43 protein-coding genes and 1 pseudogene are annotated in these 49,836 nt (G+C 63.9%); 16 read left to right on the top strand and 28 right to left on the bottom strand.

Going from position 1 to position 49,836, the window contains the following annotated elements; genetic code table 11:
* Positions 1-88: 88 nt before the first annotated feature.
* From A7X97_RS20510 to A7X97_RS20500, 3 genes are read right to left on the bottom strand one after another with little or no spacing between them, the layout of a single operon-like run.
* Positions 89-1,102, bottom strand: coding sequence for an XVIPCD domain-containing protein (locus tag A7X97_RS20510; RefSeq protein ID WP_088496199.1), 1,014 nt, complete (start codon positions 1,100-1,102; stop codon positions 89-91).
* Positions 1,103-1,104: 2 nt separating this feature from the next.
* On the bottom strand, positions 1,105-1,740 hold the full coding sequence (locus tag A7X97_RS20505) for a hypothetical protein (protein ID WP_088496200.1): 636 nt from the start codon (positions 1,738-1,740) through the stop codon (positions 1,105-1,107).
* On the bottom strand, positions 1,737-2,663 hold the full coding sequence (locus A7X97_RS20500) for an XVIPCD domain-containing protein (protein WP_088496201.1): 927 nt from the start codon (positions 2,661-2,663) through the stop codon (positions 1,737-1,739). Before A7X97_RS20500 ends, A7X97_RS20505 begins: the two co-directional genes overlap by 4 nt.
* 326 nt (positions 2,664-2,989) lie before the next feature.
* Here A7X97_RS20500 and A7X97_RS20495 point away from each other — a divergent pair, with 326 nt between their 5' ends.
* Together A7X97_RS20495 and A7X97_RS21795 are read left to right on the top strand one after the other, a co-directional pair.
* Entirely contained in the window at positions 2,990-3,748 is a 759-nt protein-coding gene (locus A7X97_RS20495; protein WP_245885089.1) for a hypothetical protein, read from the top strand.
* Positions 3,714-4,535: a hypothetical protein gene (locus tag A7X97_RS21795; RefSeq protein WP_143592483.1), complete on the top strand. Its 822-nt coding sequence runs from the start codon at positions 3,714-3,716 to the stop codon at positions 4,533-4,535. The genes A7X97_RS20495 and A7X97_RS21795 overlap by 35 nt, the downstream gene beginning before the upstream one ends.
* Positions 4,536-4,614: 79 nt before the next feature.
* Here A7X97_RS21795 and A7X97_RS20485 read toward each other — a convergent pair whose 3' ends face one another.
* The 8 genes from A7X97_RS20485 to A7X97_RS20450 all read right to left on the bottom strand — a co-directional run bounded on the left by A7X97_RS20485 (position 4,615) and on the right by A7X97_RS20450 (position 13,512).
* The gene (locus A7X97_RS20485; protein ID WP_143592484.1) at positions 4,615-5,289 is read right to left on the bottom strand and encodes a hypothetical protein; all 675 of its coding nucleotides are present in this window, start codon (positions 5,287-5,289) and stop codon (positions 4,615-4,617) included.
* 7 nt (positions 5,290-5,296) lie between these two features.
* Positions 5,297-8,644 (bottom strand): XVIPCD domain-containing protein, encoded by a 3,348-nt coding sequence (locus tag A7X97_RS20480; RefSeq protein ID WP_146260265.1) that lies wholly within the window; start codon positions 8,642-8,644, stop codon positions 5,297-5,299.
* A 31-nt stretch (positions 8,645-8,675) separates the two neighbouring features.
* Complete coding sequence (locus A7X97_RS20475; protein WP_088496206.1) at positions 8,676-9,317, bottom strand: DUF1629 domain-containing protein; 642 nt, start codon at positions 9,315-9,317, stop codon at positions 8,676-8,678.
* A 297-nt stretch (positions 9,318-9,614) separates the two neighbouring features.
* Entirely contained in the window at positions 9,615-10,259 is a 645-nt protein-coding gene (locus tag A7X97_RS20470) for an imm11 family protein (RefSeq protein ID WP_245885088.1), read from the bottom strand.
* A 104-nt stretch (positions 10,260-10,363) separates the two neighbouring features.
* Positions 10,364-11,020: a DUF1629 domain-containing protein gene (locus tag A7X97_RS20465; RefSeq protein ID WP_088496207.1), complete on the bottom strand. Its 657-nt coding sequence runs from the start codon at positions 11,018-11,020 to the stop codon at positions 10,364-10,366.
* Positions 11,021-11,395: 375 nt separating this feature from the next.
* The gene (locus A7X97_RS20460) at positions 11,396-12,040 is read right to left on the bottom strand and encodes an imm11 family protein (RefSeq protein WP_088496208.1); all 645 of its coding nucleotides are present in this window, start codon (positions 12,038-12,040) and stop codon (positions 11,396-11,398) included.
* An 87-nt stretch (positions 12,041-12,127) separates the two neighbouring features.
* A complete protein-coding gene (locus A7X97_RS20455; protein WP_088496228.1) occupies positions 12,128-12,769 on the bottom strand; it encodes a DUF1629 domain-containing protein in 642 nt (213 codons plus the stop codon).
* Between the two features lie 98 nt (positions 12,770-12,867).
* Positions 12,868-13,512 (bottom strand): DUF1629 domain-containing protein, encoded by a 645-nt coding sequence (locus A7X97_RS20450; protein ID WP_088496209.1) that lies wholly within the window; start codon positions 13,510-13,512, stop codon positions 12,868-12,870.
* 170 nt (positions 13,513-13,682) lie between these two features.
* Between A7X97_RS20450 and A7X97_RS20445 the strand changes: the two genes are divergently transcribed.
* Together A7X97_RS20445 and A7X97_RS20440 are read left to right on the top strand one after the other, a co-directional pair.
* Positions 13,683-13,898 carry a hypothetical protein gene (locus A7X97_RS20445; protein ID WP_088496210.1) on the top strand — a complete coding sequence of 72 codons (216 nt, stop codon included), beginning with the start codon at positions 13,683-13,685 and terminating at the stop codon, positions 13,896-13,898.
* A 486-nt stretch (positions 13,899-14,384) separates the two neighbouring features.
* Positions 14,385-14,750, top strand: coding sequence for a hypothetical protein (locus A7X97_RS20440; RefSeq protein WP_088496211.1), 366 nt, complete (start codon positions 14,385-14,387; stop codon positions 14,748-14,750).
* Between the two features lie 168 nt (positions 14,751-14,918).
* On the opposite strand, the gene A7X97_RS20435 is transcribed toward A7X97_RS20440, so the two are convergent.
* The 4 genes from A7X97_RS20435 to aceE form a co-directional block, all read right to left on the bottom strand.
* Entirely contained in the window at positions 14,919-16,124 is a 1,206-nt protein-coding gene (locus A7X97_RS20435) for a PP_RS20740 family protein (RefSeq protein WP_143592486.1), read from the bottom strand.
* Positions 16,125-16,127: 3 nt separating this feature from the next.
* Positions 16,128-18,107, bottom strand: coding sequence for an ATP-binding protein (locus tag A7X97_RS20425; protein ID WP_088496214.1), 1,980 nt, complete (start codon positions 18,105-18,107; stop codon positions 16,128-16,130).
* Positions 18,104-19,078, bottom strand: coding sequence for a DNA cytosine methyltransferase (locus A7X97_RS20420; protein ID WP_216358867.1), 975 nt, complete (start codon positions 19,076-19,078; stop codon positions 18,104-18,106). The genes A7X97_RS20425 and A7X97_RS20420 overlap by 4 nt, the downstream gene beginning before the upstream one ends.
* A 310-nt stretch (positions 19,079-19,388) precedes the next feature.
* Positions 19,389-22,076: a pyruvate dehydrogenase (acetyl-transferring), homodimeric type gene (gene aceE, locus A7X97_RS20415; protein WP_088496216.1), complete on the bottom strand. Its 2,688-nt coding sequence runs from the start codon at positions 22,074-22,076 to the stop codon at positions 19,389-19,391.
* 544 nt (positions 22,077-22,620) lie between these two features.
* Between aceE and A7X97_RS20410 the strand changes: the two genes are divergently transcribed.
* The gene (locus A7X97_RS20410; RefSeq protein ID WP_072167692.1) at positions 22,621-23,181 is read left to right on the top strand and encodes a PadR family transcriptional regulator; all 561 of its coding nucleotides are present in this window, start codon (positions 22,621-22,623) and stop codon (positions 23,179-23,181) included.
* A gap of 60 nt (positions 23,182-23,241) precedes the next feature.
* On the top strand, positions 23,242-24,039 hold the full coding sequence (locus A7X97_RS20405; RefSeq protein ID WP_072167691.1) for a siderophore-interacting protein: 798 nt from the start codon (positions 23,242-23,244) through the stop codon (positions 24,037-24,039).
* Positions 24,040-24,112: 73 nt separating this feature from the next.
* On the opposite strand, the pseudogene A7X97_RS20400 reads toward A7X97_RS20405, so the two are convergent.
* Positions 24,113-24,439, bottom strand: a pseudogene (locus A7X97_RS20400) (hypothetical protein); the annotation flags it as partial.
* Positions 24,440-24,636: 197 nt separating this feature from the next.
* Between A7X97_RS20400 and A7X97_RS20395 the strand changes: the two are divergent.
* Positions 24,637-25,038 (top strand): hypothetical protein, encoded by a 402-nt coding sequence (locus A7X97_RS20395; protein ID WP_088496218.1) that lies wholly within the window; start codon positions 24,637-24,639, stop codon positions 25,036-25,038.
* A 175-nt stretch (positions 25,039-25,213) separates the two neighbouring features.
* On the opposite strand, the gene A7X97_RS20390 is transcribed toward A7X97_RS20395, so the two are convergent.
* Entirely contained in the window at positions 25,214-25,912 is a 699-nt protein-coding gene (locus A7X97_RS20390) for a YceI family protein (protein WP_072169052.1), read from the bottom strand.
* Positions 25,913-25,998: 86 nt separating this feature from the next.
* Positions 25,999-26,589 carry a malonic semialdehyde reductase gene (locus A7X97_RS20385; RefSeq protein ID WP_005415046.1) on the bottom strand — a complete coding sequence of 197 codons (591 nt, stop codon included), beginning with the start codon at positions 26,587-26,589 and terminating at the stop codon, positions 25,999-26,001.
* Between the two features lie 126 nt (positions 26,590-26,715).
* Here A7X97_RS20385 and A7X97_RS20380 point away from each other — a divergent pair, with 126 nt between their 5' ends.
* The 6 genes from A7X97_RS20380 (at position 26,716) to A7X97_RS20355 (ending at position 30,665) form a co-directional block, all read left to right on the top strand.
* Positions 26,716-27,675 (top strand): mitochondrial fission ELM1 family protein, encoded by a 960-nt coding sequence (locus A7X97_RS20380; RefSeq protein ID WP_111008377.1) that lies wholly within the window; start codon positions 26,716-26,718, stop codon positions 27,673-27,675.
* 154 nt (positions 27,676-27,829) lie between these two features.
* A complete protein-coding gene (locus tag A7X97_RS20375) occupies positions 27,830-28,060 on the top strand; it encodes a hypothetical protein (protein ID WP_005415044.1) in 231 nt (76 codons plus the stop codon).
* A gap of 48 nt (positions 28,061-28,108) precedes the next feature.
* Complete coding sequence (locus A7X97_RS20370) at positions 28,109-28,960, top strand: DUF2145 domain-containing protein (RefSeq protein WP_111008376.1); 852 nt, start codon at positions 28,109-28,111, stop codon at positions 28,958-28,960.
* Between the two features lie 19 nt (positions 28,961-28,979).
* Positions 28,980-29,483 carry a hypothetical protein gene (locus tag A7X97_RS20365; RefSeq protein WP_072169049.1) on the top strand — a complete coding sequence of 168 codons (504 nt, stop codon included), beginning with the start codon at positions 28,980-28,982 and terminating at the stop codon, positions 29,481-29,483.
* Between the two features lie 32 nt (positions 29,484-29,515).
* Positions 29,516-30,028, top strand: coding sequence for a hypothetical protein (locus tag A7X97_RS20360; protein ID WP_072169048.1), 513 nt, complete (start codon positions 29,516-29,518; stop codon positions 30,026-30,028).
* A gap of 76 nt (positions 30,029-30,104) precedes the next feature.
* Positions 30,105-30,665, top strand: a complete 561-nt coding sequence (locus A7X97_RS20355; RefSeq protein WP_005415040.1) for a queuosine precursor transporter — start codon at positions 30,105-30,107, stop codon at positions 30,663-30,665.
* A 174-nt stretch (positions 30,666-30,839) separates the two neighbouring features.
* On the opposite strand, the gene glnE is transcribed toward A7X97_RS20355, so the two are convergent.
* Positions 30,840-33,635, bottom strand: coding sequence for a bifunctional [glutamate--ammonia ligase]-adenylyl-L-tyrosine phosphorylase/[glutamate--ammonia-ligase] adenylyltransferase (gene glnE, locus A7X97_RS20350; RefSeq protein WP_111008375.1), 2,796 nt, complete (start codon positions 33,633-33,635; stop codon positions 30,840-30,842).
* 385 nt (positions 33,636-34,020) lie between these two features.
* Here glnE and scpC point away from each other — a divergent pair, with 385 nt between their 5' ends.
* Entirely contained in the window at positions 34,021-35,535 is a 1,515-nt protein-coding gene (scpC, locus tag A7X97_RS20345) for a succinyl-CoA:acetate CoA-transferase ScpC (protein ID WP_021202957.1), read from the top strand.
* A gap of 136 nt (positions 35,536-35,671) precedes the next feature.
* Here scpC and hglS read toward each other — a convergent pair whose 3' ends face one another.
* The 9 genes from hglS to A7X97_RS20300 form a co-directional block, all read right to left on the bottom strand.
* Entirely contained in the window at positions 35,672-37,033 is a 1,362-nt protein-coding gene (hglS, locus tag A7X97_RS20340) for a 2-oxoadipate dioxygenase/decarboxylase HglS (protein ID WP_072169046.1), read from the bottom strand.
* 160 nt (positions 37,034-37,193) lie between these two features.
* Complete coding sequence (locus A7X97_RS20335; protein WP_072169045.1) at positions 37,194-37,682, bottom strand: hypothetical protein; 489 nt, start codon at positions 37,680-37,682, stop codon at positions 37,194-37,196.
* A gap of 31 nt (positions 37,683-37,713) precedes the next feature.
* Positions 37,714-38,463, bottom strand: coding sequence for an HAD family hydrolase (locus A7X97_RS20330; RefSeq protein WP_088497041.1), 750 nt, complete (start codon positions 38,461-38,463; stop codon positions 37,714-37,716).
* A gap of 84 nt (positions 38,464-38,547) precedes the next feature.
* Entirely contained in the window at positions 38,548-38,964 is a 417-nt protein-coding gene (locus A7X97_RS20325; RefSeq protein ID WP_072169043.1) for an EF-hand domain-containing protein, read from the bottom strand.
* Between the two features lie 232 nt (positions 38,965-39,196).
* Positions 39,197-39,568, bottom strand: coding sequence for a hypothetical protein (locus A7X97_RS20320; RefSeq protein WP_088497043.1), 372 nt, complete (start codon positions 39,566-39,568; stop codon positions 39,197-39,199).
* Between the two features lie 209 nt (positions 39,569-39,777).
* Positions 39,778-40,491: a M15 family metallopeptidase gene (locus A7X97_RS20315; protein ID WP_245885085.1), complete on the bottom strand. Its 714-nt coding sequence runs from the start codon at positions 40,489-40,491 to the stop codon at positions 39,778-39,780.
* The gene (locus tag A7X97_RS20310) at positions 40,424-41,977 is read right to left on the bottom strand and encodes a serine hydrolase domain-containing protein (protein ID WP_088497045.1); all 1,554 of its coding nucleotides are present in this window, start codon (positions 41,975-41,977) and stop codon (positions 40,424-40,426) included. The genes A7X97_RS20315 and A7X97_RS20310 overlap by 68 nt, the downstream gene beginning before the upstream one ends.
* 55 nt (positions 41,978-42,032) lie before the next feature.
* Positions 42,033-45,056 (bottom strand): TonB-dependent receptor, encoded by a 3,024-nt coding sequence (locus A7X97_RS20305; RefSeq protein ID WP_111008374.1) that lies wholly within the window; start codon positions 45,054-45,056, stop codon positions 42,033-42,035.
* A 51-nt stretch (positions 45,057-45,107) separates the two neighbouring features.
* Positions 45,108-46,577 (bottom strand): transglutaminase-like domain-containing protein, encoded by a 1,470-nt coding sequence (locus A7X97_RS20300; protein ID WP_088497047.1) that lies wholly within the window; start codon positions 46,575-46,577, stop codon positions 45,108-45,110.
* Between the two features lie 132 nt (positions 46,578-46,709).
* On the opposite strand from A7X97_RS20300, the gene A7X97_RS20295 reads away from it, so the two are divergent.
* Positions 46,710-48,149, top strand: a complete 1,440-nt coding sequence (locus tag A7X97_RS20295; RefSeq protein WP_088497048.1) for a C40 family peptidase — start codon at positions 46,710-46,712, stop codon at positions 48,147-48,149.
* Positions 48,146-49,240, top strand: coding sequence for a dipeptide epimerase (locus A7X97_RS20290; RefSeq protein WP_012478950.1), 1,095 nt, complete (start codon positions 48,146-48,148; stop codon positions 49,238-49,240). The genes A7X97_RS20295 and A7X97_RS20290 overlap by 4 nt, the downstream gene beginning before the upstream one ends.
* Positions 49,241-49,836 lie beyond the last annotated feature (596 nt).

Genomic DNA, 49,836 nt, shown 5'->3' with positions numbered 1-49,836 from the left:
GGGATGCGGGGGAATGGTAGCAGGTGGGGGGCGTGGCGTGCGCCGTCGCGGGCATGGCCAACGCTCGACCTCGATGCTGCGCCCGCCGCTATGCCATCCGTGGGCCGTGGCTCTGCTGAAGCTGCTGCTCCTCCTGCAGGCGCTGCGCGTCTCGCTGCGGCTCATTCTGCTGCAACTGCGCGACCCGATCGAACGAGGCCTCCACCGGTGCCTGCGCAGCCACCTCCGCCGGCATGCTGGCGCGCTGGTGTGCCGGGTCACTGCGGTCCCCCTGCACGATGAACAGCTGCGGTGCGGTATCACCGCGCTGCTCGCCCAGCACCACCTCGTCCACGCGCGAGAACTGCTGCTCCTTCGACAGCGCGAGCAGGCTGGCACTGACATTGCCGTTGCGCGCCCCGAAAGCGCCGAGGTCGGCCACCTGCTGGTGGATCTGGTTGAGGCGGGCATGATCGTCGTGCGCAGGGTCTGCGGGCGTGCCGCTTGCCGCGAGCGTACTGTTGCCGCGCCACTGCTCGCCGTTCTCGGTGAACATCCACTCGCGGAAGGTCTGCTTCGGCATCGGGTTCCACTGCACCTTGTCCAGCTCGCTGCCCTTCACCTGCTGCGGAATGGCGTTGACCGCGCGGATGTTGTCCAGGACCCTGGTAGCGCCCTCGTAGTTGGTGATCTCCCCGGCCAGCCCGACCGGGCGCAGCCCAGCGTGGTTCAGGGCACCCCAAGCGAAATCGGTGCAGGCGTTGGAGAAGAAGTCGTATTCCATGTCGAAGCCGTGCTTCTTCGGGTCTGCCGAGAACTCGAGGATGCGGTCGTACTGCGCCTTGCTGATCTCGATCGTGCGCTCGAAGCGGGGTTTGTCGTAGACCAACACATCCATGTCATCGACTTTGCCCCTGTTCGGCTCGTCCTTGGTGCCTGCGTGGGTGAAACCCACGCTCTCCGGCAAGGGTTCACCCGAACGGCGCAGCGACAGGAACATGTGCCCCGCGAACGATGGCTCCAGCAGAAACCTGTTTCCCTCAGCATCACGGCCGTAGCGCGGCGTGCCGGGGGCCGCCAGATGAATGGTTACGCTGTAGCGTTCGGCATCGTCCTTGTGCATGTCTACTTTCCTAGTGATTGGTAGCCAACGATCAGTTCTGCTTTCAGGCCTTCCAGCCGGGGCCGATCCTCCACAAGGTCCACCCGCAGAACGTAGCGTCCGGGTGCAATGCCTCCGACCTGCGCCAACTGCAACGTGCGATAGAGCACCTCTTCAGAGTACAACCCGGCCTCGGCCAAGCTGTTGATGTCCACGCTCCCCGTCGTCAGGTCTGTTACCACGCCATCCTCCCCGATTTTCTGAGAATCGCGTCCATCGCGAGTACGCTGCCAGAGCTGCACAGGACCAGGTGCACCGCCATCAGTACGCTCCAGGCGCAGCCGCGTTGGCAGCCGTCCCAGCGTGATCTTCTCCGAAGCATCCAGCAGCCGTCGGGCATCGGTATCCTGCAGCCGCAACCCGATGTTCAGGATCGGAATGGCCGGCTTCTGGGGCGCCGGCAAATCAAACGTGACCTCGGCAATCCGACCGGCCTTCTGCAACTGCACGGCCCGCGTGAACGGCACAACCGTGCGGGCCTCGGCCTGTGCGCGCGTCAGCAGGGGCGGCGCAACCTCAGGCGCAGGTGACGCACGGCATGCCGTCAGCGCGCCCAGCACCGCCAGTACCACCAGCCCCCGCCGCAGTGGCCGCGTCATTGCTCCTTCAACCGCAGCGAATCGGCCACATCGGTCTTGGCCGCCACCTCGGTGGCGATGCTGGCGCGGCGGTGCCCTGGGTCGTTGCGGTCGCCCTGCACGATGAAGATGCTTTCGGCGGCATGGCTGTTCTGGGTCGGCCGGCTGAGCAGCACGTGGTCCACGCGCGAGAGGTTGTTCTGCTTGGCCAGCACCAGCAGGCTGGCGCTGATGCGCTGGCTGGCCGCATCGAACGGGCGCCCGTGCGCGGCATCCAGCTCGGCTACTTTCTGGATCAGCTGCGAGAACAGGCGATGGTCGGGGTGCGAAGGGTCCAGCAGCGTACCGGCCACTTCAATCGGCGTCGGCGGCGGCTCATCGCTGGCACGGTCGCCCTGGCGATGATGCTCGGCCTCGCGCTCGGGCATCGCATGATGGGTTTCGGCATTCAGGTCGCTGCCCGGGAACGGCGCGGCGATGCACTGGATCTCCGGCAGGTTGAACAGCACCGCGAACTCGCCCAGGTTGCTGCTGCCATCCAACGGCGCCGGCAGCGGATGCAGGCCGGCGTAGTGCAGGGCCGCCCAGACGAAATCGCTGCAGCGGTTGATGGTGGCCGGGCGGTCCACATCGAATTCGAACTCGGCCGGTTCCTCGGCGAAGTCGCGCAGGCAGCCATAGTGTTCTTCGGTGATTTCCAGGGTGCGGCTGTAGTACGGGTCCAGATGCTCGTCGGCATCGTCGTGGCGCACCTGCGCGTACTGCGCGCCGGTGGGGGATTCGCCCGGCGCCTGGCGCGGCGGCGCGAAACCGTAGCTGTGAGCCTCGTCGCCCGCAGCGACCTGCAGGTACATGTGGCCGCGCGGCGAGATGCCCCCACTTTTCAGCGGGGTGCCGGGCGCGGCCAGATAAAGGGTTACGGTGTAGCGTGTTGCCTGCTCCATGCCTGTTCAGCCTTGATGGGTACTGCGGTCCTGGGCGGATGATGGCATAGGTGGGATCGGGGGTAGGTGGAGGGATAGAAGGCGTCGATCGCGACTTGCTGAATATGTGAGCCAGCATGCAGTAATGGACCCGGGCGCGAGCAAGGTCCCGGCAGCGACTGGAGCTTGCCATTCCACCGTTCTATAGTCGTTTCGATCATGCAAGGGAATCGCCCATGAGCAGAGCACCGGCTTGCCGGCTTGCCTCCTTCGCCCTGGTGGCCGTGTTGAGCACCACCGCCTGCGCGAAGGCCCCATCCACGGAAAAGGACCCGAACGGAACCCCCATGTCCGAAACCGCAACCAGCCCACGTACGGTGGGCGGACAGACCTACACGACGCAGCCGGTGGAAGCTCGGCTTGGCCCGCACCGATTCATGTTCCCGGCCAACCTCTACTACAACCAGACGGGCCCCCTGGCCGATGGAGGCGTCATGCTCACGGTGTTCTGGCCGGATTTCGATGCAGCGCCCCCCGGTGATCGCCCGGTGCGCAGCACGCAGGACAGCCGGCGGCAGGTGCTGGTCGAGCTTAGATACATCGATCGCGTTCCCATCCAGAACTATCTGGCGCGTCGGTCCAGTAGTGAAGCCACCAGCGCGCCGCGATCACTGGAGCGGAGGGACCCGGTAGAGAACCTCGCGCTGCGCGTTGCACAACCCGAACGCTGGGGTTTGACGCCGTATGCGATCGACCCATCGTTGATGGCAGCCTATGCAAAGGATTCGGAGGCTGCGCTGGGCAGGCCTTACGTGCACAACCCAGGGATGGAACCAGACTGGTATGTGGCCCGCTCGGCGGAGGGGCAACTGACAACGTTCATCAGCTGCGACCCGGCAGACCGCATTCCTGACGGGCTCACGATTCAGGGCAAGACACTTGAACGCGCCGGAGAAGGCCAGATCGCAATGTGCCGCCATTCCATCGTGGATGTGGGCGACAGCATCGCCATCGAGATGAACTATGCACGCGTCATGCTGAGCGACTGGCAGCGCCTGGAAACCAGCGTTCATGATCTTCTGGAACGATATCGCGTTCAGCCGTGAACGATGGAGGTCCGGGCGCTCTTCATTCGGGTCGCACAGTACCTTCAACACCGTCAGGGACTCACCGATGGGCATCACAACGAAAGAGGCTTCGGCTTTGCTCTCCGCCATCATGACCAAATTGCTTCGGCCGCAGCTACGTCGAGCTATGCCGCGCGCAGCTCGCATTGGGGCAATTTCCGGACTGTCGGCCTTGCTCACGCTAACATCTGCATGTGCCCGATCGACGGATACGTCTGCCGTCAATGAACGTGCCGCTGCCGCAGATACGCAGCCTGCCCGCATCTCCATGGCCGAGCTGCAAAAACGCATTCTCGCCTACGCGGATTCGCTCAGGTCAAGAGCGGACATCAGTCCGGACAAGTTCGGCACGGCGATCGGTGTGTCATTCGTGCCAGACGAAAAGGTCAGCATCAGGCACATCGCGAAGGACCTGACAACAACGGACGGCTATAACTATGGGGTTACTTCTCTATCGGTTGAGTCGGCACGTGAGTTCCCCAACCAAGAGGTGATCTTCTATCAGCTGGGCAAGCAGCCAGTGACAGATGCTCCGAATGGCGTGTGCTACTGGGAAGCCGAAAGTGCCGGACGAGCGCTCGAAGCCCTCGGATACAGAACCGGAGCAGAAGTGCCATTTCAGAGAGGGGGCATCAGGCAGTACCGGCGCCCCATCACCGGTGGTAACCAGGGTATGGATACCAGCCTGTTGACCTATCGTTCCGATGAAGGTGATACAGCGAGAACCTGCGTCTACGCGGTCCAGTTCGGAGGGGGAGACAGATGAATACGATCCCCCCTCTATCGGCAGAATGCCGAGCTGACTTACCCGTGACACTCAGCGTACCGGCGGTGGCGAGGCTGCCTTACTTGGGCCTGCGCAAGTAAGCAACCAGGAGTTCCGGCTGGTACGGCTCAAGCTGTGGCAGAGGGGAGTGCAGTTGCACTTCAACCCGGTATCGGCCCGGCGACGGATTGCGTGCCCATGCGAAGGCCAGCTGTGCATAGTTATCATCGGGTCGTTCCAGCCCAGCATTCTGCAGCGCCAGCACGTCAACATCGTCCAGCCACGCATTTGTCACTCGACCATCGGCGGGGATGGGAATTGTTCTGGCAGGTTCCCCAATGACCCATTCGAGCCGGTGCAAGGGCACGTCCTTCCATCCACTCGATTCCAGGCGCTGCATGGAAACCTTCGCCTGGAACCCGGACGCCCGAACATCGGCCAGTGCCCCAAAAGCCGCGGTGTTATCCGTGCGGTCAACGCGAATGCCGATCATGAGCGTTGGAGAGGAATTTTTGCTGGGAGCAGCCACATCGAACTCGACCGTCAATGGTGCATCCATTGACGAGGTGGGCATGGCTCGCACAAGCGGCACCAGATCCGGACGATGGGCCTCTGCTATCGAGCCTTCGTCGCGAGCCGCATCGGGCCGGCACGCGGTAGCCAGAAGAACGAGTAGTGCTGCGAGCATGCATATCCGGCGCATTCCATGTGGCGTCATCTTCAGTCCTCCGTCCAGGTCGCCAGTGCAGTGCATGCCCTACTCATCCCCCGCTCGCCGCACGAATCTGTATCTCGTGCTGCACCCGCTGGTCTTCCAGCTGCTGGTCCATTTGATTGGCAAGCGCACGCTGGTGCGCTTCACGGCTGACTGCATCGAACTGCTGCAGTGATTCCTCCACCGATGTCTGCGCCGCCAGCTCGGTCGGCATCGCAGCGCGCTGGTGTGCCGGATTGCTGGGCTCGCCCTGCACCACGAACAGCGTGTGCCCGGCCGGGTGTTCGCGCGTAGCGTTGCTCACCAGCACATGGTCCACCCGCTCCAGGTCGTTGTCCTTGGCCAGTACGAGAAGGCTGGCAGTCATCCGCTCGCTGACTTCATCGAAGCTGCGACCGTGCTTGGCGTCCAGCGCTTCCACGCCCTCACGGATCTGCTGATACAGCGCGTGATCGGGGTGGCCGGGCTGCGTGGGGTCCTGCAGCGCCCGGTTCGGGCCCGATGCCTCATCCGGTGCGGGTTCGGCTGGCTCAGGGCTTGGTGCAATCGTGGGCGCGGCAGGAACAGTGACAGCCGCAGTGACGGGCTGGAGGTCATCCGATGGAGTCGGTTCGGGCTCCGGCACGTGTTGTGCCGCTTCCTGCGCCATAGGCCACGGATCGCGCGCAGGTTCAGCAGGCAGCGGCTCCTTGAACGGCACCGGCTCAGCGTCCTGCACTGCCATGTCCTGCTTTGGAGTGGGAGCGACCGCAGGCACCGGGGCCATCTGCTCCGGCTCCGATGCCTGCTCTGTGCGCTGCGTTGGCATCGCCTGCGTTGCCGCATCCAAAGGCGCGGCGGCATGTGGCGTCGCGCGCTCAAGTGCGGCCGGGTGCGCCTGCATCGGCCCAGCCGGCTCCGGTGTCTGTGAGACCGTGCGGCTATCGGTGGGCGCCTCGCTGTTTGGATGGGGCTGAGGTTGGGGCTCCGCCTCACGCCGCGGCGGATCACGCTGCTCGGCCTGCCGCTGAAGCTCGGGCTTGTGCTGTGGGGCAGGCGTAGGCGGTGGCGTGACCGTTATCGCTGGCGGCGCTGCCGCAACCGCCGCAGAAACGACGGACTGCGCAGTCGCCAGCTCTTCCGGCCGCACTTCCACGTTCCCGCCCTGCTCCGATGGCTTGTCGCCATGTGCCACCTGCGCGGCCGCTCGTGCAGCCTGCCCCGCATCCAACTGCGCAGCACCTAGCCGATTTGCCTCCTGCATTGCCTGCCGGTACACCTCCTGCTCACTCGCCGACAGCGCTGCAATGCGTAGCTCGGGCGAGTCGGGCAACGGTGCCTGCTCATTGGCACGCGCGCGCATCTCATTCCATGCGGCCTGCAGCTCCTGCGTGCTGGTGGTCGCGACGGCGCGCGCCACGCCATCCTGGCCTACCTGGTAATGGGTGATGGGCCGAGAGGCGCCCGCGTTGCCCTCGGCTACAGGCCCCAGTTCCTGCAGCGTGGGACCCGTAATGCCGCGCTGCTCGCGCGTGCGCGTCGTGGCCAGCGCAATGGCCTGCTCCCACACTGGGGTCAGCGCGATGCCCGCAGCGTAGTAGCTGTGGCGCAGCTCGTTCTGGTTCACCTCCGCCGCAGACGGCAGCGGCCGCGATTCCAATGCGGCAATAGTCTGGTTGAACTGATCGAGCGACGGCTGCTGGATGGTGCGGGTCAGCTCCAGCTCCAGCGCCATGTTCCCCTGCGCGATCTGGCCCGCATGGCTCCACTGCCCTGCTTCATCGCGCTGGTAGAGCTGGTTGTCCGAGCCCCGGATGGCGTCGGGCCTGGCACGGGCCTGCTCCACCGCCTCCGGCACCAGCGGCACGAAGTCGCTGGCGCGGGTAGCGACGTAAGTCTCCAGATAGCTGGCGGCAATCGCGGCCTTGCCGTTGGCGATGTTGCTCTCGATGCGTTGCACCGCCTCACGATTCAACTCGTTGGCGCGTTCGGGGCTGGCGGTCTGCGTCTCATACACCCCCCGGTCGTTGGCACCGGACACGCTGATCTTGACCTGCCGCGTCCACTGTTCGGTCTGCGCATCGCGGTGCCAGTTGGGGTTGTCCAGACGGCTCTCGCCAGCCTTCGCCGGGATGCTGAAAGGATCCTGCGGCGGCGGCGCCCTGCCCAGCGCCAGCTCTACCGCCTTTACGTGGGCGTACGCACCCAGCTCGCGGGCCTTCTCGTAACTGGCACCCACACTGCGCTCAGCCGGATTGCCCAGGCCGTCGCCCGCGCTGTCCATGACCGCCTGGCGCTGCCAGTTGAGGCCATTGAACTGCCATGTGACATCGGCCTTGTCGGTCTGCTGGTAGATGGCGCGGTTGTCGAGCAGATCGGCACCCTTGTCGAACGCCTTGCTCATCAGCAGCGCATCGCCCGCGACGATGGCCGCAGGGACGAAACTCGACGTGCCGATCAGTGATGCGGTGGCCATGCCGCCGATCCAGCCACCGCCGTTGCGTGCCAGAGCGTGGGTGAGCTCGGACTGGGCGGCCGTGCCGTTGCCTTCTTCCAGCAGTTGCGAGGTGCGGCGGGCGGTGATGACAGCGTCGGCGCCGGAGGCGAGCAGGCCGCCGGAGCGGATCAGTTGGCTGGTGGAGGCTTCGCCGAGGAGGAGGTCCAGGGTAACTCCGCCGCGTTGCCCGACCGGAGCACGAAGGCGTGACGCGGCCTCTTCACCAAGAACAGACTCAACTACAAGAACGCCGCCCGGAGACATCTGGAGACGCCCGGCTTGATGGGCATCAGCGATAGCATTCGACAATCCGTTACGCTGCAGCTCGATGTTGCCGCCACGTATCAGCGGCTGTCCGGATCCTTGAAAGTGCTGGAGCGTGTATACAACGCGGCTCTCGTTGGGTGTGACGGCGCTCCATTGCCTGGAAAGAACGGAAGACTGCTGGTGGTGCTCCAGCTGTCCAGAGTACTGCTGGGCGTACTCCTCGGGCCTCCTGTAGAACTCCCTCGTCTGGGCACGTGCCTGATCGGTGCTTTGTCCTAAAGCAGTGTTCGTCCGCAGATCTCCGTTGGCCAAGCCGACCTGTGAAATGTCGCTCAACCGATGAACTTTGGCAGCGATGCGATCCATTGCCTCCAGGTCGCCAGCCAGCGCTGCTTGGCCATCCCGGCTTCTCTCGAGGCGGGCGAGATTGGCCTCCAATCCGATTCGATACTCACGAATCGGTCCGCCGTTGTGAGGTGACACCCCCAAGGCCTGCGCGAGCGCCTTGTCGTGGGGCATATTGATCAGGTTCTGATCGGCATCGATGTTGAAGCGACCCGCATCAGCCAGAGCCTTGAGCAAGCGACTATTGCCAAGCGTCTGTTGCTCGATGGCGTGATGCTGCTGAAAAATGGGAACGACTCGAGGCATCTGGAGGCTCCTTCCGTGCAGCCGCACTTAATCAGATATCTGATGCATCAATAAAAGATATTCCACTCAACTCCGGATCATCCGGCACTCCAGCAGCATGCACAGCATCCACAAACCTACGATCAGCGATCACGAACGTGCTGAACGGTGTGAGGAAGACATGCGCTCCTGCCAGTGCATCGTTCTTGAAGGCCAAGCTGGCCCCGCCTGCAATCGAGTAGAACTTGCCATTGACGAAGTCATCGTCAATCTCGATATCCAGCCGTGAACGATCCTCGTCCACTGCGTCCAGCTCTCTCACTACGTCACACAGAAAGTGGCGTGGCCCCCGCGCGCCATCTGCAAAGCGAACATCACATTCGGCGAATGCAAAGGCGCCTGGATCCAGCGCGTTCATTACGCTCTGGAGTCGCTCCGAGACCAGCCAGTACCCACTGAAGCCACCCTCCAGATCCCGCGGCGCAGGCCCCTGAGAAGCATCGAACACAATTCGGGGCTTCTCCCGGAGCTCGGGAAATCCACCGTTCTCTGGCCTGAGGATTATCCGCGGTGGCGACAGCAGCGCCTGAACGTTCTCGAAGATCGCTCCTCTGAAAGGACGATTGCTTTCCAAGTCCGGCGCAAACAGGAAGAATCTTCCCGATTCAGGCCCATTGATTGCCATCGGTTCCATCGTCGTTTTCCTTTGGGCTTCTTGCAAATACGATCTGTGAGAGAGCTTACATCGATCACACTTGGACCTGACAGCGAGGATGTGGAGAGGTGTCGAGGTCCTCCGCGAGCCCACCTCCAGACGGAAGGTAGAGATGATTGAGCGATTCATCCTTAGCCAGGTATCCCGCCTCGACAAGCCTCTTGACGAGAGGATGATCCCTGAACACCACCTGCTCAAAGACATGATGACTTTGTAGAATTACGCTTTCTGCGGGCATAGGATTCCGTTCCCAAGAGGGCGAAAAGTGCTGTTTAACTAGTAGCCTGCAGCGTCTTCAATCCACACGCCGCGCGGATTGATCACCATTCCAAATCCATGCTCGATGAGCGCGTCGCGAAGCACTCTGTCACAGTAGACACGGCTGCCCGAATGGATATCCATGAATACATGCGCATCAGCCACTTCCGCTTCCTTGAAGGACAACTTGCCGCCACCTGAGAGGCTGTAGTACTTGCCGTTCCGGTAGCCATCCAGAATTTTCACACTCGATGCATTCTCGTCAATCGCGTCCAGAATTCTTATCACCTCACACAAGTAGTGAGGCTCACCTTCTGAACCGTCCTCGAGCTGAAAGGCACACTTCGCAAAGGCAAAGCCTTCGGCATCGATGTTCTCCATTACATCCTTCAGGGGTTGAGAAATCAGCCAATAGCCGTTGAATCCGCCTTGCAGATCCAAAGGCATATCACCCACTTGGCTATCGAAGCGAAGCTTGGGAACAACCCTGAGTGATGCAAGCCCGCCCACCTCAGAAGGCTCGCTCATGTAGGTCGGCCAAGGGATTTCCTCTTCATTGTCCAATTCGACCCCATGACCACGACCAGGCGCACCCATATCGGGGCTAAGCACGTAGAAGCGACCTTTAGGGGGCGCAACTCTATTCATGCCGTCCTCATTCATTCTCGTTATCCACTGGCGTCAGCGAGCTCAGGCAAACATTGTTCGGAACGCACAGATCGAGATCGCATTGTCATTAAAGATTGGGCTCCAAACCGCAGTGCTACTCAATCTTCGGAGGACCGTCTGGCCCAACAGTTCACAACGTCTTCGAACCAGAGCCCGTTGCATGTTCTGGCGGTCACGATGCCGGCACCTTCTACTGCGTTCTTGAAGATGTGGTCGCAGAAGACTCCCTCGTAGTAGGGGAGCCGGAACACGTGAGCGTCAACGATGGCCTCCCGCTTGAATGCCAGACGCGCGTCGCCGGTCAGGTCGTAGTACTTCCCCTCTTCATAGTCGTCACTAACGATGATCTTCAGCTGGGATGCTGCCTCATCCAAGGCATCAATGGTTCTGATGACATCGCAAAGGAAATAAGGGCCACCCATTGCTCCATCAGCGAGTCGATAGTCAGTCTCCCTGAAGGCAAAAGCACCTGGGTCCACGGCCGCCATCACCTCGCGGAGACGCCCGGAAACGAGCCAATAGCCGCTCATTCCAGCTTCAAGATCCTCCGGTGGCCACCCCTCACTTGGGTAATACACTAGACGCGGTGTCTCGCGCAGAGGCGGGAAGCCCCCCTGATCGGGACGCAAGAGGAAATTTGGAGGGGTCTTCAGGGAAGACTCGTTCTCAAAAACGACGCCATGCCCTTTGCCGCGCCGTCGGGCATCTGGGCGCAACTCGAAGAACTCGCCCTTCTTTGGCAGATTCGAAGTCATTGTTTGCCTCACCTCAGAATCAATCTAAATAAGCGTGCCAAGAGCTTATCAGAGGGTGCCAACCTTCCATGCCCTCCTCGAGTCATGCCCGAGCGCTCACAGCCTGAAGTCCTCTCCGCCGACATAGCGCACTACTGCTGCTCTCCAATTCCTCTGGGCGCTCTGAAGTCCCGATGCGGCCTGCCTCTTACCGCCCTGCCTTCAACTCAAGTACTGAATAGGCATGGCTGTTTTTTAGCCCGTTCTGCACCGGCAAGAAATCGCACAAAAAGTGAAATCCATCTTAAGTTCGACTACCGATCCCGTTCCATGAGACGCGCCGCAGCCATCTTCAATTTTGACATGCGGATTATGCTTGGACTGACGCGCGCCATGTCAGACATTGGCCGCGTCCTTGAACCTCAGGCCACGCGTTTCACACTCGCTTCCAATTCCCGCAGCGCGTATGGCATCCCGGAACACGCGATCGCAGTAGACAAGATCGCCGGAGTACGGGCTCCTGAAGACATGACTGTCCCCGATTACGTACCTCTTGAATGCCAAGCTTGCTCCGCCACGAAGGTCGTAGAACTTCCCGCCCGGATAGCCCTCATCGACGATGACCCGGAACTTCGATGCTTCCTCATCGACCGCATCCAGCTCGCGAGCAACCTCGCACAGGTGGTACGTTGGGCCCTCTGTGCCGTCCGGAAGCACGTAATCACACTCCACGAACTCAAAGGCGACGGGATCTATTTCGGTGAAGGCCATCTTGAGGCGCTCTGATACCAACCAGTAGCCACTCATTCCTCCTTCGAGGTCCTGCGGTGGATCCCCCAGCTCTGGATCGAGCACCAGACGCGGTCTCTGCGACAGATGAGGAAAGCCGCCTTCTTCGGGGCGGATGATCAGCCTGGGAGGCGTCAGCAGTGCGTCCTCATTCTCGATCTCAACGCCATGCCCTCTTCCCCTTCGAGTCGTGTCGGGCATCAGCAGATAGAATTCACCAGGCACAGGCTGATTACGTTTTGACGAGGGCATGTGCTTGTTTCTCTCCCAATTTTAGGCATGTACCGCACTCCGCACACTTGCAGCATAGGTCGCGAGGTTAGCGCCGGTGGGACCGACTCAGCAGTTCACCACATCTTCAAACCAGAGCCCGTTGGATCTCTTGGCCGTGACGATGCCGGCAGGTTCCACCGCATCTTTGAACGTTCGGTCGCAGAATACCCCGCCATGGAACGGCAATCTGAACACGTGAGCCGAACCCAGCACTTCGCGTTTGAACGCCAACCGGATATCACCGGTCAGGCGGTAATATTTCCCTGCCTCGTACTCATCGCTGATCACGATGTTGAGCTGGGACGCTTCTTCATCCAAGGCGTCCAGCGTACGGACCACGTCGCAAAGGAAGTAGGTTGGTCCCTTTGAACCGTCTTCCAAGCGATAGTCGGTATCAGCGAAAACGAACGCGTCAGGGTCTATCTCTTCCATGACCTGGCGCAATCGCTCGGAGACCAGCCAATAGCCGCTCAACCCGCCTTCCAGATCCTGTGGAGGGACGCCCTGCCGCTCCTGATAGACCAAGCGCGCGACTTCACGCAGTGGGGGGACGCCACGGGCTTCGGGCAACAGGATCAGTCTGGGAGTCGCAAGCAACGCGTCCTCGTTTTCAAAGACCACCCCGTGACCCTTTCCTCTACGGGTAGCATCCGGTCGTAGCTTGAAGAACTCGCCCTTGCGCGGCCGATGGGTGGAGGTTGATCCCATGCTTGTCATCTCACCATGTGAATGTGAATCGAATTCGCTCGTAAGCAGTTGAAGCGAATCCAGAAGGCGCCCAAGGGTCCGATCCTCAGAGCTCTGACTCAGATGCTGGCCGCGTCGGTGAACAAGAGGCCCCGGGATACGCGCGGCCCACCGATTCCAGCGTTCCACACAGCGTCGCGGAGCTCTCTGTCGCAGAAGACGAGGTTTCGCGAGTAAGGCGTCCGGAATATTCTGGCGTGGCCGATGACCTGCTTGCGGAACGCCAGACTGGCTCCGCCCCTTAGGTCGTAGAACTTCCCACCTCGATAGCCTGCGTCAGCGATGATCCGAAGTTCCGAGGTTTCTTCGTCCACCGCATCGAGCTCACGGGTTACATCGCATAGGAAGTACCGCGGGCCCTTGGATCCATCGGCAAGGCGGTAGTCACACTCTACAAACTCGAAGCCAACTGGATCTACAGAGACAAGAGCGTCGCGTAATCGTTCGGATACCATCCAGTAGCCGCTCATGCCCCCCTCCAGATCCTCTGGGAGGCTCCCCTTCTTTGCCGAGTAGACCAGCAGCGGCTTCTCCGCCATGGGGGGAAATCCCCCTTCTTCTGGTCGCAGGATCAGGCGCGGCGGGATGCGCAGCCGCTTCGCGTTCTCGAACACAACGCCGTGCCCCTTTCCCCCACGCGTGGTATCAGGCATCAGGAGGAAGTACTTGCCAGGAGCAGGCTGGTTCGACTTCGATGCTTCCATGCTCTTTCGCCTTCTTTAGCTATGATGCGCCGTAGCAAGTCTGCCCCGTTCTACCCCGACCTTCCACCTCGTGCAATCAGATCACTGCGAGATTCGGAACCTGGTCAAGCTCGCGTCCCGTGTCTTGAGACGCGCTCCAGCCATCCTCCCTTTCCCCTCTGGAGGATGACATGACCAAGATCGACCCCGCATGGCTGGAAGCCTTCGACAAGGAGCTCCTTCACCTGTTCGCCATCGACCACCGCGATGTTGGCATGGATGAGTACCTGCTGGGCTGCTACGCAGACCTTCCGCCTCGCGAAGCAGCACTGGCGTTCGGCAGCGACTACGACCTGGAGCGCGACGATGCGCTGTGGCCTCGGCCGGGCGTGGCGCTGCAAAGTTAAGTTGTGTCGCAATCGGCACGCTGCGCGAATGGGCGCCGTGGGCTACGTGTCGCTTTTGGGATCCCGAACAGCTGCAAACCGTGCTTTTCAATGCGCATTCGGGCGGTAACTTAACACCGGCCGAAACCACTGCACCGCAAGGGTTCTGCCACGCGCGCGCCATGCAACAATGCCGTAAGCGTCAGCATTTGCGGTCTCTGCGGCCTACGGTTTCTTGGCATCTCGCAACCATGCGAGTACACCTTGGCATGCCACCTCACACAGGGTGGCACGGGCGTCGAAAACCCGGTCAACAACCATGTGTTTGCGCTTGCCAGCCGGCGTCACGTTCGTGTGACGCCGGCTGGCAATCCGTTCGCGGTCCATGGCGGGCGGTGCGTGGGGGTCTTCGGACCCGCCGGATTGGTTGTTGACCGGTTTTCGAGCCTCGCATCGTCCGCCACTTTTATCGGTGGCGCTGCTGTCTGTCCTGTACGGAGCATTGCCATGAACACATCGGACTTCCGTTCCCTGCACGCGCAGTACGATCCGGACAACGCCGAACCCGAGCGCGAACCGTCCGTCGATCCCAACGCCTTCGTCGCCACGCTGCGCCGCATCGGATCTGGTGCAGCTGCGGATGGCCAGCCTTGGCCGGAACGGCATCAACTGCCTGGGCGTTGTCTTCAGCTGGCGGATGCGGATTGCGCGCTGGCCGGTCTGCGCGTGGTGGCGGAGCTGATGCTGGCTGCGGAGCGCACTCGACAGAACGGTCCGCCCGAGGAGTACCTGGGGGATCGGGTGATGGAAGGGTTGAAGATGGCGTGTGTGGCGTTGACTGCGCAGGTTGCTGAGCGGTTGCAGGGCCACTGATAGACGCCCCCCACCTGGAACCGTGCGGCCACGCTTCGCATGCCATTCGTAGGCGCGTAGGATAATGCCTGCCGTGAGAGGGAGATCTGCGGCCAACTTTTATAATCTCTTTGCACAAAAACGAAAAGTGCGGATCCCGCTTGAATCCGCACCAAATCGAGTCGACGCTTATGCCACCTGAGTGACCTCAACATCGTCGGCGTTGGGCTCCCCCCCAAGCGCCCATCTCATAAACTGGTTTCGATCATACCTTGCTAGCTGGACAAGATCAGCCATATCACTTGTCACCTCACTAAGGAGCGCTGCGTTGCCCGAAAGAATTCCGTCAACATCCTTCATGGCGGCGACTCTCTGAATTGCGCTCACCGCCAAAGCAGGCTCGGATATTTGCTCTTCTATATGACTAGCGAGCCCCAAAGGATCGGGCAGCCCCTGATGAGCTGGGTCGAACCTGAATGCCAGAGATACTAAATCTGCGCAAGTGGACTTTTTTGCAACTTGGTAACCCATAGCACTCTTCAATTTTACAGACGTGGGGGGACGCCCCTGAAGAGCCATGGAAATCAGCCACTTTGCGAGCCCCGTGAGGAACACCTGCACGTGTCCCAGCTCGGCCTCCATCTTTTCCCTCAACGTCTGATCGTCGAGAATTCCGAACAGTTCCGAAGATTTCGACGCAAACTGCTCACTGTCATTAAGGTTGTTGAGATACTTTTCAATGAGCTTTTCAAGCGTCCGCTCATTCACGCTATCCTTATCAACTCTTGTAGTTAAGAACAGAAGCCAAGGCCGGTCGTATCTTGCCTGAAGAGCCAACAGAGAAGAAAGCGAGTCGTAGTAGCTTCCATTCTCTCGCCCGGGTAGGTGAACACCAAATCCGTCGCAAAGATCCAGATTGATAACATCAAACGGGCCGACATCACGGGCACGCCTGTATGCCACTGATTGCGTTCTGGACAAGAGAGAGAACTCGTCAAGAATTACATCAGACCTTTCGTCAATCATCTCCAAACTCTTAACTTCAGCCAAAGACAAGTTCATTTCAAACTCATCATCCTTATTACTTCTGGCCGCGGAGTTAAAACCTAGAAAATAGAGGCCACAGCGTCGGACGCTACAAATCTTTCTGTGAAAATGCCGCAGATCAAGCAGATCATTGCCAGGCAACCCGAGATAGGTCAGAGGCTTGCCGTCACGCAGCGGGGAATCGTCCAAGAGACGATCAACCTCACCCACCCACTGACGATCCCGAACGAACTGCTTTCTTGGCCTGTGCCATGGAAGGAACTTTCTCTCCCGGCTTGGTACTGGCGCTTCGTAGTCAAAATTGCCATCAAATATGTCGTCAGCAATTCCTGATGGTTGCTCATCCATGAGTTAGTTACCCCCTGACTCAACAATTTGATAGATCGCCCTCAGTAGCTCTTCTTGCTGAGGCTTGGACAGCACATCCAGCAGATCGAACGCCGCAAGCACTTGCGCAATTGCCCGAACCTTTTCCTCTGCCAGCCTGGATTCGATCGTGGACTTGGCGATCGTGGACTTGGGGGCGAATGCCTCATCCAAGACCGGAGATAGAACTGCCGCTCGGCTGAAAACGTAGTCGGCTTTCCCGTCCTCGCCGTGTGTAAAACCATCTGAAAGTAGAATAGCCGGTGGTTCAGTCGCGCGCCCGACATTCTTTTTATCCCAAACGCGGTCAGCGATGGCTTGGACCCTAGAGTGGGATTCTCTCTCTCTAACTTCTCGAACCCCCCCCCTCACCTCCGCCGCAACTCTCTTCTGAGCGGTTGCAAGCTGACGAAGTGCACTATGAACCCATTTTGTAATGTACACTGCATGCGGATGAGCCACATTGAATGACTCACGGTCAATATTGAGCGCGCTATCCAACCCGGACTTAACAAATATCTCGCAGGTTACCTGCTTCAATCGCTGTATTTCTTGCACCTGATAACGCATGAAGGTTGGATCGAACAGAGTGCCACTCGCACCATTGATTCTAACCAAGGCACCTTGATGCTCAACGGGGGCAATCTTGGGGGACCAGAATAGATATGCCTCAAACTCCAAAGGACCGCCACTTAGCTCGAATGGGACCTTCGAAAACGGCTCCGACACCTTGCCCACAAAGACAAGTGGTTGCTTCAGTGCAGAAGACGTCGTTGGAAGATCCCGGTACTTAAGCGGATGAGAAAGCTCGATTCCATCAAATACAACTCCGAAATCCTCCGTATCGCTAGAACAAAGTCCGAAAAGTTCGCGAATTGAACTTTCCCCGGCGTCTTCCACCTCTATGGCCTTACCCTTCGGACTATTGGACAAAAGAAAACTTCGAGTCCAATCGGACGCCGGCTCGTCAAACAGGTGGCCAGCTACATAAGGCAATGGAATGGCCAGAGACAATTGCCAAACCATCCTCAGATAATAGTCAAACAGGGTTTCTAGCTTAGGGTTCGAATTCCCCTCGCTCACTTCTCGCCAGACGCAACTCACAAGTTTTCTAAAACGCTCATCAGGCCGATCAGCTGAGCCCCAAGGCAGCGCTGACGTCTCACCCTCAACTGACCTCAGCATTTCTCCGGACCGGTCGGTGCGCCCGATATGATACTTAGGAGGATCTAGTTCAACTTTCTCGTCTTCGAGTGCTGACTCATTTTGCTCAATGACCGACCATATATCATCACTTCTGAGCGTATCCCGGGCTTGCCGCCTAATATTACTCAGAACGATAGTAGTCCCCTGACTTTCAGTATCCAGGGCAACCTCTCGCCATATTCTAACCTTGCCGGACTCAAATTCCCCCTGGTCATCACCCGCCTTCCCCGGCTCGTCTGAATACTGCCGCATCACAATAGACGCAACAGTTCTAAACCCATCGCCTTTAGTCTTGGTGATTATTTGAAATGTGTTAGTGAGCTGTGCTACAGAAAAAAGACCGATACCGATCTTTCCGATCAACTTGCGTCCACCAGGACTAAGCGAAGGATCAGAGGACGACGTCATCCCAAGCCCAGATCCCTCCCCCCTGCGCTTGGCGCTACCACCGATGTTTTGTATCAGATACGCCAGCGCTTCTGGCGCCATGCCGTGGCCATCGTCCTCAACAACGATTCTTTCGAAACGAGGTGCGTCCGTATGCACCACAACGCGCTTCGCATCAGCGTCGTAGGCATTTGAAATTAACTCTCTGATTGCAGAGGAAGGCTGTCTATATATCCCATCGGTAACTCTAGCAATTACTCTTTCGCTAGTCCTAAGGATCGTCTCAACAGAGTTATCCGAACCAGTGCTGGCTCGTATAGACGCACTCAGGTCAGGCTTATCCTGGCCCGGCAAAGAATTTATCCCTTTCATGTATTCTCCATTGCTCTGCAAATCGCCTCCGCCACTCCCTTAGCAAGAGGAGGCGGCACTGCATTTGAAACCTGGGTAACTTGCTGAGAGAGATTTCCCTTTAGCACAAAATGCTTTGGAAATCCCTGCAATAGCATAGCTTCGTAGATGCTAATGCGTCGGTGACCATCAGGATGAACATGAATCTCTCTATTTCCAAATGCTATTGTCGGGCTCGGCTTATGCCAGTCCAGACATTTGAAGCTCCTACGCTTGGATGATGGTCTCACGACCTGAGAGAAACGATGCGACTTGGGTCGCATTGTCCAGTGATTCACATGCTCAGGAAAATCACTGCAGTCGACTCCTTTCGAGAACAGAACCGGCTCAGCAAGATGCCCGATAACATCTCTAACGGTCAGCGCCCCTTGAGAAGGCTGCACCCGCGGGACTGCGTAACCACGATGCTTATTCATCCCAACAAGGATAACTCTACTCCGCCTTTGAGCGACTCCAAAATCAGTAGCAGATAGAACCCACTCATTGACATTGAAACCAGATTCGTCAATGCCTGATACCAATTCTGCATATGTAGCAGCGTGCTTTTTGTCGCGAATGCCTAGTACATTTTCAACCACCAGGAACTCAACTACGTACTCCCGCTGCAATGCCTTCACTATCTCCAAATAGAGCTTTGGAAGGCTGTTTCGCGGATCGTCAGTCTCTGCCGAAATGTTGGCTCGTGAAAAGCCCTGACATGGTGGACCTCCGATAACTCCGATTGAGCCCCCTTTAGGCACCCGCTTCCGGACGAGATCCAATACGCCGTCAGGACCAATCTCGTTTAGGTCACCCACGTGAGCCAGGGCGCTTTTGAAATTGTAAGAATAGCTATCAATCGCCGCCGAGAATCCATCGATGGCTACGGCCAACTCAAATCCAGCCTGGTGGAAACCTAGGTCCATCCCCCCAGCGCCACTGAACAGACTCACGATTTGAGTCTTTTTCGCACATGTGGGACCCCCGTTTGCTGTTGGACGCCCCACATCTACCATCCCCGTCGACGCCGAGCAATCCTGGCGAGAATCAAGTGTCATCTATTCCTCCATTCTCCAGCCATAGGCGACAGACGCGCACAACTAGAGCGATACTATATATCACGTGCTGGATTGTGATCCCGCGCTTTATGCTGAGGCTGAGACAACCAGAAAGGGCCGGATCCCTTAGACCCGGCCCTTCCGTTGAACGCTGCTAGGCAGTCCAGAGTTGGCCTCTCAGCCTTCTGGAAACCCCTACCGAACTTCAAACCCCAACAGGATTAGCCTTCTCCGGATCAATCTTGTACTGCTTGATCGCCCGGGCCACATCCTTCGCGGTCATCTTCCCTTCCTTCGCCAGCGCCGCAATCGCGGCATGCGCGATGTAGTACCGATCCACCTCAAAGAACCGGCGCAGGTTCGCACGCGTATCCGAACGGCCGAAACCATCGGTACCCAGCACGGTGTACGACATCGGCACGAACGCGCGGATCTGGTCCGCATACGCACGCACGTAGTCGGTGGCGGCAATCGCCGGGCCCTGGCGGCCTTCCAGCAGCTGGGTCACGTAGGCCTTGCGCTGCTCACCTTCCGGATGCAGGCGGTTGGCACGTTCCACGTCGAAACCATCGCGACGCAGTTCGTTGAAGCTCGGGCAGCTCCAGATATCGGCGGTCACGCCGAAGTCCTTGTCCAGCAGCTCGGCCGCAGCAATGGCTTCGCGCAGGATGGTGCCCGAACCCAGCAGCTGCACGCGCAGCTCGCCCTTCTTCGGCTTGCCGGCGTCGGTCAGCAGGTACATGCCCTTGACGATGCCTTCGGCCGCGCCTTCCGGCATTTCCGGGTGGGTGTAGTTCTCGTTCATCAGGGTGACGTAGTAATACTCGTCCACCTGGTCTTCCATCATGCGCTTGGTGCCGTGCTGCAGGATCACCGTCACTTCAAAGCCGAAGGTCGGGTCGTAGCTGCGCACGTTCGGGATGCCACCGGCCACCAGGTGGCTGAAGCCATCTTCGTGCTGCAGGCCTTCACCGTTCAGCGTGGTGCGGCCGGCGGTGCCACCCAGCAGGAAGCCGCGGGTACGCATGTCGGCGGCCTGCCAGGCGATGTCGCCCACGCGCTGGAAGCCGAACATCGAGTAGTAGATGTAGAACGGCAGCATCGGCACGTTGCTGACCGAGTAGCTGGTACCGGCCGCCATCCACGAGCTGATGGCACCCGGCTCGCTGATGCCCTGCTGCAGCACCTGGCCGCTCTGGTCTTCGCGGTAGAACATCAGCTGGTCGGCGTCGACCGGCTTGTACTTCTGGCCGAACGGCGCGTAGATGCCGATCTGGCGGAACAGGCCTTCCATGCCGAAGGTACGGGCTTCGTCGGCCACGATCGGCACGATGTGCGGGCCCAGTTCCTTGTCACGCAGAGTGATGTTCAGGCTCTGCACGAACGCCATGGTGGTGGAGTAGCTGCGCTCGCCGCTGCTCTTCAGCAGGCGCTCGTACGCTTCCAACTTCGGCGCCACGAAGGTCTTGTCGGCCTTGCGGCGGCGCTGCGGCAGGTAACCACCCAGCGCGGCACGGCGTTCCTGCAGGTACTGCACTTCCGGCGAATCCGGGCCCGGGTGGTAGAACGGCACCTGGCCGTCGGCCAGCTGCGCGTCGGTCACCGGAATGTTGAAGCGGTCGCGGAAGTGGCGCACCGCTTCGTCGTCCAGCTTCTTGGTCTGGTGGGTCGGGTTCAGCGCTTCACCGGCGCTGCCCATGCCATAACCCTTCACGGTCTTGGCCAGGATGACGGTCGGCATGCCCTTGGTGTTCACGGCCTGGTGGTAGGCGGCGTACACCTTGTGCGGGTCGTGGCCACCACGGTTCAGGCGCCAGATGTCGTCGTCGGAAAGGCCGGCGACCATCGCGGCGGTTTCCGGGTACTTGCCGAAGAAATGCTCGCGGGTATACGCGCCGCCGAAGGCCTTGCAGTTCTGGTATTCGCCGTCGACGGTTTCCATCATCAGCTTCTTCAGGACGCCGTTGGTGTCCTTGGCCAGCAGGGCATCCCAGTAACCGCCCCACAGCAGCTTGATCACGTTCCAGCCGCCGCCACGGAACACGCCTTCCAGTTCCTGGATGATCTTGCCGTTGCCGCGCACCGGGCCGTCCAGGCGCTGCAGGTTGCAGTTCACCACGAAGATCAGGTTGTCCAGGCCTTCACGGCCGGCCAGGGCGATGGCACCCAGGGTTTCCGGCTCGTCGCTCTCGCCGTCGCCGATGAAGCACCACACCTTGCGGTCGGACTTCTCGATCAGGCCACGGTTTTCCAGGTAGCGCATGAACTGCGCCTGGTAGATGGCGGCCAGCGGGCCCAGGCCCATCGACACGGTCGGGGTCTGCCAGTAGTCCGGCATCAGCCACGGGTGCGGGTACGAGGACAGGCCACCGCCGTCCACTTCCATGCGGAACTTGTCCAGCTGCTCTTCGCTGATGCGGCCTTCCAGGAAGGAACGCGCGTAGATGCCCGGGGCGCTGTGGCCCTGGATGAACAGCAGGTCGCCCGGGTGGTTTTCGCTCGGGGCGCGCCAGAAGTGGTTGAAGCCCACGTCGTACAGGGTGGCGCCGGAGGCGAACGAGGCGATGTGGCCGCCCAGGTCACCCGGCTTGCGGTTGGCGCGCACCACGGTGGCCATCGCGTTCCAGCGGATGATGGAACGGATGCGCCATTCCAGCTCGGCATTGCCCGGGCTCTTGGCCTCGAACTGCGGTTCGATGGTATTGACGTATTCGGTGGTGGGAGAGAACGGCAGGTAGGCGCCCGAACGACGGGTCAGTTCCACCATGCCTTCCAGCAGCTGATGCGCGCGCTCGGAGCCCTCGACATCAATAACGGCCTTCAACGACTCGATCCACTCCTGGGTTTCCACAGGATTCGGGTCGTTGTTCAGCACCTCGTTCAACCAGTTCATTAGCGCTCCCATAACCGCACGCACGCGCGCGACTGTTGTATAGATTTCTAGACCGCAAAGTGTAGCGCACCAAGGGCTTTCGTCACTTGGCTACGCAGGCGTATGGATGCAACCGGCCAGTGTCCGCAAGGGGCTTGCCGGGCCCGCTGATGGCCCTGCGGCGGGCCTTGGCGGCGGCGCGGGCTGTCGCTTGCGGCCGCTGCGCCCATGCGCAGGACGCAGTGTTACTGCTGCCGATGACGGTTGTAGGGCAACTCCGGCACCGCCGTAGGTGGGCGCCGGGCAGCGGTTCTGAACCGGCGACAACATGTCGCACCTGCCTCTGGATCGCTGCCAGTCGCGGGCCCAGGGTGGGTCGCGAGTGATGGGCCCGATGGCCCTGCTCCCTTCCACAGCATCGCCGGGGCGCCTCGCAGGGGGCGCCCCTTTTGCTGTGCGCACGAAGGTCCGTGGCCCAAATTGCACCTGCTTGTGGCCGGATCGGATGTTGTCGCTTTCGACATATCGATATATCGTTTGCACACTCGTTTACCGATATATCGAAATGAGCCGAAGCCCCTCTCCCAGAGCCCGTTCCACCGATTCAGCGGTGCCACGTCGCAATGGCCAGCCGCGGGTGCTCAGCCGCGGCGACCTGCGCCTGCTGGTGCTGGCCCTGATCGGCGAGCAGCCGCGCCATGGCTACGAGCTGATGCAGCTGATCAGCAACCAGTTCATGCAGGCCTACACGCCCAGCGCCGGCACCATGTACCCGCTGCTGGCCAGCTTCGAGCAGGCCGGCTGGATCGAGGCCGAGGAAGTGGATGGCAAGCGGATCTTCCGCATCACCGCTGCCGGTGAGTTCGAGCTGAAGGTGCAGCGCACCCAGGTACGCCTGGCGCAGCGACGTGCCTTCGACCGTGCCCGCGAGATCACCAAGGCCTCGCTGCCGCCGCCGCTGGCCACTGCCCTGCGCGAGTTCAAGCGGGCGCTGGTGCATCACCACGGCCGCTGGGCCGAGGGCGAGGCGGACGAAGTGGCGGCGCTGCTGACGCGGGCCTCGGCCCTGCTCAACGGTACGGCCGGTAGCGAGCAACCACCGATTTCAACGACCCAGCCAGACTGAATCCAGCCAGGTCGCCCCTACGCCGCGCGCCCCCGCGCGACACCTTTACAGGTAACCCCCATGACCGAACACAACAACACGCGCCTGCGCCTGGATGTGCGCTTCCGTGAACTGACCGTGCTGCGCACCGAAGAGGTCACCCCGCACATGCGCCGCATCGTGCTGGGTGGCGACGACCTGGCCGGCTTCGATTCGCCCGGCGCCGACGACCACATCAAGCTGTTCTTCCCCAACGCTGCGGGCGAGATGGTGCTGCCGGTGCTGACCGCCGAAGGCCGCAGCTACCCGGCCGGCAAGGCGCCTTCGCCGGCCCGTGACTATACCCCGCGCTGGTGGGACCACGAGCGCGGCGAGCTGGCCATCGACTTCGTGCTGCACGACCAGGGCGTGGCCGGGCCGTGGGCCGAACGCGCACAGCCGGGCGACATGCTGGTGATCGGCGGCCCGCGCGGCTCGTTCGTGGTGGCCGACACCTACGACGCCTACGTGCTGATCGGCGATGAAACCGCACTGCCGGCCATCGCCCGTTGGCTGGACATGCTGCCGGACAGTGCCGAGGTGCAGGCCTTCATCGAAGTGCGCGACGAGGCCGAGCGCCAGGACCTGCCGCAGTACGAGAACGTGCGCATCCACTGGCTGGAGCGCAACGGCTTCCCGGCGGCCAGCAGTACGCTGCTGGAAGACATGCTGACCGACTTCGAGGCCCCGGACGGCGATGTCTTCTACTGGATCGCCACCGAATCTCGCCGCGCACGGATGATGCGCAAGTTCATCGAAGGCCACCTGGGTGTGCCACGCGACTGGATCCGTTCCACCGGCTACTGGAAGGCCCACCCGGACGAAACCGACGGCGATTGATCAAAAGGCGGTGGGTGCGGACCGTTGGTCCGCACGCCCTCCGACAGGTAGTGCCGGCCGCTGGCCGGCAACCTCATGAACCCTCGGCAGGAATCTGCAATTGCCGGCCAGCGGCCGGCACTACCACCTGCTGCATCCACCCGAACCGCTGCGCGGCCCAGATCTCCAGCGCCACCAGCAGCGCGATGATCAACAACGGCAACAGCAGCCCGAAATACACACCGGGCATCATGCCGTTGATCTGCGCCTTCACCAGCCGCAGCACGCCACGGGTGTGCAGCAGCTCATCCACGTGCATGGTCAGCGCCTCGCGCACCACTTTCGGTTCCAGGCCGAGGGTACCGGCCCGTTCCACCAGCGTGTCTTCCACCATGCCGCACAGCAGACCTTCGCGCACTTCCGTGGGTGATACAGCGGGCCATTGTGGAGCCGAGCCCATGCTCGGCTGCTCGTCGTTCCGCCATCGGAAAACCCTCGCGCTGCGCGCGATGAGCCGAGCGTGGGCTCGGCTCTACAGGTATTCCATGGCCCGGTTCAACGCATCCGCCGGCAAGCAATGCGACAATCGCGCTCCTTTCCTGCAGCAACGAGGCCCACATGGCCAAACTGACCCTGGCCAGCGTGGATGCGCTGCGTACCCGCTTCGCTGATGACGCTGCCTGCGACGCGGCCCTGGCCGCCTTCGCCGACACCGCTGCACTGCGCGCGCCGCTGCGTGAGCTGGTGGAGGCACAGCACCGCTACCTGCAGGCCGAATTCGAAGTGGCGCAGGTGGCCGACGTGCTGCGCCGCGACCAGAAGTACGCGCCGGTGGGTCGGCCTTCGATCAACATCGTGCAGCTGCGCAAGCAGCAGGCTGCCACCAAGCAGGCGGCGCTGATCGCCCGCCAGAGCGTGGCGCAGGCGGCGCAGACGTTCGTGCGGGTGAGCGGGATGACGGTGAAGGCCAAGCAGAGCCCGAGCGAAGCGTGCGTGGCATGGTTGGGCGCGTTGCGCTGAGGGATCGTGCGGACCAACGGTCCGCACCCACCAGATGCAGGTTGGCACCTGCCGGGTAGTGCCGGCCGCTGGCCGGCAACCCCATCGGCATCGGGTGCCTCGCATGCAGAACCCAAAAAGAAGGCCCGCTTTTCAGCGGGCCTTCTGCCTTCTCACGACGAGTGAGTGGGGTGCATCAGGCCGCCGGCTTTTCGCCGGTGGCTTCGGTGGTGATGCGGATCTTCACTTCATCGCTGACGTTCGGGGCATAGGCGCCGACGCCGAAATCGCTGCGCTTCAGGGTGGTGGTGGCATCGAAGCCGGCGGCCGGAACCTTGGCCATCGGGTGCTCGCCGCCGCCGTTGACGGTGACGTCCAGGGTGACCGGCTTGGTGATGCCCTTGATGGTCAGGTCGCCGGTGACGGTCAGCTTGTTGGTGCCGGCCGCTTCCACCTTGGTGCTCTTGAAGGTGGCATCGGCGAACTTGGCGGCGTCGAAGAAGTCGGCGCTCTTCAGGTGCTCGTCGAACTTGGCGGTGAAGCTGTTCAGGCCGCTCAGCGGCAGCTTCACTTCCACGGTGGACTTGGTCACGTCTTCGGCGTTGTACACCAGGGTGCCTTCGACGTTGCCGAAGTGCGCGCTGGGGTTGGAGAAGCCGAAGTGGCTCCACTGCGCCAGTACGTCGGTGTGGCTCGGGTCCAGCTTGTAGGTGCCCGAGGCGATCTTGATCGCTTCGGCGGCCGGCGCGGCATCAGCGGCCGGGGTGGCAGCCTGCTCGGTGGTCGCCGGGGCGGCGGCATCGGCCGCCGGGGCAGCGGTATCGGCCGGCTTGGAGCAGGCGGCGATGGCCAGGGTCAGGGCCAGCGGCAGCAGCAGTTTACGGGTGGCGCTCATCTGAGGAACTCTCCGGATCGTAGGGTGGGTACACGGTGCAGCAAGAGCCCGCCGCGGGACGGCGGGCCCGAAACCGATACAGCGACTTACGCGATGCGCGCCGCTTCGTCGAACGACAGGCGCGGCAGGCGCGGGAACAGGCCCGCCGGATCACCGTAACCCAGGTTGACCAGGAAATTCGACTTGATGGAGGTGCCGGCGAAGAAGGCTTCGTCGACCTTGGCCGGGTCGAAGCCGGACATCGGGCCGGCATCCAGGCCCAGCGCGCGCGCAGCCAGGATCAGGTAGGCGCCCTGCAGGCTGCCGTTGCGGATGGCGGCTTCGTGGCGGCCTTCCTGCGGGCCATCGAACCAGGCCTTGGCATCGGTGTGCGGGAACAGGTACGGCAGCTTCTCGTGGAAGTCCAGGTCGAAACCGATGATGACGGTGACCGGCGCAGCCATGGTCTTGGCCAGGTTGCCTTCGGACAGCGCCGGGGCCAGCTTGTCCTTGGCCTCCTTCGAGGTGACGAAGACGAAGCGCGCCGGCGTGGTGTTGGCCGCGGTGGGGCCCCACTTCACCAGGTCGTACAGTTCCTTCAGCAGGCTCTCGGGGACCGGCTTGTCAAGGAAGGCGTTCTGGGTGCGGGCCGTACGGAACAGCTGATCAAGGGCGGCGGCGTCGAGCGCGTGGGACATCGGTGGATCTCCAGGGCGGCGAAAGGAAGTCAGTGCCCGCGGGCGGCGCGGGGCGAAACGACGAGCCGCAGTGTAGAGTGTCGCGACTGTTGCAACACCCAGCAGGGCTGAAACGAATTAATGCCAATGGTGAAACGATCGAGCGCGCCATGGACGGTCACTGACGGCCGTGCGGGCAATGTCCGCCAGGCGGTCGCGCTGGCCTCGGCACTGCGCCAGGGCACCCACCGACCGCTGCTCCTGCAACCGCGCGCACCCTGGCGCTGGCTGTCGCCGCGGCGCCTGCCCGGCGATGTGAATGGCTACGGCGAGGCCTTGGCGACGCTGGCGGCTGAGGCGCCGGCACTGGCGATCGGCTGTGGTCGCCAGGCGGCCGGTGCCCTGCGCGTGCTGCGTGCACGCGGCAGCCAGGTGGTGCAGATCCTCGACCCGCGCATCAGCGCCCGCCATTGGGACGTGGTGGTGGTGCCGGAACACGACGCCCTGCGTGGCTGCAATGTGCTGACCCTGCTCGGCAGCCTCAACCCGGTGGACGACGACTGGCTGGCCTGGGGCCGCGCCGCGTTCGCCGGCTTCAGCACCTTGCCCGGCCCGCGCACCGCACTGCTGGTCGGCGGGCCGACGCCGCTGGCGCCGTGGGACGAGACGGCGATGGTCGGCGTATTCCAGGCGCTGGCCGAGCAGATCCGCAGCGAAGGCGGCAGCCTGCTGGCGACCACCTCGCGACGCACGCCACCGGCCTTGGCCGAGATCCTGCGCGCGAAGTTCGCCGACCTGCCGCACGTGATCTGGGGCGATGGTGGCGACGGTACCAATCCCTATGGTGGCCTGCTCGGCTGGGCCAACCGCGTGGTGGTCTCGCCCGATTCGGTGAACCTGCTCTCTGAAGCCTGCGCCACGCGCATGCCGGTGATGGTGGCACTGGCCGATACCGCGCAGGGCCGGCTGGCCCGTTTCCAGCAGCAGTTGCGCGAACGCGGGCGCTTGCAGCCGCACTGGCTGGACTGGCAGTACGACCGCATCGAGCCATTGCGCGAAACCGCGCGCGTGGCGGCGGAAGTAAAGCAGCGCCTGGCCTTGGGGTAGTGCCGGCCGCTGGCCGGCAACGCTGTGCGCATTACCGGACACCCTGCCGATGCCGGCCAGCGGCCGGCACTACCGGGGTGCGCAGCGATTTCTGAACATTTCAATCCGCCCATACCGTTAGAGTCCGGTGTCCCCCACCGGACCGAATGCCTTCATGCGTACCCTGCTCCTGCTGCCCCTGGCCCTGCTCGCCGCGTGTTCGACCGCGCCCACCGAGCTGGACCCGATCTCCTATCAATGCCAGCAGCAGCTGGATGCGTACCGCGAACAGCCGGCGCTGCGCGATCCGAAGACGGGCGAGCGCCCGCCGCTGCCGATCGCCCCGATCAGCGATGCCTGCGACAGGGAACTCCAGCGCAAGGGCGTGGATCGCCCGCTGCGCTGAGCAGCGTATGATCGGCGCGCGGGCCTGCCCGCCGTTGAAGGTACCGACATGGATCGTTTTTCCCGCCTGCGCCGCGCCGCGCTGCTGATCGCCAGCCTGCTGGCGACCGCACCGGCCTGGGCCGACAGCACCGCCTGCCGCGAGCGCTACCCGAGCGTGGCGTCGCAGGCGGCGATGCTGGATGTCGCCTGGACCACCGCCGAACGCCTGGACGCGCTGCCCGATGTGGACGTGGTGGTGGCCGCGCGCGGTGGCCAGGACCTGAGCCGCTATGGCCTGCGCCACAGCCACCTGGCCTTCCTGCTGCGCGAGGACGACGACCGCTGGCGCGCGATGCACCTGCTCAACCGCTGCAAGACCGACCGCTCGCAGCTGTACCACGAGGGCCTCGGCAACTTCGTCGGCGAGAGCGGCGGCCATACCGACCTGCGCATCGGCGTGCCGTCGGCCCCCTTGCGTGCGGCGCTGCGCGCGATGCTGGTGTCGCCCTCGATCCAGCCCAAGGCGCTGCACGAAGCGAAGTACAACGTGGTCGCCTACCCGTTCGCCACCGACTACCAGAACTCCAACCAGTGGGTGCTGGAAGTGCTGGCGGCGGCGATGGCGCAGGCCGAAGGCGCGCCGGCCATCGTCAAGCGCGAACAGGCACAGCAGTGGCTGCACCAGCAGAAGTACCAGCCCAGCGTGCTGCATATCGGCCTCGGCAAGCGCGTGGGTGCGCGCCTGTTCGTGGCCAACGCCACCACCACCGACCATCCGGCCGGCGAACGCATCTCCGGCAACTATTCGGTGGTGACGGTGGAATCGGTGTTCGACTTCCTGCACCAGCGCAGCCAGCTGCAGCAGGAACTGGTGATCCCCCACGTGGCGGTGGCCGGTGCCACTGCCGCCACGCCCTGAATCCCGCTAGGAGAACGATATGCGTCCGCTGCTTGCCTCTGTGTTGTCGATGGTGATCGTCACCGGTCTGGCCTGGTCTACGGCCGCCCACGCCGAACGCCGCATCGTGATCATCCATGACCCGGGCCCGCAGGGACCGAGCCTGGAAATGTCCACGCAGATGGTGGCCTCGGCCCGCGCCGCAGCAGCGAAGGAAGCCCAGGACGCGGCCGACGCCGGCCGGCCGCTGGCCCGCCCGCAGCAGATCAAGCTGCCGCAGATGGAGGTGAGTGCGATCGCCACCACCGTCGATGGCCGCCGCGAAGTGCTGCTGCGTGATGCCAACGATCCGCAGAACACCGCATCGATGCAGTATCCGCGCGGCATCGGCGACCCGGCCGTGCAGTTCACCGTGGGCCAGACCGTGAATTTCGAGCCGACCGGCAACGACCAGGGCTGGCAGCTGAAGGACAACCAGGGCCGCCCGCTGGAATACCTGCCCGAAGCCACCGGCCCGCGCGACATCTTCGATACCCGGCGCTGAGCCGCCGTCCCCACGCTGACCAGGAGGTCTCCATGTTCCGTTGCCTGCGCGTTCCCGCTTCTGCCCTGCTGCTCTCCGCGCTGCTGGTGCCCACCGTCCATGCCGGCGCCGCGCCGGAGTTGAACAGCAGCGAGGCCAGCGTGCTGATCACCTCGCTGATCGTGGTCTCGGTGCCGCTCGCTGCGTCGGCGGGCCTGTCCGAACTGTCGAAAGCGCCGTTCAAGGCCAGCGAACGCAATGGCAGGGTTGCCCGCACCAAGGCGGTGCCGCTGCCACCGATGGAAGTGAAAAAGGTGGAGACCACGGCGGCGGGCGAGCGCCAGGTGCAGCTGCAGGTGCCCGACAAGGCCGATCAGACCGCCACCCTGCGCTGGCCGGCGCGCGTGCATGAAGACCAGACGGCGGCCTTCGTGGTCGGCCAGCAGGTGCATTTCGACCCCACCGAGGCCGGTGCCGGCTGGACCGTGAAGAGCGCACAGGGCCAGGCGCTGGCCTACGTCCCCACCGCCTACGCCGCGGGCGATGTGATGAGCGAAGCGTTGTAAAGCTGAACAAGCGGTTTTGGCTTTGCCGCGGGCCGAGCGGATAATGGGCAATCCCCTTTGTCCCCCCTGGCTCGCGATGTCCGTGCGTCCTGCCCCTGTGTTTGCCCCGCTGACCGCCCGCGCCCTGGTGCTGGCGGTATTGGCGATGGGCGCGGTGGTGCTGCTGTCCAACGTGCTGGTGCAGTACCCGATCAACGACTGGCTGACCTGGGGTGCCTTCAGTTATCCGGTCGCGTTCCTGGTCAGCAACCTGATCAACCGCCGCTTCGGCCCGGGCCCGGCGCGCCGCGTAGCGTGGATCGGCTTCGCGGTGGCGGTGCTGCTGTCGATCTGGGTGGCCACGCCGCGCATCGCCGTTGCCTCGTGCTCGGCCTTCATCGTGGCGCAGTTGCTGGACATCACCGTGTTCGACCGCCTGCGCCGTGGCAGCTGGTGGCGCGCACCGATGGTGGCCACGACCTGCAGTGCGACGGTGGATACCACCATTTTCTGGTCGATCGCGTTTGCCGGTTCCACCCTGCCGTGGGTGAGCTGGGCAGCCGGCGACCTGGCAGTGAAGCTGGCGATCGGCGTGTGCCTGCTGGCCCCGTTCCGCGCGCTGCTGTGGAAGATGGCGCCGCTGCGCGCGACCAGCTGACCGCACATGCTCTGGTAGGTGCCGACCTTGGATGGCACATGAGCACGGTAGGTGCCGACCGTTGGTCGGCACGCTCCATCAGAGTTCATCACCGCTGACAGATTGTGCCGACCAACGGTTGGCACCTACCAACAGCGGATCATCCCCGGGCAATTGTTCTAATGGGTGCACCCATCACCCGAACGGCAACGCTGCCGCTCTGCACGCTGCCGTAATCGCGGCACACGCCTCTTCAATCGCGGGCGTGGTCGGTGCCAATCGCGGGCGCCGGTCCAGCGTGCAGGCCAGGCCGACATCCAGCAGCGTGGCATGCGCGCCATGCAGTGCTTGCGCAGTGTCTTCCGGAAGGAAACCGGCAACCGCCAACGCATCGATCAGCGACGGCGTGTCGCGTGGCTGCAACAGCGCGGAATGCTGCGCACTACGCGCCAGCACGCCGGTCTGCAGCAGGAACTCCAGGTCCACCACGCCACCGGCACCCTGTTTCAGGTCCAGCCGCGCGGCATCGCTGCGGTCCAGTTCAGTGCGCATGCGGCCGCGCATCTTCAGCACATCGGCATACAGCGTGGCCGGATCGCGCTCACGACCCAGTGTCTGTGCGCGCACCTGTTCGAAATCGGCCAGCAGGCTGGCATCACCGGCCACACCGCGTGCGCGGACCAGGGCCTGGTGTTCCCAGGTCCACGCGCGTTCGCGCTGGTATTCAGTGTAGCTGGCCAACGAAGACACCAGCGAACCCTTGCCACCGTCCGGGCGCAGGCGCACGTCGATGTCGTACAGGCGCCCGGCGGCGGTGACCGCACCAAGCAGCGCCATCACCTTCTGTGCCAGTCGTGCATACCAGCGCCCCGGTTCCAGCGGACGTGCGCCATCGCTGGCCTCCACGCCAGCCGGGTTGTCGTGCAGGAACACCAGGTCCAGGTCGGAACCGAAGCCCAGCTCAAGCCCGCCAAGGCTGCCGTAGCCGATGATCGCGAAACGTCCATCGGGAATCCCGCCGTGCGCGGCGCGCATGTCCGCCTCGGCCATCGCCAGCACGGTGGTGACCACCGCCTGCGCCAGCTCGGCCAGTTGCCGCGTGCTGTCCACCGCACCCTGGCGGCCATCCAGCGTGGCCATCGCCATGCGGAAGCTGAGCGCCAGCCGCGTCTCGTTGAGCCAGCGCAGTGCGGATTCGGGATCTTCCACCGCCAGCACCTGCTGGCACTCGGCCAGCATACCGGCCGCATCGGGCATCGGCCCGGACACGCGCACGTCCAGCAGTTCGTCCAGCAGCAGCGGGTACGCGGCCAGCCGCTCGGCCAGCAGCGCGCTGCGCGCCAGCACGTCGACCAACCGCGCCAGCGCGCTGGGCTGTTCGTCCAGCAGCGCGAGATAGCTGGTCCGGCGCAGCACCGCCTGCAGCAGGCCAAGCACGCGCCTGAGCGCGGCGTCGGGTTGCGGCGAACGCGTGGCCGCATGCAGCAACGCGGGCAGTACGCGATCCAGCCGGGCACGCGCGGCATCGGACAATGACTTCACGCCGGTGCCCTGCGCGAAATCACGCAATGACTGGTCCGCGCCGTTGGCATCGAGGAAACCGGCTTCAGCCAGCAGCGGTGCGTTGCTGCCCTCGGGCAGGCTACGCCAGTAGTTGGCCAGCGCGTCGGGCGCGGCCTGGCCCTTGCGCGGTGCCAGCAGCGCGGCGAATTCGGTACTGACCCGCTGCTGCTGTTCGGCCAGCGCCGCGCGCAGCACGTCCCAGTCCGGGTAGCCGAGGCCGACGGCGATGCGCTCGCGGTCCAGTGCATCGCTGGGCAGCACGTGGGTCTGCGCATCGCGCAGCATCTGCAGGCGGTTCTCCAGGCGGCGCAGGAACAGGTAGGCCTCGCGCAGCGCACTGCCGTCCTCGGGCGCGATCTGCCCCGCAGCCACCAGCGCGTCCAGCGCCACCAGCAGGCGGCGCTCGCGCAGCGCAGGTTCGCGGCCACCGCGGATCAGCTGCAGCGCCTGGCACAGGAACTCGATCTCGCGGATGCCACCGGCGCCGCGCTTGATGTCTTCGTGCAGCTCGCGGCGCGCGACTTCGGCGGTGATCGCCGCCTTCATCTCGCGCAGGCCATCGAGCGCAGTGAAATCCAGGTAGCGGCGGTACACGAACGGGCGCAGGGTCTGCAGCCACGCTTCACCGGCCTCGATATCACCGGCGACAGCGCGCGCCTTCAGCCACGCATAGCGCTCCCAGTCGCGGCCTTCCCGCTGGAAGTACTGGTCCATCGCCGCGAACGACAGCGCGACGCGGCCGGCGCTGCCGAACGGGCGCAGGCGCAGGTCGACGCGGTGGCTGAAGCCATCGACGGTGGTTTCGTCCAGCAGCTTGGCCAGGCGCTGGCCGAGGCGGGCGAAATACTCTTCAGCGGCCAGCGCGCGCGGGCCGTCGGATTCGCCGCCGTGCGGATAGGCGTAGACCAGGTCGATATCGGAACTGAAGTTGAGCTCGCCGCCGCCGAGCTTGCCGAGGCCGAACACCACCAGCTGCTGCGCGGCGCCTTCGCCATCGCGGACCACACCGTGCCGCTGGGCGAATTCCTGCTGCAGCGCGTCCAGCGCCAGCCGCAGGCAGTTCTCGGCCAGGGTGGTGGCGCCAGCCAGGGTCTGTGCCACGTCGTCCAGACCGGTCAGGTCGCGCCAGATCAGCCGCGTCGACATGGCAGTACGCCAGCGCCGGATCTGCGCCGGCCAGTCGCTGGGCTGCAGCGGATCGAGCACCGGTGGCGGGATCGGCGGGCAACCGGGCGCGGCCAGCTGCGCCAGCAGCGCCGGTTGCCGCACCAGGGTGTCCAGCGCGAAGTCGCTGGTCACCGCCAACCGGCTCAGCAGCGGCAGCAGATCGGTCGGGATGGGTTCGGGCAGGACCTGGGCCAAGCGCGCCAGCGCGCGGTCGACAAGAGGCTGCAGGGCGGCGGGCAGGTCAGCGGGGGCGAGGGTCATGGGTCTGATTGTATCGACCCGGCTGGGGCGCAACGGACCCAGTAGTGCCGGCCGCTGGCCGGCAAATCCGATGATCCTGCCGAAGGTTACTGGGGTTGCCGGCCAGCGGCCGCCACTACCGATACTGGGAGCCGCGCATTCATACTGGGCGACAGGCAATAAAAAAGCCCGCTTGCAGCGAACTGCCAGCGGGCTCTGCTCCCTCCCCCACGTCGGGATGCAGGGCCATCGTGCGGGCTGCGAAAGCACTTTGCACGCTGCACTGCAAAACAGAACCGGTGGGTATGGGTGAGCCCCTGGGGGAAAAGCCATTCCACGAAGGTAGAACCCCCCGTACGGATGAGGATGGCCGATAATCGGGATTCCCCCCAGAAACACTGTCGTCATGTCTGTTGATCGCATCGCCAACGCGCGTCTCCGTGACCGCGTGGTCTCCGCCGAGGCCGCAGCCGCGCTGATCCAGCCCGGTGAAACCGTGGCCATGAGCGGCTTTACCGGCTCCGGCTATCCCAAGGCCGTTCCCGTCGAACTGGCCCGCCGCATCGAAGCGGTGCATGCCCAGGGCAATCCCTTCCAGATCAAGCTGATGACCGGCGCCTCGACCGCGCCGGAACTCGATGGCGCGCTGGCCAAGGCCGATGGCATCGCCATGCGCATGCCGTTCCAGAGCGACCCGGACGCGCGCAACCGCATCAACGAGGGCAAGCTGGATTACATCGACATCCACCTCAGCCACGTTGCCCAGCACGTGTGGTTCGGCTTCTATGGCGAGATCGATACCGCCGTCATCGAAGTCTCGGCCATCCGCGAAGATGGTTCGCTGGTGCCCTCCACCTCGGTCGGCAACAACAAGACCTGGCTGGACCTGGCCAGGAAGGTGATCGTCGAGGTCAACGAGTGGCAGCCGGCCGGTGTCGACGGCATGCATGACATCTACTACGGCACCGCGCTGCCGCCGCACCGCAAGCCGATTCCGCTGGTGAACGCCAACGACCGCATCGGCGATACCGCGCTGCGCTGCGACCCGGACAAGATCGTGGCCGTGGTGCGTACCAACGGCCCGGACCGCAACAGCCCGTTCAGCCCGATCGATGCAACCAGCGAGCAGATCGCTTCGCACCTGATCGAGTTCCTCAAGCACGAGGTGAAGAAGGGCCGCCTGCCGCCGAACCTGCTGCCGCTGCAGTCGGGCGTGGGCAACATCCCCAACGCCGTGCTGGCCGGCCTGGCCAAGAGTGGTTTCCGCGACCTGGCCGCGTTCACCGAAGTGATCCAGGACGGCATGCTCGACCTGCTGCGCGACGGCGTGCTGAGCTACGCCTCCTGCACCGGCTTCGCGCTGAGCCCGCAGGCGAATGAGACGTTCAAGGAGAACATCGATTTCTACCGCGAGCGCATCATCATGCGCACGCAGGAAATCTCCAACCACCCGGAACTGGTGCGCCGCCTGGGCTGCATCGGCATGAACGGCATGATCGAGGTGGACATCTACGGCAACGTCAATTCGACGCACGTGATGGGCACGCGGATCATGAACGGCATCGGCGGTTCCGGTGACTTTGCCCGCAACGGTTTCCTGTCGGCGTTCCTGAGCCCGTCCACCGCCAAGAACGGCACCATCTCGGCGATCGTGCCGATGGCCAGCCATGTCGACCACACCGAGCACGATGTGTCGGTGATCGTCACCGAACAGGGCCTGGCCGATCTGCGCGGCCTGACCCCGCGCAAGCGCGCGCAGGTGCTGATCGACAACTGCGCCCACCCGGACTTCCGCCCGCAGCTGCAGGATTACTTCGACCGTGCCAGCCGCGAGAGCTACGGCAAGCACACCCCGCACCTGCTGCCGGAAGCGTTGTCGTGGCACCAGCGCTGGCTGGATACCGGCACGATGAAGGGCTGAGGCCCGCTACGGACGTCGGGTAGAGCCGGCCGCTGGCCGGCTTCCCCAACAGCCGGCCAGCGGCCGGCTCTACAAAGGGGCCGCTCCGCAGAATCCCTGTAGAGCCGAGCCCACGCTCGGCTCCACGGCAAGCGGTTTACCCGCGCAGCGCCGCCAGCGACTCGGCCTGCAGCCGCTCGTAGATCTCGAACTCGTCGTTCACCGCCACGCCCAAGGCCTGCTCGAAGGCCTCACGGTTGGCATGCGCGGCATAGGCGCGCTGTTCTTCGCCGCCCAGGTTCGACTGGAAGATGCCCGCGGCACTGACCGGCAGGAAATCCTCGTAGACGATCGGGTCGGCCGTGGCCAGGCCGGCGGCCACCAGCACTTCAGCGGGCAGATCGGCCACGCGCTCCGGCGCGGCGCGGCCAGCGTCGGTCAGCTGGTAGCGGTAATACCCCAGGCCTTCCTGGCGCAGGGTGTCATGGTCATCCGGGAAGCTGGCGAACACCGCCTGCAGGCGCTGGCCGTAGTCGCCGCCGGTGCTGCCTTCACCACCGGCGTCGCGGGCCTGCGACAGCAGCTGGTCGTACAGCGCGCGGCCCTTCGGGGTCAGCGCCAGGCCGCGTTGTTCGATCTCGCCGAAGCGCGCGGTATGGGTGCCGGCATCACCCCCTTCGGCATCCGGGAAGTGCACGGCCTCTTCCAGCGCCTTGAAGCTGGTCTGGCGCAGCAGGATCGGGCAGGCACGACGCGGCGGGCCTTCAATCACCGCCTTGGCCGCCATGCCGTGCTCGATCATTGCCGCCTGTGCAGCGTCGATGTCCAGCGTGCGCGGGGTCAGGTGGTTGATGTGTGGGCCGCGGAAACTGACCACGTCAGCCACCAGGCGGTGCGCGTTGTGCAGGGCGTGGTAGGTCGGCAGGTCGACCGTGGCATCGCCGTGCCAGCGGAAGGTTTCCAGCGCCTCCTGGACGAAGCGCTCGGCATCGGCCTGCAACAGGCCACCGTCGCGCTCGGCCTGGTCGATCAGCGCCAGCGCGCCGTCGGTGAAGATGCGGCGGCGTGCGAGGATCTTCGCCGACTCGGCACGCAGGGCTTCGTCTTCGATCAGCTCCAGGCGCAGCAGCGAGGTGAACACGCGGAACGGATTCTGCGCCAGCGCCGCGCCGGTCAGCGGGCGGAACGCGGTGGAGTGCACCGGCACGCCGGCCACCGACAGGTCGTAGTAGCCGACCGGGTACATGCCCATCACCGCGAACAGGCGGCGCAGTGTCGCTAGTTCCTGCACGGTACCGACGCGGATCGCGCCATGACGCTCTTCATCCAGGCGCGCACGCTCGTCGTTGCGCTGCAGCTGCGCGGCCAGCGCCGGGTCCTGGGCAAGCACCTGCGCGTTGATCCGCTCCACCAGTTCCACCAGCGTGCCGTACAGCGGCACTTCGGTGCGGTACATGCGGGACATGGCCTGCGCGAACAGGCGGCGGATCACATCAGGCGAAACGAAAGAGGCGCTCATCAGTCACTCGATTACGGGAACGGGGAACAGCTCGGACCCGTATTGTCGCCGGAGCGCGTGGCGGCGGCGATACGCAGAGCAACATGACCGGGTAGTGCCGGCCGCTGGCCGGCAACCCCGGATGCCTGGAAAGGATGCTATTGCCGGCCAGCGGCCGGCACTACCGCTTCAACTGGCGCTTCAGCGTGGCATCCAGGGTGATCGGCCGGTCCCAGTGCTGGTAGCTGGCCACGATGGCATGGCGCACAGCCCGGTAGTGCAGATTGTCCGGCTTGGTGGGCATGCGCTTGACCACCGCCTCCCAGCCGCCCTCCGGGTCCTGGCTGAAGGCACGCACGCTGTCGCGGCAGGTCTGGCCACTGGCCTTGGCCCAGAAGCAGGCGAAATAAATGTCTCCTGCCTGCCAGCCGTGGGTGGTGAACAGCGCGCTGATGTAGCCGCGCGGCACGTCGGCATAGCGCGACACTTCGTCGAGGAAGGCGTCGGGGTAGCGTTCGGCGTAGTGGTTGATGTCCTGCAGCTGGGCGTCGACCCAGCTGTCGCCGGTGTCCACTTCATAGGTGGCCGAACGCTCGGCGGTCTGCTGGGCCAGCACGGTGGCCGGCGCCAGCAGCAGGAACAACATCAGCGCGCGCAGTCGGTGGTTCATGCCCCGATTCTGCCGCAGCCGACCGGCCCTGTCAGGCCGCAGCAGCCTTGGCCTCGATCGCCGCCAGTGCGGCCGGCCAGTCGTGGGCGGTATCGGCAGTGACCATGCGCGGTTCGTCGTCGGCCACGCCATGCTGGGTCTCGTGGGCCCAGGTCACTGCGTACGGGGTATGCACGCCCCAGCCACCCAGCGTCACCACCGGCTCGATGTCCGAGCGCAGCGAGTTGCCGACCATCACGAAGCGCTGCATCGGCAGGTCGAATTCGGCCAGCACGCGGGCGTAGGTTTCCGGATCCTTCTCCGAGACGATCTCGATGCGCGGGAACAGCTCGGCCAGGTTGGCGACCTTGATCTTGGCTTCCTGGTGGAACAGGTCGCCCTTGGTGATCAGCACCACCGGGTAGTGCTCGGCGATGGCCGCCACCGCTTCACGCACGCCGTCGATCAGCTCGACCGGGTGGCGCAGGGTGTCGTGGCCGATCTCCAGAATGCGCTGGATGTCCTTCGCGTCGATGCGCTGGCTGGTGATGTCGATGGCCGCTTCGATCATCGACAGGGTCATGCTCTTGACGCCGTAGCCGAAGGTGCCCAGGTGGCGCTGCTGCACTTCCAGCAGGTGGCGGGCGGTCTGGGTGTCATGCACGTCGACATAGCGCGACAGCAGGTCAAGGTAATCCTGCTCGGCCTTGCGGTAGTAGTCCTCGCTCTTCCACAGCGTATCGTCACCGTCAAAACCGACCAGGCCGATGGCGCGCGACGGCGCAGGCGTGGGGGTGTTCATCGCCCAAGGATACAGGGGCCATGGTGACGAAAAAAACCCGGGCGGCCGAAGCCGCCCGGGTTCCCATACGCCCCGATGCAGGACTTACCTGCCCTGCGCACCCTGCGCTGCGCCACCCGCACCAGCCTGCTGGGCGGCCACGTAGGCCTTGTACTCATCGGCGCTCAGTTCGCCGTCCTTGTTGGTATCAGCCTGGTCGAACACCTGGGCCAGGCCGGCGTTCACCTGCGCCTCGGTCTTGCTGATGGTGCCGTTGCCATCGGTATCGATGCTGGCCCAGGTCTGGCCACCGCCATTGGCCTGCGCCGATGCCGCTGCGGCCGCATTGGTCGCCTGGTCGGCGGCCTGGCCGGCCTGTGCAGCCGCCTGCTGGGCCTGAGCGGCTTCGTTCTGCGCCTGCGCGGCCTGCTGCTTGGCCGACTGGGCCATCGCCGGGATGGCCAGCACGCTGCCGGCGGCGACGAACAGGGCGATCAGGGGCTTGCGGTTGCGAATAGTCATCAGGGGTGTCTCCTACCGATTGGGTGGTGTTGCGCGGCGTGTTGATTCCGCACGGCACCTACCCTGCCACCGCGTTTCTGAATCGATTTTGCGTCGCGAGCGGCGCCCACACGCGCGATTAACCACTGGCCTCCACGCATGCTTTAGCGCGGTGGTTAGGGTGAAGTGAGTGGCTCATAAGATGCGCATTCAGCGCCTCTGCATTTAACCGGCAGGCAACGAAAAACCTGCGTCAGTCGACGGTTTTTTCCGATGACCGCGAACTGAACAACACCCATGCAAGAGCAACACCGGCGAGCGCACCGGCGATTTCCAGCACCACACGGCTGCCAAGTTCGTTCGGATCGTGGATGGTGGCCAGGAAGATGCGCGCGTACAGCGGCGATTCCAGCCGCACGATGCCCATGTAGAACAGCTTCCACGCATCGATGCCGGCGGCGATGATCACGGCGATGACGCAGGACCAGCCGATCACGTGCCCCATCGACCACCGCAGCAGGCGGCACAGCTGCGACCACAGGAGGTACACGAGCAGGCCGACCAGCAGGGCAATGGCGCCCGCTTCCAGGGTGCCGAGCAGGCCGAAGTGCAGGGGAAGGTTCATCGGGTGGGCAGGGATGAAGAGGCGGCCAGTGTAAGGGATCTGCTTCGGACCCAATCGGCAGCCACAGTAGATCCACGCCATGCGTGGATGAGTCTCCATCGAGATCGAATAATTCGACGATTGAACAAAGAGCAGCCGAGCATGGGCTCGGCCCTACAACGGACCGCGCGGGAAACTGTCAGAGGCTGGGCGGTGCCCTGCCGTTACCCCTACCGTACCGGGACGTCGTACGCGGTACCGGGATCCGGTTCCGGCTGGAACGTGTAGTGCCACCACTCCTGCGGGTAGTTCACGAAACCACGCCGTGCCATTGCCTGCACCAGTTGCCGCCGGTTCGCCTGCTGCGTCTCACTCAGCCCGCTCGTCTGCGTATGCGCACGCGGCCCGAAGAAGTCGAAGTCAGTGCCCATGTCCAACGGCGTACATGCACCGCTGCGGCAATCCAGCAGGCCCAGATCCACCGTGCCACCGCGGCTGTGGCCGGAGCGCTCGGCGATGTAGCCGTCGGCCAGCAGGCGCGGCTTGTCCAGGTCAGGATACTGCTGTGCCTTGCGCGAGAGCTCGCGCGGATCGTTCACCCAGGCCATGAAGGCCTGCACCGAACGCACCGGCCGGTAGCAGTCGTAGAGGCGCAGGCCGAAGCCATCGGCGCGCAGGTCCTGCTCCACCTGGGCCAGCGCCTTCGCCACCGGCGCCAGCAGGTAGCACGAAGGCGCCTCGTAGCCGGGCACGCGCGCGCCGGTGAAGTTGTTGGCACCCGCATAGCGGATGTCCAGGTCGATGCGCGGCGACAACGTACGGATCTCCACCAGCCCGGCGCTGGCCGCGTCGGTGGCCGGTGAAACGCGCGGTGGCTCAGCGGCGCTGGTGGTCGCTGCCAGGGCAATCGCCAGTACGAGTGAAATGCAGGTCCTGGAAGTCATAGCTGAAGTCGATGTCCGGATCGATGGCGCGCAGGTCCAGTGTCGGTGCCAGGCCCTCACCCGGCTGCAGCCACGCCTGCGCGTCTTCGCCCAGCGTATCCCAGCGCAGCAGCCAGCGCCCCTGCAGCTGCAGCACAGCCCCCTGCAGCCGGGGCGACTTGTCCACGCTGAAGCGCAGGCCGTCCTTGCCCGGGCACAGCGAGGCCGGCCCCAGCCACGGATCGGTGTAGCGGCCGTGCCAGCGCGGCAGATCGGCGTCCGATGCCGGCCGTGCCTCCGACGTCGCCGGCCGCTGATGGCCGCCTGCCGCGCGCGTAGCCTGGTCTGCCTTCAGTTCGGCCAGGTACGCCAGTGCCGGACGCGCCTCATCGGGGGCGGTGAAGCGCTTCAGCGCGGCCTGCATCAATGCGGTGCGCGCATCCTCGCCTTCACCGTTGATCAGCATCACCACGCCCACCTTGCGGTCAGGCAGCAGCGCCAGCGACGAGTACATGCCCGACAGGGTACCGGTGTGCGCCACCTTCCACTGCCCGTCCATGTCCGACACCCGCCAGCCATACCCATAACCGTAGAAATGCGCGTTGTCCCAACGCCGCTGGCGTTCACCCAGCGGCATCGGCATGTGCAGGGTCCACAGCGTACGGCGCTGCTCAGCATCCAACCAGCCAGGTGCCAGGGCAGGATCGAGCAGCACCTGCATCCAGCGCGTCATGTCGCGCAGCGAACAGCGGATGCCGCCGGCGGCCATCGACGGTAGATCCGGGCTGATCGCACCATCGGCGTTCACCACCGCATTGTGGTCGCCATGCCAAGCGTGTGGCTGCGCCACGTTGCCCACCCGCTTCACCGACCACGCCCCCACCTGGCAGCGGGTCATGCCCAGCGGCTCGAACACCTGCTCGCGCATCAGCTGGTCATACGGCTTGCCACCCGCCGCAGCGGCCAGTTCGCCGGCCACCACGTACATCAGGTTGTCGTACGCATAGCGGCTGCGGAAACTGCTGACCGGCTTCAGGTGCGCCAGCCCCGCGATGATGTCGGCACGGGTGAACGCGTTCGGCTCCGGCCACAGCATCAGGTCACCGGCGCCCAGGCCCAGGCCGCTGTTGTGGATCAGCAGGTCGCGCACCTGCATCTGCTCGCCCACCCACGCATCGTGCATACGGAAGCCCGGTAGATGCCGCCGCACCGGATCCTCCCAGCGCAGCTTGCCCTGCTGCACCAGCCGCGCCAGCAGCGCGGCGGTCATCGCCTTGCTGTTGGAGGCGATCTTGAACAGCGTGTCCTGGTCGATGCGGCCGCCGTCGCCACGCGCGCCTTCGGCGTGGCGATAGACCACCTGCCCGTTGTCGACCACCGCGATGGCCAGCCCGGGCAGGTGCTCGTGCTGGACCACGGCGGCGACGTCGGCCTCGAGGGAGGCGATGTCGGTCGCCGAAGCGGACGGTGCGGCCAGTGCCGCCGCGACGATCAGCAGGTGGTACATGCGCGCAGCCCCTCCATTGCCCGCGCCGTCACGGTGGACGGCGCGGATCGTGGCCTCAGAAGTTCCAGGTCACCACCAGCTGGGTGTAGCGCGGGGCCTGCCAGCGCGTCCCGGTGGCGAACGTCGCCTCGCGGTACTGGCCGGGCTGCGCTTCATAGCGCTGGTGCACGTTGATGGTCTTCTGGTTGTTGAACAGGTTGTACACCGACAGCCGTGCACTGAGGTCGATGCCCTCCACCGGCAAACGCCAGGTCACATTGGCGCCTATGGTCCAGGTCCACGGCAGGCGACCGAACGCACCGCGTGGGCTGTACTCGAACTGCCGCTGGTTGTACGGGCCGGAACAGTTGGCCACGCACAGCCAGCCGGTGCCACCGCCGCTACCTTCGCTGGAGGTACTGCCACCGGCGATGGAATCGTTCGGCCACATCACGCCGTAGGCAGTGATCGGGCCACCGGACTGCACCTGCAGTGTGGTTCCGAACGACCATTGCTCGTTCAGCGCGTAAGCGGCACGCAGCTTGAACTGGTGGCGGAAGTCGTTGAACAGCACGCCATAGCGCTCGTTGGTGGCCGGATGGTCCCAGAACTGAACCATGCCCGTGTCGCCGTAGTTGGTATCGGAATTCACAGGGCCTTCGAAATTGCCCTCGCTCTTCGACCACAGGTAGGACGCGTTGAACATCCACTTCTCGTCCCAGGCACGGTCGATCTGGAACTCCAGTGCCTTGTAGGTGCGCTTGGGCTTGGAGTAACCGATCACCTCGCCGCTGCCGCCCTTCCGATAGCCGCTGTTGGCGGTGTCAATGGTGATCCAGCCTTCGTTGGCGCAGCCGATGCTCTTGTCGCCCCAGATCGTCAGGCTCTCGCCCGGGTTGGCGATCGGCCACAGCGTGCTGGGGGTCGGGCCGCATGGGGTGTAATTGATGCGGATGTCGTCCAGCGCACGGGTCATGCGTCGATAGGTGGCGTTGACGCCCCACGACCATGCCTGGTTGATCATGTTCTGGAAGCCCAGGATGTACTCGTCCTGGTAGACCGCCTTGAGGTCGCGATCCACACTCTGGCGCAGGTCGGCACCGCCGGTGTTCATGCGGGTGTCGGTCGGCCCGATCTGCTGGCCGACGACCGGTGCCATGTACGGTGAGCCGGTCGGCGAGGTTTTCCGCTCCCAGCCATTGAGCACGTAGTAGCTGTACTCGTCGGTCAGGCCACCTGCGAAATTCACGTTGATGTTGTTGGTGACAGGCAGGTAGTAGCGGCCGGCGTTGCCGAACAGCTTGGTGCTGCCATCACCGCGCATGTCCCACGAGAAGCCGACGCGAGGTGCGATCAGGTCATCCATCTTGATGAACGCCTTGCCGGCGGCGGTACGGTTCTCGAAACGGTCCCAGCGCACGCCCAGGTTCAGCATCAGGTTCGGGGTGATGTTCCAGATGTCTTCCACGTACAGCGCATTGGCTTCGGTCTCGAACGTGCCGCCCGACTTGCGGTTGCGCGCACGGAGCATTTCGGTAACGCCAGCCGGTACGTAGGCATTGGCACCGTCCCAGACTTCATCGCCGGGGCGCGCCACGTAGGCGGTGTAGCTCAGTTCGGTCGGGCCGGGGTAGCGGGTGGACTGCTTTGTGGTCATCAGCTCACGGTCGACACCGAAGCGCAGCAGGTGGTCACCCAGCTGCCATTCGAAGTCCAGTCGCGCCACGTCACGGGTATCGTCACGCTCGGCCACTGCCGTGCCCGTGGGGTGGCAGCCTGCGCGCAGGCCCTGCAGCTTGCTCAGGCGCGGGCCGTAGGTACTGTCGGTGAACACGGGGCTGCAGGCCTGATCCAGCGATGAATTGGTGAAGGCACGCTGGTTGTTCTGGCCGACCATGGCGCGCGCGGTGAAGTTCTGTCCGAAGTGGCCGGTGTAGGTGGCCGACCAGTTGCGGCCGCCGGTCTCGGTGACCGAATCGCCGCCCCAGGCGCCGAGCTGGTCGGCGTTCCAGTTGTAACCGTACGACGCATTGGTGACATCGCCCTCATCCGAGAACGCCAGCAGCGCCAGGCTGTGGTTGTCGTTGATGTTCCAGTCCAGCTTGGTGCCCCAGAAGCCGTTGCCGGAATCGTTCTTGAACCAGGTACTGCCATCGGACGAGGTGTTGTGTCCCTTGTCGCTGCGGTCTTCGTACATCGCGAACAGGAACAGCTTGTCCTTGACGATCGGGCCGGAGCCCCACACGTTGGTCTTCAGGAAGGAGTTGTTGTCGCGGCTGCCGTAGGAATGCGGGGTGCCGTCGCGGTGGAAATGATCGCCGCCACTGGCGCGCCACGCACTGGGCTCGGCGGTGACTTCAACACCGCCCTCGAATTCGTTGCTGCCCGAACGGGTCACCGCATTGATCACGCCACCGGTGGAGCGGCCGAACTCGACCGAGTAGCCACCGGTCTTGACCTGGAACTCCTTGAAGAAGGCGAACGGCGCGGTGCTGAAGCCGCGACGGGTATACATGTCGGTGACATTCAGGCCATTGATGAAGACCGCATTCTCGGCCACCGATGAACCAGCGAATGACAGGCCGCCGAATGACGAGTTGCCGCCGACCACGCCCGGCGCCATCAGCGCGACCGCAGACAGGTCCTGCGCCACCGGCAGCCGCGAGATCTCCTGGCGGTTGATGTTGAAGGATGTCTCGGTGGAGTAGACGTCCACGCGGTTGACCACTCGGGTGCCGACCACCTGCAGCGCATCGAGATTGGTGACGCCGCCGCCACTGGCCAGGTTGACCGTGGTGGTACCACCTACTGCCACACTGACAGCAATCTGATCGCCCAGCTTCTGGCCATCGCGGCTGAGCTGCAGCTGGTAGTCACCTACCGGCAGCTGGCCGAGGCGGTAGCTGCCGTCGGCGCCGACGGTGACGGTACGGGTCAGACCCGTACTGTTGCTGACCACGGTCACCTGGTCACCCGCGGTTGCACGGCCGGCAACTGCGCCGCTCACGTTCTGTGCCATCGCGATGCCGGGCAGCACTACGCCCAGACACGCCCCAAGGGCGACGCACAACGCCGCCCGCTTGATGCTGTAAGCCTTCATCCCCTGCTCTCTCCTGCAAGAATTGAATGGTGTGGAATGCGGTGTGTCGCGCTAGCGTTGCCTGGCTGGCAGTACCCGCCACTGGAAGTCGTAGCTCCATTGGTCGAAGTACAGGTTGCCGCCTGCCCACTCGGCCTCGCCGCGCTGCGAGTCGACCGTTTCCGAGCGGAAGTGCTGCTTGGCCGGCACGAAGGGCTGGCCGAAATCGTCGTTGAATGCGATGCGGTAGCCGTCGAGGCCACCCAGGTAGAAGTCACGGAGGGCCGGCACATCACTGGCCAGTGCGCCGGTGGTCACGTCCATCGGTAGCCAGCCATACGGCGCCAGGTAGACCTGCCCCCAGTCATGCAGGTTGTTGTAGCCGCTGCCGTCGCCGGAGAACACCATGCCCGACTGCCAGCGCGCGGGAATGCCGTTCAGGCGCAGCAGCGCGATCAGCAACAGGGTCTGCTGCCCGCAGTCGGCATGGCCGGCACGCAGTGCGTAGTCGCTGATGTTGCTGAGCGTGGAATATTCGCGCGCACCGGCCCATGGAATGCGGTCGACCGCGGCAAACAGCTTGCGCAACACTTCATACGGGCGCGTCTCGCCCTGCAGCACCTGGTCGGAGAACAGCTTCAATGCCGGGGTGAAACGCACATGCGGCAGCTGTTCGGCCAGGTAGGGCTTCAATGCGGGATCGTTCGGTGTCGCCTGCACCTTGGCCGGATCGATCGCGGTATGCCGGGCGAAGATCGTGACCGCGTAACGGATCTCGAAACGGGTCGGCTGCCCGGCAACCGCTTTGGCTTCGAGGTAGGCGGTGCGTTGCTGGGTATGGGCCGGAGCCACGCGCGCCTTGCCCGGGGTGCTGCCCAGCCACTGCACCTGCTCCTGCTGGCCGGGGATCTCGCGCGGGTATGGAATCCAGGCACGCACGGTCTCGCCGGCCGGCACCGCATCGGCCTTCACCGTCAGCGACTGGGTGAATTCGATGCGCTGCGGCAGCACCGACGCCTGGCCACGCTGCTCGGACGCGGCCACCACGCGCGCGTGGTGTGCGTTGAGCACTTCGCTCGGGCCCGGAGCGGGCATCGGTGCATCCGCGCGGCGACGCGCGCGTGCTTCGTCGCTGAGCAGGAACAGGTTCGAGGGTGCGCGCTTGAAGTACCAACGCTCGCCATCGATATCGAGATGCTCGATCAGGCCGAGTTGGTCCCAGCGCGCAAATTCCTCGTCGGTCAGATCGGGAATGCCGCGCCGTACGGCGTCCTTGGCGGCGCTTTCGTCGAGGGCGAAATCCAGGCGGATGCGGCGCATGCGCTCGCGCTGGAACGCTTCGTCAGTGGCGGCGGGTGCAGTGGCCAGCAGCGCGTCGGCGTCGCGGAAACGGCCGCTGTCGATCAGGTCGATCACCTGCACTCCTCGCGCGCGCTGCTGGCTGCTGCGCTCGTCTGCTGCGTGCGTGGCCGACACCCACAGCAGCAGCACGGCACACAGGCCGGCGGCAGGCAGACGCGGTTTGCGAACGGCAGGATCCACAGCGACACTTCCCCAGCGCGGGTGGTAACGGCTGTGTAACACGGGCCGGGATGTCGGTCAATAATTTATTCTTGCTTTCGTAGCCAAAAGGAATAAATATTCCAACAGGCATTCGAGGAGGGTGTGCACCGCATGAGCCTGGCTTTCCGCGAACGGCACCGGCATTGGCCGCGCCGCTTGACCCTGGCCCTGTGCCTGCTGGCCGCTCCGGCCTTTGCACAGGCAGCCCCACCGCCCGACCCGGGTGCGCCGCTGCCCTATGTGATCGGCCTGCACGAGGCCTATCTGACCCCGCAGTACTGGGCCGCGCGCCTGGACAACGCCGATGCGCCGATTCTGGATCGCGCGCAGATCGAAGCACAGAACGCGCGCATGCGGGCGCAGGACAGCCACATCCAGGACATCGCCGCACTGCCCGCCCAGCTTGATGCGGCGGCGGTGCGTGCCAGCATCACCGCGCTGTCGAGCTGGCCCACCCGCGCTCTCTACAACGACAAGGGCCAGTCGATCGCACCCGCGCTGCGCAGCGCGATCGAAGCCAACCTCGGCCTCGATGCGATTCCCACACAGGTGGCAGCGCAGTATGGGCTGGTGGTGAAGCGTGCCGCGCTGCGCACCTTCCCCACCCGCGTGCGCGTCTTCAGCAGCGTCGGTGACACCGACATCGACCGCTTCCAGGAATCGGCACTGTTCCCCGGTGACAAGGTCGCCGTGGTCCATCGCAGTGCCGACGGCCGCTGGCTGTTCGTGCACAGCGAGCGCTACAGCGCGTGGATCGAAGCCGACGCCATTGCCCGCGGCGACAAGGCCACGGTGCTCGGCTACGGCGCGAGGGGACCGTACCGGATCGTCACCGGTGCCACCGCGCAGACCGCCTATACCCCGGAGGAGCCGCGCGTCTCGCGCCTGCAGCTGGACATGGGCGTGCGCCTGCCGGTGCTGGCCGACTGGCCCGCCGCCGAACCGGTGAACGGCCAGCAGGCCCACGCTTCGTGGGTGGTGCAGTTGCCGGTACGCGAAGCCGATGGTCGATTGAAGCTGGTGCCTGCGCTACTGCCGCGCTCGCAGGACACCGCCGCCGATTACCTGCCGCTGACCCCGCGCCTGCTGCTGCAGCAGGCCTTCAAGTTCCTGGGCGAGCGCTACGGCTGGGGTCACGACTACGACACCCGCGACTGCAGCGGTTTCGTCTCCGAGATCTACCGCAGCTTCGGCGTGCTGCTGCCACGCAATACCAGCGCGCAGGCGGTCAGTCCGGCGCTGGATCGCCTGCCGTTCACCGGCAAGGACGGCAAGGCGGTGCGCGACCGTGCCGTCACCCGCCTGCAGGTGGGCGACCTGGTCTACATTCCCGGTCATGTGATGATGGCCATCGGCCACGTCGACGGCCGCACCTGGGTGATCCACGATACGGCGGGCGGCAGCTGGTTCGGTGCCGACGGCAGACGTGTGCAGGCCCATCTCAATGGTGTTTCGGTCACGCCGCTGGAGCCGATGATGGCCAGCGACACCGTCCGCTACATCGACCGCATCACCAACATCCAGCGCCTGCGGGCCAAGACTCCTGAATGAAGATCACCGCCATCGAACTGGGCATGCTGCGCGTGCCGTTGAAGACACCGTTCAAGACCGCGCTGCGCACGGTGGAGACCGTGGAGGACGTGGTGGTGCTGATCCGCACCGACACCGGTCACACCGGTTACGGCGAGGCACCGGCTACAGCAGTGATCACCGGTGATACCCACGGCTCGATCATCGAAGCGATCCGCCACTTCATCGCACCGCGCCTGATCGGCCAGGACGTGGTCAACCTCAACCACCTGTGCACGCTGGTGCAGACCGCGATGGAGCGCAACACCAGCGCCAAGGCCGCGGTGGAGATCGCGCTGTACGACCTGTGGGCGCAGCTGCACGGTGCCCCGCTGTACCAGATGCTCGGTGGCGGCGACCCGGTGATCACCACTGACATCACCATCAGCGTGGACTACATCGACAAGATGGTGGCCGATTCGCTGTCGGCGATCGAGCGCGGCTTCGAGTCGCTGAAGATCAAGGTCGGCAAGGACATCGGACTGGACATCGAACGGGTCAAGGCCATCCACGCCGCCGTGGAAGGCCGTGCCCTGCTGCGCCTGGATGCCAACCAGGGCTGGACTGCCAAGCAGGCGGTGCATGCGATGCGCACGCTGGAGGAAGCCGGCGTGGTACTGGAGCTGCTGGAGCAGCCGGTGAAGGCCGCGGACATCAGTGGCCTGAAGTACGTCACCGACCGCGTCAACACGCCGGTGATGGCCGACGAAAGCGTGTTCAGCCCCAGCCAGGTGATGGACCTGATCCAGCAGCGCGCGGCCGACATCATCAACATCAAGCTGATGAAGACCGGCGGCCTGTCCAATGCGATCCGCATCGCCGACATCGCCGGCATCTACGGCGTGCCGTGCATGATCGGCTGCATGATCGAATCGAGCATCAGCGTGGCTGCGGCTGTGCACCTGGCCGTGGCCAAGAGCGATGTGATCACCAAGGTTGATCTGGACGGCCCCTCGCTGGGCCAGTTCGACCCGGTCAGCGGTGGTGTGCATTTCAACGAATCGGAGATCAGCATCAGCGACGTGCCGGGGCTGGGTATTACTGAAGTCCGTGGGCTGGAGATGCTGGGTTGATTTCTGCCTTGCGGCTGACGTTGCGTGCCACTGACGTTGGGTCGCGCGTTACTTTTCTTTTCGCGAAAAGAAAAGTAACCCAAAGAAACGCTCCGCCGGCCGCGAGCCGGTGCTACGCACCGGTTCCCTGCGCTCCTCGGCCCGTCGAGGGACGGCGCGGGAACTCGCTACGCTCAGACACCCGCGCCTCTTCGCCCTCGCCGGACCTGCGGTGCTCGGCTCGCTTGAAGGCGGACTCAACGGCAGCTCCGGGCAGATCCACGCCATGCGTGGATGCTCCTGCTTCTGCTCTACCTCGTATTCTCTTCGCGGCTGGCACGCGCGCGATCTGTCCGGGGTCAGGCGGTTGGGGATTGCGGGGGTGTCCGCCGCATGGGCCCGAGGCATGCCTCGGGCGGGTTGGGCAGGACGCCCAACCCCGGTCTTGCCGTTTGCGCAGGACAGCGCAAACACGCAAGCGCGGCCAAGCCTACACGGACGTACTTGCGGCGTCCCCCGCAATCCCCACTCGCCTGACCCACCCCATGACCGGCTCTCCGCGGCCAACCGCAACGCGTTCCCCTATGCTCCAACGCACACCCCTGTCCCTCTCTCAT

Source organism: Stenotrophomonas sepilia, from assembly GCF_003244875.1.
GTDB classification, from domain to species: domain Bacteria; phylum Pseudomonadota; class Gammaproteobacteria; order Xanthomonadales; family Xanthomonadaceae; genus Stenotrophomonas; species Stenotrophomonas sepilia.
The sequence above is the reverse complement of the archived record's forward strand: the minus strand, read 5'-3'. Positions and strand labels throughout refer to the sequence as shown.

Excerpts from the sequence above, each read along its gene's own strand:
- A7X97_RS20510 (WP_088496199.1), bottom strand. The coding sequence starts at position 1,102 with ATGCACAAGGACGATGCCGAACGCTACAGCGTAACCATTCATCTGGCG.
- A7X97_RS20505 (WP_088496200.1), bottom strand. The coding sequence starts at position 1,740 with ATGACGCGGCCACTGCGGCGGGGGCTGGTGGTACTGGCGGTGCTGGGC.
- A7X97_RS20500 (WP_088496201.1), bottom strand. The coding sequence starts at position 2,663 with ATGGAGCAGGCAACACGCTACACCGTAACCCTTTATCTGGCCGCGCCC.
- A7X97_RS20495 (WP_245885089.1), top strand. The coding sequence starts at position 2,990 with ATGTCCGAAACCGCAACCAGCCCACGTACGGTGGGCGGACAGACCTAC.
- A7X97_RS21795 (WP_143592483.1), top strand. The coding sequence starts at position 3,714 with ATGATCTTCTGGAACGATATCGCGTTCAGCCGTGAACGATGGAGGTCC.
- A7X97_RS20485 (WP_143592484.1), bottom strand. The coding sequence starts at position 5,289 with ATGCACTGCACTGGCGACCTGGACGGAGGACTGAAGATGACGCCACAT.
- A7X97_RS20480 (WP_146260265.1), bottom strand. The coding sequence starts at position 8,644 with ATGCCTCGAGTCGTTCCCATTTTTCAGCAGCATCACGCCATCGAGCAA.
- A7X97_RS20475 (WP_088496206.1), bottom strand. The coding sequence starts at position 9,317 with ATGGAACCGATGGCAATCAATGGGCCTGAATCGGGAAGATTCTTCCTG.
- A7X97_RS20470 (WP_245885088.1), bottom strand. The coding sequence starts at position 10,259 with ATGAATGAGGACGGCATGAATAGAGTTGCGCCCCCTAAAGGTCGCTTC.
- A7X97_RS20465 (WP_088496207.1), bottom strand. The coding sequence starts at position 11,020 with ATGACTTCGAATCTGCCAAAGAAGGGCGAGTTCTTCGAGTTGCGCCCA.
- A7X97_RS20460 (WP_088496208.1), bottom strand. The coding sequence starts at position 12,040 with ATGCCCTCGTCAAAACGTAATCAGCCTGTGCCTGGTGAATTCTATCTG.
- A7X97_RS20455 (WP_088496228.1), bottom strand. The coding sequence starts at position 12,769 with ATGGGATCAACCTCCACCCATCGGCCGCGCAAGGGCGAGTTCTTCAAG.
- A7X97_RS20450 (WP_088496209.1), bottom strand. The coding sequence starts at position 13,512 with ATGGAAGCATCGAAGTCGAACCAGCCTGCTCCTGGCAAGTACTTCCTC.
- A7X97_RS20445 (WP_088496210.1), top strand. The coding sequence starts at position 13,683 with ATGACCAAGATCGACCCCGCATGGCTGGAAGCCTTCGACAAGGAGCTC.
- A7X97_RS20440 (WP_088496211.1), top strand. The coding sequence starts at position 14,385 with ATGAACACATCGGACTTCCGTTCCCTGCACGCGCAGTACGATCCGGAC.
- A7X97_RS20435 (WP_143592486.1), bottom strand. The coding sequence starts at position 16,124 with ATGGATGAGCAACCATCAGGAATTGCTGACGACATATTTGATGGCAAT.
- A7X97_RS20425 (WP_088496214.1), bottom strand. The coding sequence starts at position 18,107 with ATGAAAGGGATAAATTCTTTGCCGGGCCAGGATAAGCCTGACCTGAGT.
- aceE (WP_088496216.1), bottom strand. The coding sequence starts at position 22,076 with ATGAACTGGTTGAACGAGGTGCTGAACAACGACCCGAATCCTGTGGAA.
- A7X97_RS20410 (WP_072167692.1), top strand. The coding sequence starts at position 22,621 with ATGAGCCGAAGCCCCTCTCCCAGAGCCCGTTCCACCGATTCAGCGGTG.
- A7X97_RS20405 (WP_072167691.1), top strand. The coding sequence starts at position 23,242 with ATGACCGAACACAACAACACGCGCCTGCGCCTGGATGTGCGCTTCCGT.
- A7X97_RS20395 (WP_088496218.1), top strand. The coding sequence starts at position 24,637 with ATGGCCAAACTGACCCTGGCCAGCGTGGATGCGCTGCGTACCCGCTTC.
- A7X97_RS20390 (WP_072169052.1), bottom strand. The coding sequence starts at position 25,912 with ATGAGCGCCACCCGTAAACTGCTGCTGCCGCTGGCCCTGACCCTGGCC.
- A7X97_RS20385 (WP_005415046.1), bottom strand. The coding sequence starts at position 26,589 with ATGTCCCACGCGCTCGACGCCGCCGCCCTTGATCAGCTGTTCCGTACG.
- A7X97_RS20380 (WP_111008377.1), top strand. The coding sequence starts at position 26,716 with ATGGTGAAACGATCGAGCGCGCCATGGACGGTCACTGACGGCCGTGCG.
- A7X97_RS20375 (WP_005415044.1), top strand. The coding sequence starts at position 27,830 with ATGCGTACCCTGCTCCTGCTGCCCCTGGCCCTGCTCGCCGCGTGTTCG.
- A7X97_RS20370 (WP_111008376.1), top strand. The coding sequence starts at position 28,109 with ATGGATCGTTTTTCCCGCCTGCGCCGCGCCGCGCTGCTGATCGCCAGC.
- A7X97_RS20365 (WP_072169049.1), top strand. The coding sequence starts at position 28,980 with ATGCGTCCGCTGCTTGCCTCTGTGTTGTCGATGGTGATCGTCACCGGT.
- A7X97_RS20360 (WP_072169048.1), top strand. The coding sequence starts at position 29,516 with ATGTTCCGTTGCCTGCGCGTTCCCGCTTCTGCCCTGCTGCTCTCCGCG.
- A7X97_RS20355 (WP_005415040.1), top strand. The coding sequence starts at position 30,105 with ATGTCCGTGCGTCCTGCCCCTGTGTTTGCCCCGCTGACCGCCCGCGCC.
- glnE (WP_111008375.1), bottom strand. The coding sequence starts at position 33,635 with ATGACCCTCGCCCCCGCTGACCTGCCCGCCGCCCTGCAGCCTCTTGTC.
- scpC (WP_021202957.1), top strand. The coding sequence starts at position 34,021 with ATGTCTGTTGATCGCATCGCCAACGCGCGTCTCCGTGACCGCGTGGTC.
- hglS (WP_072169046.1), bottom strand. The coding sequence starts at position 37,033 with ATGAGCGCCTCTTTCGTTTCGCCTGATGTGATCCGCCGCCTGTTCGCG.
- A7X97_RS20335 (WP_072169045.1), bottom strand. The coding sequence starts at position 37,682 with ATGAACCACCGACTGCGCGCGCTGATGTTGTTCCTGCTGCTGGCGCCG.
- A7X97_RS20330 (WP_088497041.1), bottom strand. The coding sequence starts at position 38,463 with ATGAACACCCCCACGCCTGCGCCGTCGCGCGCCATCGGCCTGGTCGGT.
- A7X97_RS20325 (WP_072169043.1), bottom strand. The coding sequence starts at position 38,964 with ATGACTATTCGCAACCGCAAGCCCCTGATCGCCCTGTTCGTCGCCGCC.
- A7X97_RS20320 (WP_088497043.1), bottom strand. The coding sequence starts at position 39,568 with ATGAACCTTCCCCTGCACTTCGGCCTGCTCGGCACCCTGGAAGCGGGC.
- A7X97_RS20315 (WP_245885085.1), bottom strand. The coding sequence starts at position 40,491 with ATGACTTCCAGGACCTGCATTTCACTCGTACTGGCGATTGCCCTGGCA.
- A7X97_RS20310 (WP_088497045.1), bottom strand. The coding sequence starts at position 41,977 with ATGTACCACCTGCTGATCGTCGCGGCGGCACTGGCCGCACCGTCCGCT.
- A7X97_RS20305 (WP_111008374.1), bottom strand. The coding sequence starts at position 45,056 with ATGAAGGCTTACAGCATCAAGCGGGCGGCGTTGTGCGTCGCCCTTGGG.
- A7X97_RS20295 (WP_088497048.1), top strand. The coding sequence starts at position 46,710 with ATGAGCCTGGCTTTCCGCGAACGGCACCGGCATTGGCCGCGCCGCTTG.
- A7X97_RS20290 (WP_012478950.1), top strand. The coding sequence starts at position 48,146 with ATGAAGATCACCGCCATCGAACTGGGCATGCTGCGCGTGCCGTTGAAG.